The organism is Xinfangfangia pollutisoli, assembly GCF_020179405.1.
In the GTDB taxonomy this organism is placed as follows: domain Bacteria; phylum Pseudomonadota; class Alphaproteobacteria; order Rhodobacterales; family Rhodobacteraceae; genus Pseudogemmobacter; species Pseudogemmobacter pollutisoli.
In genome coordinates this window covers 1-56577 of record NZ_JAICBZ010000009.1, presented here as the reverse complement: position 1 = coordinate 56577, position 56577 = coordinate 1, and the positions used below count along the sequence as shown (strand labels likewise).

The 56577-nt window shown below is 65.7% G+C and carries 50 protein-coding genes and 1 tRNA gene (1 of these 51 only partly in view); 28 read left to right on the top strand and 23 right to left on the bottom strand.

Annotation, left to right across the window (positions count from 1 at the left end; all coding sequences use genetic code 11):
* The 4 genes from K1Y73_RS05475 to thrS form a co-directional block, all read right to left on the bottom strand.
* On the bottom strand, nucleotides 1–551 hold the 5' portion of the coding sequence (locus K1Y73_RS05475) for an HvfC/BufC N-terminal domain-containing protein (RefSeq protein WP_225027045.1). It extends 178 nt beyond the left edge of the window; the window shows 551 of its 729 coding nt (coding positions 1–551); its start codon is at nucleotides 549–551; its stop codon lies off the left edge, out of view.
* Nucleotides 548–1396 (bottom strand): MNIO family bufferin maturase, encoded by an 849-nt coding sequence (bufB, locus tag K1Y73_RS05470; RefSeq protein ID WP_225027043.1) that lies wholly within the window; start codon nucleotides 1394–1396, stop codon nucleotides 548–550. The genes K1Y73_RS05475 and bufB overlap by 4 nt, the downstream gene beginning before the upstream one ends.
* 119 nt (nucleotides 1397–1515) lie before the next feature.
* Complete coding sequence (locus K1Y73_RS05465) at nucleotides 1516–1821, bottom strand: BufA1 family periplasmic bufferin-type metallophore (protein WP_225027041.1); 306 nt, start codon at nucleotides 1819–1821, stop codon at nucleotides 1516–1518.
* A 206-nt stretch (nucleotides 1822–2027) separates the two neighbouring features.
* Nucleotides 2028–3974 carry a threonine--tRNA ligase gene (gene thrS / locus K1Y73_RS05460; protein WP_225027040.1) on the bottom strand — a complete coding sequence of 649 codons (1947 nt, stop codon included), beginning with the start codon at nucleotides 3972–3974 and terminating at the stop codon, nucleotides 2028–2030.
* Between the two features lie 153 nt (nucleotides 3975–4127).
* On the opposite strand from thrS, the gene K1Y73_RS05455 reads away from it, so the two are divergent.
* From K1Y73_RS05455 to K1Y73_RS05445, 3 genes are read left to right on the top strand one after another with little or no spacing between them, the layout of a single operon-like run.
* On the top strand, nucleotides 4128–4790 hold the full coding sequence (locus tag K1Y73_RS05455; protein WP_225027039.1) for a DNA-3-methyladenine glycosylase I: 663 nt from the start codon (nucleotides 4128–4130) through the stop codon (nucleotides 4788–4790).
* A 24-nt stretch (nucleotides 4791–4814) separates the two neighbouring features.
* The gene (locus tag K1Y73_RS05450; protein ID WP_225027037.1) at nucleotides 4815–5558 is read left to right on the top strand and encodes an alpha/beta fold hydrolase; all 744 of its coding nucleotides are present in this window, start codon (nucleotides 4815–4817) and stop codon (nucleotides 5556–5558) included.
* A gap of 1 nt (nucleotide 5559) precedes the next feature.
* On the top strand, nucleotides 5560–6549 hold the full coding sequence (locus K1Y73_RS05445; RefSeq protein ID WP_225027036.1) for an alpha/beta hydrolase: 990 nt from the start codon (nucleotides 5560–5562) through the stop codon (nucleotides 6547–6549).
* A 34-nt stretch (nucleotides 6550–6583) separates the two neighbouring features.
* Here the strand turns inward: K1Y73_RS05445 and phaZ are convergent, their stop codons facing one another.
* The gene (phaZ, locus tag K1Y73_RS05440) at nucleotides 6584–7864 is read right to left on the bottom strand and encodes a polyhydroxyalkanoate depolymerase (RefSeq protein ID WP_225027035.1); all 1281 of its coding nucleotides are present in this window, start codon (nucleotides 7862–7864) and stop codon (nucleotides 6584–6586) included.
* Between the two features lie 105 nt (nucleotides 7865–7969).
* Here phaZ and K1Y73_RS05435 point away from each other — a divergent pair, with 105 nt between their 5' ends.
* The 4 genes from K1Y73_RS05435 (at nucleotide 7970) to K1Y73_RS05420 (ending at nucleotide 12236) form a co-directional block, all read left to right on the top strand.
* Nucleotides 7970–9775, top strand: coding sequence for a PHA/PHB synthase family protein (locus K1Y73_RS05435; RefSeq protein WP_225027034.1), 1806 nt, complete (start codon nucleotides 7970–7972; stop codon nucleotides 9773–9775).
* 352 nt (nucleotides 9776–10127) lie between these two features.
* Entirely contained in the window at nucleotides 10128–10577 is a 450-nt protein-coding gene (locus K1Y73_RS05430) for a Phasin (protein ID WP_225027033.1), read from the top strand.
* Nucleotides 10578–10709: 132 nt separating this feature from the next.
* Nucleotides 10710–11264 (top strand): polyhydroxyalkanoate synthesis repressor PhaR, encoded by a 555-nt coding sequence (phaR, locus tag K1Y73_RS05425; protein WP_225027032.1) that lies wholly within the window; start codon nucleotides 10710–10712, stop codon nucleotides 11262–11264.
* A gap of 21 nt (nucleotides 11265–11285) precedes the next feature.
* On the top strand, nucleotides 11286–12236 hold the full coding sequence (locus K1Y73_RS05420; RefSeq protein WP_225027030.1) for a LysR family transcriptional regulator: 951 nt from the start codon (nucleotides 11286–11288) through the stop codon (nucleotides 12234–12236).
* 39 nt (nucleotides 12237–12275) lie between these two features.
* Here the strand turns inward: K1Y73_RS05420 and K1Y73_RS05415 are convergent, their stop codons facing one another.
* From K1Y73_RS05415 to K1Y73_RS05390, 6 genes are all read right to left on the bottom strand, one after another.
* Nucleotides 12276–13463, bottom strand: coding sequence for a DegT/DnrJ/EryC1/StrS family aminotransferase (locus tag K1Y73_RS05415; RefSeq protein ID WP_225027028.1), 1188 nt, complete (start codon nucleotides 13461–13463; stop codon nucleotides 12276–12278).
* Between the two features lie 141 nt (nucleotides 13464–13604).
* Nucleotides 13605–14159 carry a sarcosine oxidase subunit gamma gene (locus K1Y73_RS05410; RefSeq protein ID WP_225027027.1) on the bottom strand — a complete coding sequence of 185 codons (555 nt, stop codon included), beginning with the start codon at nucleotides 14157–14159 and terminating at the stop codon, nucleotides 13605–13607.
* Nucleotides 14152–17070, bottom strand: coding sequence for a sarcosine oxidase subunit alpha family protein (locus tag K1Y73_RS05405; protein ID WP_225027026.1), 2919 nt, complete (start codon nucleotides 17068–17070; stop codon nucleotides 14152–14154). Before K1Y73_RS05405 ends, K1Y73_RS05410 begins: the two co-directional genes overlap by 8 nt.
* A complete protein-coding gene (locus tag K1Y73_RS05400) occupies nucleotides 17067–17330 on the bottom strand; it encodes a sarcosine oxidase subunit delta (RefSeq protein ID WP_225027024.1) in 264 nt (87 codons plus the stop codon). The genes K1Y73_RS05405 and K1Y73_RS05400 overlap by 4 nt, the downstream gene beginning before the upstream one ends.
* A gap of 58 nt (nucleotides 17331–17388) precedes the next feature.
* Nucleotides 17389–18639 (bottom strand): sarcosine oxidase subunit beta family protein, encoded by a 1251-nt coding sequence (locus tag K1Y73_RS05395; protein WP_225027022.1) that lies wholly within the window; start codon nucleotides 18637–18639, stop codon nucleotides 17389–17391.
* A gap of 177 nt (nucleotides 18640–18816) precedes the next feature.
* Nucleotides 18817–20250, bottom strand: coding sequence for a Glu/Leu/Phe/Val family dehydrogenase (locus K1Y73_RS05390; protein WP_404819062.1), 1434 nt, complete (start codon nucleotides 20248–20250; stop codon nucleotides 18817–18819).
* Nucleotides 20251–20633: 383 nt separating this feature from the next.
* Between K1Y73_RS05390 and K1Y73_RS05385 the strand changes: the two genes are divergently transcribed.
* The 8 genes from K1Y73_RS05385 to K1Y73_RS05350 all read left to right on the top strand — a co-directional run bounded on the left by K1Y73_RS05385 (nucleotide 20634) and on the right by K1Y73_RS05350 (nucleotide 28318).
* Complete coding sequence (locus K1Y73_RS05385) at nucleotides 20634–22355, top strand: Tad domain-containing protein (protein ID WP_225027020.1); 1722 nt, start codon at nucleotides 20634–20636, stop codon at nucleotides 22353–22355.
* Nucleotides 22352–22900 carry a TadE/TadG family type IV pilus assembly protein gene (locus K1Y73_RS05380; RefSeq protein WP_225027019.1) on the top strand — a complete coding sequence of 183 codons (549 nt, stop codon included), beginning with the start codon at nucleotides 22352–22354 and terminating at the stop codon, nucleotides 22898–22900. The genes K1Y73_RS05385 and K1Y73_RS05380 overlap by 4 nt, the downstream gene beginning before the upstream one ends.
* Nucleotides 22901–22925: 25 nt before the next feature.
* Nucleotides 22926–23492: a TadE/TadG family type IV pilus assembly protein gene (locus K1Y73_RS05375; RefSeq protein ID WP_225027018.1), complete on the top strand. Its 567-nt coding sequence runs from the start codon at nucleotides 22926–22928 to the stop codon at nucleotides 23490–23492.
* Nucleotides 23493–23561: 69 nt separating this feature from the next.
* Nucleotides 23562–23834, top strand: a complete 273-nt coding sequence (locus K1Y73_RS05370; RefSeq protein WP_225027017.1) for a hypothetical protein — start codon at nucleotides 23562–23564, stop codon at nucleotides 23832–23834.
* 72 nt (nucleotides 23835–23906) lie between these two features.
* Nucleotides 23907–25205 carry a homoserine dehydrogenase gene (locus K1Y73_RS05365; RefSeq protein ID WP_225027016.1) on the top strand — a complete coding sequence of 433 codons (1299 nt, stop codon included), beginning with the start codon at nucleotides 23907–23909 and terminating at the stop codon, nucleotides 25203–25205.
* A gap of 186 nt (nucleotides 25206–25391) precedes the next feature.
* The gene (gene glpX / locus K1Y73_RS05360; protein WP_225027015.1) at nucleotides 25392–26369 is read left to right on the top strand and encodes a class II fructose-bisphosphatase; all 978 of its coding nucleotides are present in this window, start codon (nucleotides 25392–25394) and stop codon (nucleotides 26367–26369) included.
* 67 nt (nucleotides 26370–26436) lie between these two features.
* Entirely contained in the window at nucleotides 26437–28182 is a 1746-nt protein-coding gene (gene recJ, locus K1Y73_RS05355) for a single-stranded-DNA-specific exonuclease RecJ (protein WP_225027014.1), read from the top strand.
* Between the two features lie 61 nt (nucleotides 28183–28243).
* Nucleotides 28244–28318: transfer RNA gene (locus tag K1Y73_RS05350), tRNA-Glu, on the top strand.
* 89 nt (nucleotides 28319–28407) lie between these two features.
* Here K1Y73_RS05350 and K1Y73_RS05345 read toward each other — a convergent pair.
* The 10 genes from K1Y73_RS05345 to K1Y73_RS05300 all read right to left on the bottom strand — a co-directional run bounded on the left by K1Y73_RS05345 (nucleotide 28408) and on the right by K1Y73_RS05300 (nucleotide 40057).
* Nucleotides 28408–29478 (bottom strand): site-specific integrase, encoded by a 1071-nt coding sequence (locus K1Y73_RS05345; protein ID WP_225027013.1) that lies wholly within the window; start codon nucleotides 29476–29478, stop codon nucleotides 28408–28410.
* Between the two features lie 266 nt (nucleotides 29479–29744).
* Nucleotides 29745–30086 carry a DUF2190 family protein gene (locus K1Y73_RS05340; protein ID WP_225027011.1) on the bottom strand — a complete coding sequence of 114 codons (342 nt, stop codon included), beginning with the start codon at nucleotides 30084–30086 and terminating at the stop codon, nucleotides 29745–29747.
* Nucleotides 30083–30304: a phage head-tail joining protein gene (locus K1Y73_RS05335; RefSeq protein ID WP_225027009.1), complete on the bottom strand. Its 222-nt coding sequence runs from the start codon at nucleotides 30302–30304 to the stop codon at nucleotides 30083–30085. Before K1Y73_RS05335 ends, K1Y73_RS05340 begins: the two co-directional genes overlap by 4 nt.
* 2 nt (nucleotides 30305–30306) lie before the next feature.
* The gene (locus K1Y73_RS05330; RefSeq protein ID WP_225027007.1) at nucleotides 30307–32067 is read right to left on the bottom strand and encodes a prohead protease/major capsid protein fusion protein; all 1761 of its coding nucleotides are present in this window, start codon (nucleotides 32065–32067) and stop codon (nucleotides 30307–30309) included.
* The gene (locus K1Y73_RS05325) at nucleotides 32064–33398 is read right to left on the bottom strand and encodes a phage portal protein (RefSeq protein WP_225027006.1); all 1335 of its coding nucleotides are present in this window, start codon (nucleotides 33396–33398) and stop codon (nucleotides 32064–32066) included. Before K1Y73_RS05325 ends, K1Y73_RS05330 begins: the two co-directional genes overlap by 4 nt.
* A 2-nt stretch (nucleotides 33399–33400) precedes the next feature.
* Nucleotides 33401–33949 carry a hypothetical protein gene (locus K1Y73_RS05320; RefSeq protein ID WP_225027004.1) on the bottom strand — a complete coding sequence of 183 codons (549 nt, stop codon included), beginning with the start codon at nucleotides 33947–33949 and terminating at the stop codon, nucleotides 33401–33403.
* 406 nt (nucleotides 33950–34355) lie between these two features.
* Nucleotides 34356–35411 carry a hypothetical protein gene (locus K1Y73_RS05315; RefSeq protein WP_225027002.1) on the bottom strand — a complete coding sequence of 352 codons (1056 nt, stop codon included), beginning with the start codon at nucleotides 35409–35411 and terminating at the stop codon, nucleotides 34356–34358.
* Nucleotide 35412: 1 nt separating this feature from the next.
* A complete protein-coding gene (locus tag K1Y73_RS05310) occupies nucleotides 35413–37185 on the bottom strand; it encodes a phage terminase large subunit family protein (protein WP_225027000.1) in 1773 nt (590 codons plus the stop codon).
* Nucleotides 37172–37648 (bottom strand): DNA packaging protein, encoded by a 477-nt coding sequence (locus K1Y73_RS05305; RefSeq protein WP_225026999.1) that lies wholly within the window; start codon nucleotides 37646–37648, stop codon nucleotides 37172–37174. Before K1Y73_RS05305 ends, K1Y73_RS05310 begins: the two co-directional genes overlap by 14 nt.
* A 345-nt stretch (nucleotides 37649–37993) precedes the next feature.
* Complete coding sequence (locus tag K1Y73_RS05300) at nucleotides 37994–40057, bottom strand: bifunctional DNA primase/polymerase (protein WP_225026998.1); 2064 nt, start codon at nucleotides 40055–40057, stop codon at nucleotides 37994–37996.
* An 841-nt stretch (nucleotides 40058–40898) separates the two neighbouring features.
* On the opposite strand from K1Y73_RS05300, the gene K1Y73_RS05295 reads away from it, so the two are divergent.
* The 8 genes from K1Y73_RS05295 (at nucleotide 40899) to K1Y73_RS05260 (ending at nucleotide 50281) form a co-directional block, all read left to right on the top strand.
* On the top strand, nucleotides 40899–41789 hold the full coding sequence (locus K1Y73_RS05295) for an alpha/beta fold hydrolase (RefSeq protein WP_225026997.1): 891 nt from the start codon (nucleotides 40899–40901) through the stop codon (nucleotides 41787–41789).
* On the top strand, nucleotides 41779–42720 hold the full coding sequence (locus tag K1Y73_RS05290; RefSeq protein ID WP_225026996.1) for an alpha/beta fold hydrolase: 942 nt from the start codon (nucleotides 41779–41781) through the stop codon (nucleotides 42718–42720). Before K1Y73_RS05295 ends, K1Y73_RS05290 begins: the two co-directional genes overlap by 11 nt.
* Before the next feature lie 2 nt (nucleotides 42721–42722).
* On the top strand, nucleotides 42723–43667 hold the full coding sequence (locus tag K1Y73_RS05285; protein ID WP_225026995.1) for an ABC transporter permease: 945 nt from the start codon (nucleotides 42723–42725) through the stop codon (nucleotides 43665–43667).
* Nucleotides 43664–44482, top strand: coding sequence for an ABC transporter permease (locus K1Y73_RS05280; RefSeq protein ID WP_225026994.1), 819 nt, complete (start codon nucleotides 43664–43666; stop codon nucleotides 44480–44482). The genes K1Y73_RS05285 and K1Y73_RS05280 overlap by 4 nt, the downstream gene beginning before the upstream one ends.
* Entirely contained in the window at nucleotides 44482–46116 is a 1635-nt protein-coding gene (locus K1Y73_RS05275; RefSeq protein ID WP_225026993.1) for a dipeptide ABC transporter ATP-binding protein, read from the top strand. The genes K1Y73_RS05280 and K1Y73_RS05275 overlap by 1 nt, the downstream gene beginning before the upstream one ends.
* Nucleotides 46117–46195: 79 nt before the next feature.
* Nucleotides 46196–47740 carry an ABC transporter substrate-binding protein gene (locus tag K1Y73_RS05270; RefSeq protein ID WP_225026991.1) on the top strand — a complete coding sequence of 515 codons (1545 nt, stop codon included), beginning with the start codon at nucleotides 46196–46198 and terminating at the stop codon, nucleotides 47738–47740.
* 77 nt (nucleotides 47741–47817) lie between these two features.
* Nucleotides 47818–49272 carry an amidohydrolase gene (locus tag K1Y73_RS05265; RefSeq protein ID WP_225026989.1) on the top strand — a complete coding sequence of 485 codons (1455 nt, stop codon included), beginning with the start codon at nucleotides 47818–47820 and terminating at the stop codon, nucleotides 49270–49272.
* A gap of 67 nt (nucleotides 49273–49339) precedes the next feature.
* Nucleotides 49340–50281 carry a LysR family transcriptional regulator gene (locus K1Y73_RS05260; RefSeq protein WP_225026988.1) on the top strand — a complete coding sequence of 314 codons (942 nt, stop codon included), beginning with the start codon at nucleotides 49340–49342 and terminating at the stop codon, nucleotides 50279–50281.
* A gap of 302 nt (nucleotides 50282–50583) precedes the next feature.
* Here K1Y73_RS05260 and K1Y73_RS05255 read toward each other — a convergent pair whose 3' ends face one another.
* Entirely contained in the window at nucleotides 50584–50808 is a 225-nt protein-coding gene (locus K1Y73_RS05255) for a hypothetical protein (RefSeq protein ID WP_225026987.1), read from the bottom strand.
* On the opposite strand from K1Y73_RS05255, the gene K1Y73_RS05250 reads away from it, so the two are divergent.
* The gene (locus K1Y73_RS05250; protein WP_225026986.1) at nucleotides 50807–51493 is read left to right on the top strand and encodes a hypothetical protein; all 687 of its coding nucleotides are present in this window, start codon (nucleotides 50807–50809) and stop codon (nucleotides 51491–51493) included. The genes K1Y73_RS05255 and K1Y73_RS05250 overlap by 2 nt on opposite strands.
* Before the next feature lie 294 nt (nucleotides 51494–51787).
* On the opposite strand, the gene K1Y73_RS05245 is transcribed toward K1Y73_RS05250, so the two are convergent.
* Nucleotides 51788–52126 (bottom strand): hypothetical protein, encoded by a 339-nt coding sequence (locus K1Y73_RS05245; RefSeq protein ID WP_225026984.1) that lies wholly within the window; start codon nucleotides 52124–52126, stop codon nucleotides 51788–51790.
* A 224-nt stretch (nucleotides 52127–52350) separates the two neighbouring features.
* On the opposite strand from K1Y73_RS05245, the gene K1Y73_RS05240 reads away from it, so the two are divergent.
* The 4 genes from K1Y73_RS05240 (at nucleotide 52351) to K1Y73_RS05225 (ending at nucleotide 56505) form a co-directional block, all read left to right on the top strand.
* Entirely contained in the window at nucleotides 52351–53121 is a 771-nt protein-coding gene (locus K1Y73_RS05240; protein ID WP_225026983.1) for a helix-turn-helix domain-containing protein, read from the top strand.
* Between the two features lie 133 nt (nucleotides 53122–53254).
* Complete coding sequence (locus K1Y73_RS05235) at nucleotides 53255–53572, top strand: plasmid mobilization protein (protein WP_225026982.1); 318 nt, start codon at nucleotides 53255–53257, stop codon at nucleotides 53570–53572.
* Nucleotides 53566–55116 (top strand): relaxase family protein, encoded by a 1551-nt coding sequence (locus K1Y73_RS05230; RefSeq protein WP_225026981.1) that lies wholly within the window; start codon nucleotides 53566–53568, stop codon nucleotides 55114–55116. The genes K1Y73_RS05235 and K1Y73_RS05230 overlap by 7 nt, the downstream gene beginning before the upstream one ends.
* 180 nt (nucleotides 55117–55296) lie before the next feature.
* Nucleotides 55297–56505 carry a Fic family protein gene (locus K1Y73_RS05225; RefSeq protein WP_225026980.1) on the top strand — a complete coding sequence of 403 codons (1209 nt, stop codon included), beginning with the start codon at nucleotides 55297–55299 and terminating at the stop codon, nucleotides 56503–56505.
* Nucleotides 56506–56577: the final 72 nt, after the last annotated feature.

The following is a 56577-nucleotide window of genomic DNA, read 5'->3' as shown; positions in this document are numbered from 1 at the left end:
CCCGCCCGCAGCACCAGCACATCCTCGGCCCGCCATGCCGGAGACGGCCCGCCCTGCAGCGCCGCCGCCCGGATCGACCGAACCGGCCAGGCCGACCGCAGCAGCCGCGCCGAGGGCGCCAGACGCAAGCGACAGCCCAGCAAGGCCTCGGGCGGGATCGCGCCCAGATCGGCAGGGCGGTGATCGGCGGCGTGATAGCTGTCGCGCAGCGCCTGCTCCAGCCGCGCCACATCGGGCAGATAGGGCAGATGCGCTACCGGCGGAAAGTGCTGCAGAAAGCCAGGGAAATCGGCGCCGTACAGCATCAGGATCCGGCTGCGCGGCGGATGCGCGCGCAGGAAGACGCCGGCCATGGCGGCAAAGAAGTCGGCCCCCACCAGCCTGCGCAGGGCCGGAAAGCCGGCTTCCAGCACCCGGGTCAGCCCGCCCGCCACGGTGTTGCGATAGACATCAAAGCGCCGCCCGGCGGGGGCGCCATCGGGCGCGACCAGCCCCGCGGGCACCGGCAGATCGGGATCCAGCAGCGCCGCGACAAACCCCGCCTGCATCATGCCGCCCCCGCCAGCACCCGCGCCGCCCGCGCGGCCTCGGCCTCCAGCACCGGCCAGTCGGGCAGGTCGTCATCCCATTCGATCAGCGTGGGCTTGGGCCCGCCGCGGGCAATCACCCGGCGGTACAGGGCCCAGACCCGATCCTCGACCGGCGCCGCATGGCTGTCGATCAGCAGCACCGCGCCCTGGTCATCGCGATCGGCATGATGCCCGCCCAGATGGATCTCGCCCACCAGATCCAGCGGGAAAGCATCCAGATAGGCCTCGGCCGAGCGCCCCTGGTTCACGGCCGAGACTTGCACATTGTTGACATCCAGAAGCAGGAAACACCCGGTCCTCCGGGCGATTTCTTGCAGAAATTCAACTTCCGCCATCTCGCTTTCGGCAAAGGCCAGATAGGTCGAGGGGTTTTCCAGCAGCATCCGCCGCCCCAGCGCCTCTTGCACCTGGTCGATGTGATCCGCCACCCGCGCCAGCGTCGCCGCCGTATAGGGCAAGGGCAGAAGATCGTTCAGGAAGGCGCCCTCATGCGTCGACCAGGCCAGATGTTCGGAAAAGGACGCCGGCTGCAGCCAGTCACACAGCGCCTTCAGCCGCGCCAGATGATCCGCGTCCAAAGGCGCCTCGCCGCCGATCGACAGGCCGACACCATGGACCGAGATCGGAAACCGTCCGGCCAGATGCCGCAATTGCGCCAAGGGCCGCCCGCCGTCGCCCAGGTAATTCTCGGCATGGATCTCCAGCCAATCCACCGCGCCCGGATTTTCGAGCAGCGCGGAAAAATGCTGCGGCTTGTAGCCCACGCCCGCCCGCGCGGGCAAATCCCTGTCCACCCGATCAAACATCCCCTGTCCTTTCATCTGTTCAGAAATATCCCCAGGGGGCGACCCCCGGTTTCGCCACCGGCTCGAGAAACCGGTGGCGAGGGGGGGCGCGAAGCCCCCCGGACGCCTGCCAAAAGCGCCTACATCGCCATGTCGCGGTCCAGCGGTTCCATGCTGCCCATCCGCGCCATGCCATCCATGCCCGCGGGCAGTTCCATCGTGGTGCAGGTGCCGGCCGGAACCAGCTTCCAGGCATTGCCCTGGTAATCGACCTTCGAGGTCCCGGCGCAGGTCGTGCCCTCGCCCGCCTTGCAGTCATTCTGCCCGGCCAGCGCCACGCCGTAGCATTTCTCCATCTCGTCGGCCTTGGCCGCGCCCGAAAGCTGCACGGTCATCGCACAGGCCAGGGCCGAGGCCACGGCCAGGGTCTTCGCTTGCATCGTCATGTCGGATCTCCCCGTTCAAAGGTTCACGCACCGCTTGCCTGCGATACGCCTGTCCTTACGGGGCCGCGGCCGGGCGCATTACGCGGCCGGGCGCAGGAAAATTTCTTCGTGATCGCGTAACGCGCAATTCCCTTGCGACGAAGCAAAAGGGCCGCCGCGATCCTCTCGCGACGGCCCCCAATGCTTTCAACGGCTTGGGCTTCGGCTCAGACCAGATCGGGCGGCAGCGCGGCCTTGGCGAATTCGGCCACCGCGGCCTCGATCGTCATGGTCTCGGTCCGGGTCTCGCCCAGGCGGCGCACCGACACGGTGCGCTCTTCCACTTCCTTCATCCCCACGGCCAGGATCACCGGCACCTTGGCGACGGAATGTTCGCGCACTTTGTAGTTGATCTTCTCGTTGCGGATATCGGCCTCGGCCCGGACGCCCACCTTCTTCAGCGCCGCGACCACTTCGGCCACGAAAGGATCGGCATCCGAGACGATGCTGGCCACCACAACCTGCCGCGGCGCCAGCCAGAACGGCAGTTTGCCGGCATGGTTCTCGATCATCATGCCGATGAAACGCTCGAACGACCCCAGCACGGCGCGGTGCAGCATGAAGGGCCGGTGCTTGGCGCCATCCTCGCCGATATAGGCCGCATCCAGCCGCTCGGGCAGGTTCGGGTCCAGCTGCAAGGTGCCGCACTGCCAGTCGCGGCCGATCGCGTCGGTCAGCACGAATTCCAGCTTCGGCGCATAGAAGGCGCCCTCGCCCGGGAAGATCGTATAGCTGTAGCCGGCCGCGGTCACCGCATTGGCCAAAGCGGTTTCCATCTTGTCCCAGATCTCATCCGAGCCCACGCGCTTTTCCGGCCGGGTCGACAGCTTGATCCGCCATTTGTCGAAGCCCAGTTCGGCATAGATCCGCGACAGGAATTCGATGAACTTCTTCGATTCCGCCTCGACCTGCTCCAGCGTGCAGAAGATATGCGCGTCGTCCTGGGTAAAGCCGCGCACCCGCATGATGCCATGCAAGGCGCCACTGGGTTCATAGCGCGCGCAGCTGCCGAATTCGGCGATGCGCAAGGGCAGGTCGCGATAGCTTTTGATGCCCTGGTTGAAGATCTGCACATGGCAGGGGCAGTTCATCGGCTTCAGCGCGTTGATGACCTTTTCCCGCGCGCCTTCCTCGTCCACTTCGACGATGAACATGTTCTCGCGGTAGTTTTCCCAATGGCCCGAGGCTTCCCAGAGCTTGCGGTTCACGACCTGCGGCGTGTTGACCTCGACATAGCCGTCCTCGCGCTGGCGGCGGCGCATATAGTCTTGCAGCGTGGTGTAGATCGTCCAGCCATTCGGATGCCAGAACACCTGGCCCGGCGCTTCCTCCTGCATATGGAACAGGTCCATCTCGCGGCCTAGCTTGCGGTGGTCGCGCTTGGCGGCTTCCTCAAGCATGTGAAGATGCGCCTTCAGGTCGTCGCGGTTCTTGAAGGCCAGGCCGTAGATGCGCTGCAGCATCGGGCGCGAGGCATCGCCCAGCCAATAGGCGCCCGCGACATGGGTCAGCTTGAACCCGTCGGCCGGCACCTGGCCCGTATGCTGGAAATGCGGCCCCCGGCACAGATCCTGCCAGTCGCCATGCCAGTACATGCGAATGTCTTCGCCTTCGGGGATCCGGTCCAGCAGTTCCAGCTTGAAGGGTTCGCCCTTGCCGCGGTAATATTCCACCGCGGCGTCGCGCGACCAGACCTCGGTCCGCACCGGCTCGCGCGCGTTGATGATCTTCTTCATCTGCGCTTCGATGGCGCCCAGATCTTCCGGCGTGAAGGGCTCGGCCCGGTCGAAATCGTAGAACCAGCCGTAGTCGCGCACCGGGCCGATCGTCACCTTGGTGTCGGGCCACAGCTCTTGTACGGCGCGGGCCATGATATGGGCGCAGTCATGGCGGATCAGCTCAAGCGCCGGGCCGTCATCCTTCAGCGTGTTCAGGCTGATATTGGCGTCTGCGGTGATCGGCCATTGCAGATCCCAATGCTTGCCGTTCAGCTGGGCCGAGATCGCGGCCTTGGCCAGCGAGGGCGCGATGCTCTGCGCCACTTCGGCGGCGGTCACCCCGGCCGGGTAATCGCGCTTGTTGCCATCGGGGAAGGTGAGGGAGATTTGGGCCATGGCCTGATCCTCGTCGTTCTGGCGCCTACGAAACGCCCGGTTGCGGGTTATATGGGGCGCCTGATTGCCCCCGGGCCCGGGCGTCGTCAAGCCCCCGCCTTGCCGTGATCGGGCGGAACTGGCAGTTTCGCCGCAGCAGGACAGGAGGCCCCCATGCGTGCATTCGCCGAGATCCTCGCCATCGCCGCCGCCCGCAAGGGCAGCGCCGAGGCTGTTCTGGCCGGCGCCGCGCCGGTCAAATCGGCGGCCGAACTGGCCGCCATCCCCGACGACCGCTGGCTGGCGCAGATGGCCAAGGGCATTTTCCAGGCCGGCATCAGTTGGTCGGTGGTCGAGGCGAAATGGCCCGGCATCGAAGCGGCCTTCCACGGCTTCGCGCCCGGCCGCGTCGCCCTGATCGAGGGGGACGAGTTGGACGCGCTGCTGTCGGACCCGCGCGTGATCCGCTCGGGCGCGAAGATCGTGGCGATCCGCGACAATGGCGTCGAACTGGCCGCCAACCCCGGCCTTGGCCGCCGCGTGGCCGATTGGCCCGCCAGCGATTTCGCGGGCCTTCTGGCCGATCTGAATGCGCGCTTCAGCCGGTTGGGTGGCAATACCGGCGCCTATATGCTGCGGTTCATGGGCAAGGAGGGGTTCTTGCTGTCGCGCGACGTGGTGGCGCGGCTGCAAGAGGAAGGGGTGATCGCGGGCCCCGCCACCTCGGCCAAGGCGCTGAAGGCGGTGCAGGCGGCCTTCAACGCCTGGCAGGCGGAATCGGGCCTGACGCTGACCCAGATCAGCCGGGTTCTGGCGCAGTCGATCGACGCGGGCTAGGCTTGCCCCCGACAGGAGACCGCAATGCCCGACCATCTGACCACGCCCACCGGCCGCCGCCTGGCCTATGAACAGACCACCGGCAAAGGCCCCGGCATCGTGTTTCTGGGCGGGTTCAATTCCGACATGCAGGGCTCGAAGGCCAGCTACCTGCACGATTGGGCCCGCGCCCAGGGCCGCGCCTTCCTGCGCTTCGACTATTCCGGCCATGGCCAATCCTCGGGCGCCTTTGAAGACGGCTGCATCGGCGACTGGGCCGAAGATGCCCGCGCCGCGATTGAAACGCTGACGACGGGGCCGCAGGTGCTGGTCGGCTCGTCCATGGGCGGCTGGATCTCGCTGCTGATGACGCGCCAGATCCCCGACCGCATCGCCGGTCTGGTCACGATCGCCGCGGCGCCGGATTTCACCCTGCGGACCTGGCGCGACGAATTGACCGAGGCGCAGCGGCACGAGGTGGAAGCCACCGGCCGCACGCATCTGCCTTCAGACTATGGCGCGCCCTATCTGTTCACCAGGCGCCTGTTCGAGGATGGCGCCCGGCAGCAGGTGCTGACCGCGCCGCTGCCCCTGCCCTTCCCGGTGCGGCTGCTGCAGGGCACGGCCGATCGCGACGTGCTGCCCGAGGTGGCGCTGACGCTTCTCGACCATGCGACCGGCCCCGATCTTCGGCTGACCCTGGTCAAGGGCGCCGATCACCGCTTCTCGACCCCCGACTGTCTGGCGCTGATCGCCGCGGCGGTGGACGACGTGCTGGGGCGGGTCTGAGATGCGGCGGATCGGGGCGCGGATCGCGGCGGCGCTGCTGGCGCTGGCCGCGGTGCTGGCGCTGATCTGGGCGCTGGCGCCGCAAGACCGGGTGGATCGCGAGATCAGCTTCGACCCGGCGCGGCTGGGCGCGGATCTGGACCAGTATCTGGCACGCGAAGAAGCGCGCTTTCCCGACATCACCCCCGGCACGCAGAAGCGCATCCTCTGGGCCGGCGCGCCGGGTGTGCAGACGCCGCTGGCAGTGGTCTATCTGCATGGCTTCTCGGCCACCGGCCAGGAAATCCGCCCCGTCCCCGACGAGGTGGCAAAGGCGCTGGGGGCCAATCTGTTCTTCACCCGGCTGGCCGGCCATGGCCGCGGGCCGGATGCGATGGCCGAACCCGAGGCCGGCGACTGGATCGAGGACACGGCCGAGGCGCTGGCGATCGGGCGGCGGCTGGGGCAGCGGGTGCTGGTGATTTCCACCTCGACCGGAGGCACGCTGGCGGCAATCGCCGCGACCGACCCGCTTCTGAACCCGGATCTGGCCGGAATCGTCATGGTCTCGCCGAATTTCGGCCTGCGGCTGAGGGGCGCCTTCCTTCTGGACCTGCCCTTCGCGCGGGTCTGGGCGCCCTGGATCGCCGGCGACACGCTGGGCGTCGACACGGGCAATGCCGAGCGCGCGCGCTATTGGACGACGCGCTACCCTTCGGTCGCGGCCTTCCCGATGGCGGCGCTGCTGCGCGAGGCGCGGGGGCTGGATTACACCCGGGCGAAAATGCCGCTTCTGGTGATCTATGCGCCCGAGGATCAGGTGATCGACCCGGCGGCGATCTGGCCCGTCACCCAGGCCTGGGGCGGCAAGGTGCGGATCGAGCCCCGCCAGATGCAGGCCGGCGACGATCCGATGCGCCATGTGATCGCCGGCGACATCCTGTCGCCCGGCCAGACCGAAGCGGTGGTGGATCTGATCCTGGACTGGGCCAAGGGCTGGGCTCAGGACTGAAAAAGGGGCGCCGTGGCGCCCCTGCCCTTACGCCCTAGTTCGAGGCCGCCAGCTTGATCGGCGCTTTCTTCTGCGGACGCGGCGCGCCGGCATTGGCGTCGATGAAGCTTAGCACCAGCGGGCGGATGTTCAGCCGCCAGCTCTTGCCGGCGAAGATGCCGTAATGGCCCGCGCCCGGCTCCAGATGGTTGGCCTTCATCGAATCCGGCAGCCCGGTCAGCAGGCGCAGCGCCGCGACGCATTGGCCGGGGGCCGAGATATCGTCATTCGCCCCTTCCACCGTCTTGACCGCGACCTGGGTGATCTTGCCGATATCCACCCGCTTGCCCGCGACGGTGAAGATGTTCTTCGCGATCTCGCCATTCTTGAACAACCGCTCGACGGTCGACAGGTAGAATTCCGCCGTCATGTCCATGACCGCCAGATATTCGTCATAGAAGCGGTTATGCGCGTCGTGATCGCCCGCCTCGCCGCGCGCGACCCGCAGGATCTGCTCGCCAAAGGCCTGGGAATGCCGTTCGGCATTCATCGACATGAAGCCCGCCAGCTGCAGCAAGCCCGGATAGACCAGCCGCCCCGCGCCCTTGTATTTGAAGCCGACACGCTGGATCGCCAGATGTTCCAGCTGCCCCATCGTCACCCGGCGGCCGAAATCGGTGACTTCGGTCGCGGCGGCGTCCGGGTCGATCGGGCCGCCGATCAGCGTCATGGTGCGCGGCTGGGCGGCGGGGTCTTCCTCGGCCAGATAGGCCACGGCGGCCAGCGCCAAAGGCGCGGGCTGACAGACGGCGATCAGATTGGTGTCCGGCCCCATATGGCGCAGGAATTCAACCAGATAGAGCGTGTAATCCTCGACGCAGAACTTGCCCTCGCTGACGGGAATGTCGCGGGCATTGTGCCAGTCGGTCACATAGACCTCGGCATCGGGCAGAAGCGAGGCGACGGTTGACCGCATCAGCGTGGCGTAATGGCCCGACATCGGCGCGACCAGCAGGATCTTGCGCGCCATCGGCGCCCGGCGGCGGACCGAGAAATGGATCAGATTGCCGAAGGGCTTTGCCACCACGGTCTTCACATCGACCAGATGGTCCTGGCCCTCGGGGCCGACGATCGAGCGGATGCCCCAGTCGGGTTTCGTGACCATCCGTGCGAAGCTGCGCTCGGTCACTTCGCCCCAGGCGGCAAGAAGCGGAAGCATCGGATTGGGCGACAGGGCGAAAAGCGGGTACGAGGCCAGCGCGCGGGCCGAGGCGCCCAACCACTCATTGGTGTTGCGGACGCTTTCCATCAGATCGTAGGTCGCCATATACTTCATCGCGTCTCCTTGCCCGGGAGAGGGGCCCCGGCTGTTCCGCCGCATGTCCCCCCGAGGCCGGCGACGCTATGCTGCGTGGCAGCAAGATAGGGGGGAATGAGGATCATGACAACGGGCTCTGATGACGCGGTCCTGCGTCAGGATCGACTGAACACCAATCTGCAGAAGATGGACGACCTGTCCAAGCGCCTGGCCGCCGCCCTGGCCCAGCGCCGCCTGCACGACCCGGCGCTGGATGCCCCCTCGTCCGAGCTGTATATGAAGGCCGCCACCGCCTATCTTGCGGAAATGATGCAGAATCCCGCCCGGGTTCTGGAACATCAGATCGCCTATTGGGGCAAGACGCTGAAGCATTATGTCGAGGCGCAGCAGCTTTTGGCCAAGGGCGAATTGAAGGCGCCCGAGGATCCGAATCCGAAGGATCGGCGCTTTCAGAATCCGCTTTGGGAAACACACCCTTTCTTCAATTTCCTCAAACAACAGTATCAGATGAACTCCGAGGCGATCATGACCGCCGTCGGGGACATGGAACAGCTGCCCCCGGAAGACCGGCGCCGAGTCGAATATTTCACCCGCCAGATCGTCGACATGTTCAGCCCGACGAATTTCCTGGGCACCAATCCCGAAGCGCTGGAAAAGGCGGTCGAAACCGACGGCGCCAGTCTGGTGCAGGGGCTGGAGAATCTGGTCCGCGACATCGAGACCAACAAGGGCGAGCTGATCGTCACCCTGGCCGATACCGAAGCCTTCAAGGTGGGCAGCAACCTGGCCACCACCCCCGGCTCGGTCGTCTACCGCAATCACCTGTTCGAACTGATCCAATACGCGCCCACGACCGAGACGGTGCATCAGACGCCGCTGCTGATCTTCCCGCCCTGGATCAACAAATTCTACATCATGGATCTGAAGCCGCAGAATTCGCTGATCAAGTGGATCGTCGATCAGGGCTTCACGCTGTTCGTGGTGTCCTGGGTCAACCCCGACGCCTCTTATGCCGAGGTGGGCCTGGATGACTATATCCGCGACGGCTATCTGCGCGCCATGGCCGAGACGCGGCGCATCACCGGCGAGAAGCAGATCAACGCCGTGGGCTATTGCATCGCCGGCACCACCCTGTCGCTGACGCTGGCGCATCTGCAGAAGGCGGGCGACCAGACGGTGAAGACCGCTACCTTCTTCACCACCATGACCGATTTCTCGGATGCGGGCGAATTCGGCGCCTTCCTGACCGATGATTTCATCGACGGGCTGGACCGGCAGACCGCGGCGGACGGGATTCTGGACAAGCTGTACATGCAGCGCACCTTCTCGTTCCTGCGATCGAATGACCTGATCTATGGGCCGGCGATCAAAAGCTACATGCTGGGCGAAACGCCGCCGGCTTTCGATCTGCTGTTCTGGAATGGCGACTCGACCAATCTTCCCGCCAAGATGGCCATGCAATACCTGCGCGGCCTGTGTCAGCAGGACAAGCTGGCGCGCGGCGAATTCAAGGTCTTTGACCGGCCGGTCTCGCTGGCGGATGTGAAGGTGCCGCTGTGCGCCATTGCCTGCGAAACCGATCATATCGCCCCCTGGAAGGCCAGTTTCTCGGGGATCCGGCAGATGGGATCGGAAGACAAGACCTTCATCCTGTCGGAATCGGGCCATATCGCCGGAATCATCAACCCGCCCTCCAAGGGCAAATACGGCCATTACACCAATCCCGGCCCGGTGGCCGGCACGCCCGAGGCCTGGCTTGCGGCTGCGTCGAAGACCCCGGGCAGCTGGTGGCCGCGCTGGCGCGACTGGCTGGCGCAGTCTTCGGGGCCGATGGTGCCCGCGCGCGTGCCCGGCAGCACGGGCGCGCCGATCCTGGCCGCCGCGCCCGGCACCTATGTCCTGGGCGCCCCCGCCACGCCCCAGACCTGATTCGCCTTTCCGGCGTTGCGGCGACGGGCCGGCCCCCTGGGGTCGGCCCTTTCGCTGACGGATGGGGGCCTGCCGCCGCCCGACCGGCGCCCCGGGGCCTGTCCGGCAGGCCCGCGGCAAAGGTGCGCCAGCGCGGCGGCGCCCCGGGTCTGGCTGCGGGAAATCAGCCGCCGTCAAGCACTTGGCCGACAGCATTCATTGACGCAGCGTCATTCCACTTCCGGCTGAATGTCATAGCGCTGCAATCGACTCCTGCTAATGCTGCATTGCAGAAATATACTTGAAATGCTGCACTGCAGCATGTATATAGTGCTTAGGAAACAGGCAGACCCTTTCCTCAGGAGAAACCGAAATGACCAAGACCCCCGACTTCACCAAAGTGATGCAAGAGATGATGGCAGCTTTCCCGGTCGACACCGCTGCGTTCCAGAACGCGTTCAAGAACCAGGCCGCTTTCGGCGAGAAATTCGCCAAGGTCGCGCTGGAAGCTGCCGAAAAGTCGACCGAGATCTCGGCCAAATGGGCCAAGGACGCGATCGCCAAGATCGGCGACGTCGCCAAGGCCAAGGCTGACCCGGCCGATTACACCAAGTCGGTGACCGATTTCGCTTCGGCCGCTGCTGAAATGGCCGCCGAAAACATGGCCGCTTTCGCCGAAGTGGCGAAGAAGGTGCAAATGGAAACCGTCGAGCTGATGCTGGCCGCCGGCAAGGACATGTCGGCCGAAGCTTCCGCCGCGGTGCAGAAGGCGACCGCCGAAGTGACGACCGCCGCCAAGAAGGTTGCCTCGGCCGCCAAGTAAGGCGCCCAAGGTCGGCCCCAGGCCGGTAACAAGTAAGATCGCAGGGCGGGCTCATCGAGCCCGCCCTTGCTTTTTGTTCCGCCCAGCCCTTAAGCTTCTCTGCACACGCAAAAGCCGGGGAGGTGCCGCAGCATGGCCGATACGGATAAACCGCTGCTGATCAAGCGCTACGCCAGCCGCCGCCTCTACAACACCGAGACGTCGGATTATGTGACGCTGGAAGACATTGCCGGCTTCATCCGCAAGGGCCGCGAGGTGCAGATCGTCGATCTGAAGACCGGCGACGACCTGACGCGGCAATATCTGCTGCAGATCGTGGCCGAGCATGAATCGAAGGGCGAAAACGTTCTGCCCGTCGATGTGCTGACCGATCTGGTGCGCAGCTATGCCACCGGCATGCAGTCGGTGATGCCGCAGTTCCTGGCCTCAAGCTTCGAGATGCTCAGGAACAGCCAGACCAAGATGATGGAAAACCTGACCACCTTCCCGCTTCCCATGGCCTCGCTGCCGGGGTTCGAGGCGCTGCGCAAGCAGCAGGAGGCTTTCCTGAAATCCATGATGGGCGGTGTGCCGGGCTGGGCCGGGTCGGGCCCGGGGCGCGAGGATGACACGGGCGAAAAGCCCGATGACATCGCCGAGATCAAGCGCCAGCTTGCGGAACTGCAGGCGAAACTGTCGAAGCTCTGACCGCGCGCAGGGGGCGCCGCCATGGCCGAGGCCGAGGGCCGCGTCACGCTTTGGGGGATCGAGATCTTCCTCGCCGCCGCCGAAGAGGGCGCGATCTCTGCTGCGGCGCGGCGGCTGGGGGTCAGCCCCTCGGCCGTCAGTCAGCAATTGTCGGGGCTTGAGACGGCGCTGGGGGCGCCGCTTCTTGACCGCTCGTCGAGGCCGATGCGGATGACGCCCGCGGGCGCCATGTTCCGCCGCCATGCCCAGGTGATGCTGAACGCCGCGCAGGAAGCCCGGGCCGAACTTGCGCGGGCCGATCTGGCGGGGCTGACGACGCTGCGGCTGGGCATGATCGAGGATTTCGAGGCCGATGTGACCCCGCATCTTCTGTCGGATCTGGCGGCCGATCTGAAGGGCTGCCGGTTCCTGCTGGAGACGGGCCCCTCGCACCGGCTGATCGACCAGCTGGAAACCCGGGCGCTGGACGTGGTGGTGACCGCCGACATTCCCGACGACCCTTCGGCCGAGGCCAGCTGGCGCGAAGTGCATCCGATCCTGCGCGAACCCTTTGTCGCGGTGACGCCGCGCGGACGCGCGCCCGAGGATCTGCCGCTGATCCATTACACCGCGCGGCACATGATGGGCCGGCAGATCGGCGCGCATCTGGCCAAGATCGGCCTGCGCCCGGCGGCGCGGTTCGAGCTGGACAGTTACCATGCCATTCTGGCGCTGGTGGCGGCGGGCGGCGGCTGGGCGATCCTGACGCCCCTGGCGCTGCACAAGGCACGGCGCTTCCGCGAGGCGGTCGATGTCCGCCCCCTGCCCTTCGAGCCCTTCGAGCGCAGCCTGTCGCTGTCGGCGCGCGCGGGCGTGCTGCAAGAGATTCCGGGCCAGATCGCCACGCGTCTGCGCCGGCGCATCACCACCGAAGTGGTCACGCCGCTGCGCACCGCCTGGCCCTGGCTGGGCGAGGCGCTGACGGTGTTGTAGCGCGCCCGATTTTTCGACGAAAAATCGGCGCCGCGCCGGTCAGCCCTTCACTTCGACCGCCGCGCCCACCAGGGCCTCGGCGATGAAATCCAGCTCGACCCGCGTCAGCCGCGTCGGCAGCCGCACGTCGCAGGCCCGCATCAGCATCGCCCGCGTCGCCGGCAGCTCGGGCAGATCGCCCAGGAACTGCCAGTTCCAATAGGCCCGCGCATTGCCCTCGCTCAGCCCGAAGACCTGCACCGACACGCCGCGCGCCTTGGTCGCGCGCTGGAAGGCCCGCGCCTCGTCATCCGACCAGTCGCCCGCCAGGTTGAACTGGATCGAGTCGGGCGCGCGCTGTTCCGGGCCCAGGGGCGCCGGCACCTCAAGCCAGGGGCTGGCGTTCAGCCGGTCGGCCACATGGTCATGGTTCGCCCGGCCCTTTTCCACCCGTTCGGCCACCAAGGGCAGCTGCGGGCGGATCACCGCGGCCGACAGGTTCTGCAGGCGCAGATTGTACAGCGGCAGCTTGTTCTGCCAATGCGCGCAGCTGTTGGCCAGACCCGGATGCTTCTTCCAGTTTTCCTCATAGGCGCCCGACATGATGATCGCCCGCGCCGCGACTTCCGGGTCGTCGGTGATCAGGATCCCGCCCTCGCCCGCATTGACCATCTTGTAGCTTTGGAAGCTGAAACAGCCGATCTTGCCGATCGTGCCGATCTTGCGCCCATGCCATTCCGTGCCCAGCGAATGCGCCGCATCCTCGATCACCGGAATGCCGGCCGCATCGGCCAGCGCCATGATCGCATCCATGTCGCTGGTATGGCCGCGCATATGGCTGATCATCACCGCATCCGCGCCCGGCAGCTTGGCGGCGAAATCCGCCATGTCGACGCGGTAATTCGCCCCCACCTCGACCAGAACCGGCACGCAATCGGCATGCACGATCGACGAGGGCACGGCGGCGAAGGTGAAGGCCGGGATCAGCACTTTCGCGCCGCGCGGCAGATCCAGCGCCTTCAGCGACAGGAACAGCGCGGCCGAGCAGGACGACACCGCCAGCGCATAGCGCGCGCCCATCAGCGCCGCGAATTCCGCTTCCAGCAGCGCGACCGGCGCATCCTGCGGCGCGGTGTAGCGAAACAGGTCGCCCGACAGCAGCAGCCGGTCGATCTCGGCGCGCGCGGCGTCGGGGATCGCTTCGGCATCATAGACATTGGGGGCGAGGGTCTGTCCGTCGGGGGCCATGTTTTCAGCTTTCCTGAAACTCCGCTTCAGGTTCTGTGTAAACACGATGGCCGTAACGCGCCAGTGACAAATGTAACAGGCGGCCGGATTCCGCTGTTCCCGGCCGGCTTTGCCACCAGATCTTGGGGGGCCGCGCCCGCGCTATACCGTCAGCGCCGCGCGGGCGGCCAGATGGGCCTGCACCTCGGCCAGTTCGTGCCAGGCGGTGCGCGCCATCGAGCGGAAGGTCAGGATCTCGAATCCGCTCTCGACCCGCAGGATCACCGCCGGCATGTGGTTCAGCCCGGCGCGGATCGCCCGGCCCGGCGGGAAGGCCTGCGCGCGCAGGTCGACCGGCACCAGCCGCGCCAGCACCGCCTCGGCCGCGCTGCACTTCAGCGCCAGCGCCGCCCAGCCATCCGACTGGTCGGTGATCGCCGCCAGCCCGGCCAGGGCCTCGAGCGGCTCGGCCCCGATCAGGAAGGCCTGGTCGCGCCCGGTCCAGACCAGCCGCGCCCCGGCCTTGCCCTGCAGCCACTGCCCCGGCGCCGGAAAGCCCAGATCCAGCGGCTTCAGCGCCTGTTCGGCAGCCTTCGCCTGGCCCGGGAACAGCGCCAGCGACCAGATCGGCCCCAGCGCCAAGGGCGCCAGCACCGCCCCACCGGCCGAGACCGGCTCTTGCCCGTCGAACGGGCCCTTCGCGATCAGCTCAGCCACGCATCCGCCCTCCATCCGGGTCAAGGAAGACCGGGTCCTCGACCGTACACAGCGTGTCGATCCCGCGCAGGTGATCGACCAGCCGGACATGCTGGCCATGGCGCGCGCGGCCATCCTTCAGGAAGGCCAGGCCCAGCCAGGCGCCCAGCGTGGGCGACCAGCAGACCGAGGTGACATAGCCCTCGTCATTCTCGCGCTCGGCCGCGAAGCCGGGCTTGAAAAGATGCGCGCCCGCGGCGATCGGCTGGTCGGATTTCAGCCCGACCAGCTGCTCGCGCTCGGGGCCCAGAAGCCCGGGCCGCTGCGCCGCCGCCTTGCCGATGCAATCCTTCTTCGCGCTGACCATCTTCGCCATGCCGATGTCAAAGGCGGTCACGCGGCCGTGGATCTCGGCATGGGTGATGAAACCCTTCTCGATCCGCAGCACATTCAGCGCCTCCATCCCGTAGGGACCGCCGCCCATGGTTTCGGCCCGGGCCAGCAGGTCGCGGAACAGCGCCTCGCCATAGCGGGCGGGCACCGCGATCTCATAGCCTTCCTCGCCCGAGAACGAGATGCGGAACAGCCGCGCCGCCACGCCCCCGACGGTGGCGGGCGCCACCGACATGAAGGGGAAATCGCCCAGGGGCGCATCCAGGATCGAATCCAGCAGCGCCCGCGCCTTCGGCCCGGCCACGGCGAATTGCGCCCAGGATTCGGTGACCGAGATGAAGCGCAGGTCCCAGCCGGCACAGAAGGCCTGATGGATGAAATCCAGATGCCGCATCACCGGGCCGGCGGCGGCGGTGGTGGTGGTCATCACATAATGGGTCTCGCCCAGCCGCGCCGTGGTGCCATCGTCGAAGACATGGCCGTCTTCGCGCAGCATCAGCCCATAGCGCACCCGCCCCACCGGCAGGGTCGAGAAGGTGTTGGTATAGACCAGGTCCAGGAAGCGCGCGGCATCGCGGCCCTGGATGTCGATCTTGCCCAGGGTCGAGACATCGGCCACGCCCACCGCATTGCGCACCATCGTCACTTCGCGGTCGCAGGCCTCCTTCCAGGTCGTTTCGCCCGGTTTGGGGAAGTAGCTGGGCCGATACCACAGCCCCGCCTCGATCATCGGCGCGTGGCGGTCGCGGCTGGCCTGATCGCTGGTCAGGAAGCGTTGCGGCGCAAAGCCCGCCCCGCGCCCGCCGGCGCCCATCGCGGCGATGGACACTGGCACATAGGGCGGCCGGAAGGTGGTGGTGCCGGTTTCCGGGATGCCGCGGCCCGTCGCATCGGCCAGAACCGCCAGCGCCGAGACATTGGACGTCTTGCCCTGATCCGGGGCCATGCCCTGCGTCGTGTAGCGCTTCATATGCTCGACGCTGGAATAGTTCTCTTGCGCGGCCAGCCGCACATCCTTGGTGGTCACGTCATTGCCGAAGTCCAGCCAGGCGCGGCCCTTGCCGTCAACGGCCCACAGCGCGCGGACCGCATAGGGCGCGTCCTCGGCTTCCGGCAGCGGGGCTGCATCGGCCCTGCGGCCCAAGGCCTGCAGCACCGCTTCGGCCGCAGTCCGGCCGGAAGACAGCGCGCCATGCGTCGACATCGTGCCATTGGCCGCCCCCACGGCGACCAGGCCCGGCACCGCGCCCTCAGACGGCACGAAGGCCGCCAGATCTTCCGACCAGCGCGGCCGGCCGCCCATATGGCAGGTCAGATGCACCGCCGGATTCCAGCCGCCCGACATGGCCAGGCAATCGGTTTCCACCTTGATCTCGGCCCCATCGGCCTGGCGCACGGTGATCTCGTGCAGCCCGTGCCGGCCGCGCGTGCCGCTGACCACGGCGCCGCGATGGACGGGGCAGTCTTCCAGCGCCGAGGCCTCGGGCCGCGGGTCGATGATCGCGGCGACGGTGACGCCGGCGGCGGTCAGGTCGCGGACCAGACCGCGGGCGCTGTCGGTATTGGCGAAGATCGTCACCCGCTTGCCGGGGCTGACGCCGTAGCGGTTCAGATAGGTGCGGACGGCGCCGGCCATCATGATCCCGGGCCGGTCGTTCATCGGGAAGGCGATCGGGCGCTCCAGCGCTCCGGCGGCCAGGATGGCGCGACCGGCGACGATCCGCCAGAAACATTCGCGCGGCAGGTTCGGCCGGCCCTTGCGATGCAGCCCCACCCGTTCCAGCGCGCCATAAGTGCCGCCATCATAGGCGCCGGTCACGGTGGTGCGGGTCATCACCCGGACATTGGGCAGCGCCGCCAGTTCGGCCTGAACCGCTGCCAGCCAATCCGCCGCGGGTTGGCCGCCAATCGTGCCACCATCGGCCAGAAGCCTGCCGCCCAGTGCCGGCGTTTCCTCGGCCAGGATCACATCCGCCCCGGCCCGCGCCGCCGTCAGCGCCGCCATCAGCCCGGCGGGCCCGCCGCCGATCACCAGAAGGTCGCAGAAGGCATAGGCCTTTTCATAGGCCCCTTCGTCATGCTTGCCCGACAACCGCCCCAAGCCCGCCGCCCGGCGGATCATCGGCTCGTACAGCCTTTCCCAGAAGGCGCGCGGCCACATGAAGGTCTTGTAATAGAAGCCGGCCGAGAAAAACGGCGCCAGCAGGTCATTCACCGCCAGAAGATCATACCGCAGGCTGCCCAGCCGGTTCTGGCTGCGCGCCTCCAGCCCGTCGAAGACTTCCTGCACCGTCGCGCGCACATTGGGGGTCTGGTTGGTCGGACCGTGGATTTCCACCAGCGCGTTGGGCTCTTCCGAGCCGGCGGTCAGAATGCCGCGCGGGCGGTGATATTTGAACGACCGCCCGACCAGCCGCACGTCATTGGCCAGAAGCGCCGAGGCCAGCGTGTCGCCCTTGAAGCCCGCATATTCGCGCCCGTCGAAGCGGAAGCGCAAAGGCTTGCTGCGGTCGATCAGCCCCTTGCCATCAATCCTCATGCCTTGCGCTCCGCCACCAGTTCGACCTTGGAAATCGCATGCGTCACCGTGTTGCGGCTGACCAGCAGCCACTGCGCGCAGCCGGCCTCGTGATACCACAGGTCCCTGGTCTCGCCCGCCGGGTTGTCGCGCAGATGCAGATAGCCATCCCAATCGGCCAGAGGCGCCTCGGCCGCGGGGCGGTGCAGGTAATCCTCGGCGCCGTAATAGGTGAATTCGCGCCGGTCACGGTCGCCGCAAAGCGGGCAGGTCAGGCGCATGATGCGGTCTCCATCTGGGCAGGCGTCGCAAGTAAGGGGCGCGGGATCCGGGCCATGATCAATGCAGGTTATGCTGGCTGCCGGTGCCTTCTTCGTCCAGAAGATGGCCGGTCAGGAACCGGTTCAGGGTGAAGCGGCGGGCGACGGCATGGCTTTCGCCGGTGGCCATCAGATGCGCCATGCACCAGCCCGACGCCGGCACCGCCTTGAACCCGCCGTAGTTCCAGCCGCAATCGACGAACAGGCCTTCCACCGGGGTCTTGTCGATGATGGGCGAGCCGTCGGGCGTCATGTCCATGATCCCGCCCCAGCTGCGCAACACGCGCGCCCGGCCGATCATCGGCATCAGCGTCATGCCGGCCTCCATCACATGTTCCACCATCGGCAGATTGCCGCGTTGGGCGTAGCTTGTGTAGAAATCCAGGTCGCCGCCGAAGACGAGCCCGCCCTTGTCGGATTGCGAAATGTAGAAATGCCCCATCCCGAACGAGATGACATGGTCGATGACGGGCTTCAGCCCCTCGGTCACGAAGGCCTGCAGGATGTGGCTTTCGACCGGCAGGCGCATGCCGGCCATGGCCGCGACCTGGCCCGAGCGGCCGGCCACGACCATGCCCACCTTCCCCGCCCGGATCGCGCCGCGCGTGGTTTGCACGCCGGTCACGCGGCCATTCTGAATGTCGATCCCGGTGACTTCGCAATTCTGGATCAGGTCGACCCCGCGCCGGTCGGCGCCGCGGGCATAGCCCCAGGCCACCGCATCATGCCGCGCCGTGCCGCCGCGCGGATGCAACAGGCCGCCATAGATCGGGAAGCGGGTCTGGTCGAAATCCAGATAGGGCAGCATCTCGCGCACGCCGTCGCGATCCAGCAGCACCGCATCGTCGCCCTGGTTGATCATCGCATTGCCGCGGCGCGCGAAAGCATCGCGCTGGCCGTCGGAATGGAACAGGTTGATCAGCCCGCGCTGCGAATGCATCACGTTGTAGTTGAGATCGGCCTCAAGCCCTTCCCACAGTTTCAGGCTGTGGCTGTAGAATTCGGAATTGCCGGGCAGGAAGTAATTCGCGCGCACGATCGTGGTGTTGCGCCCGACATTGCCGCCACCCAGATAGCCCTTCTCCAGCACGGCGATATTGGTCAGCCCGTGGTTCTTGGCCAGGTAATAGGCGGTCGACAGCCCATGCCCGCCGCCGCCGATGATCACCGCATCATATTCGGCCTTGGGGGCAGGGTCGCGCCAGGCGGGCCGCCAACCCTTGTTGCCGAACAGCCCTTCGGTGAAGACCTTCAGGCCCGAATAGCGCATGACCGCCCCCGTCTTTCCGGCCGCGTTTCCGGCACGTCCTTCCGGCCCGAGTGAACCGGCTTTGACCGAGGTTTACAAGCGCAGGGGACAGCCGACCAGCATCTCAGCGACGAAATCCTGTCGCTTCCTGACAATGTGACCGGCTGCCCCCGCCCCGCCGCGCCGGGACCGGCGCCGCTACAGCCCCTTCGAGCGATAGGATTTCGCCACCCGGTCGATTGCCACGATATAGGCGGCGGTGCGCAGATCCTCGACATCGTCGCGGCTGCGCCAGACCTCGCGCATCGACTGATAGGCGGTGCGCATCGTGTCATCCAGGCCCGAGCGCACCAGTTCCAGCTCGTCCGAGCCCTGCAGGAAGCGATCCTTGAAATCCTCGGCCAGCGTCCAGCCCAGCCCCTTGTCCGAGGACAGCCGCTCCAGTTCCTCGACCAGCAGCCGCGAGCGCGCCTCTTCGGCGCGGCGCTGCATCCGGCCAAAGCGGATATGCGACAGGTTCTTGACCCATTCGAAATACGAAACCGTCACGCCGCCCGCATTGGCATACATGTCGGGAATGATCACCGTGCCGCGCTGGCGCAGGATTTCATCGGCACCGAAGGTGATCGGGCCATTGGCCGCCTCGACGATCAGGGGCGCCTTGATCCGTGCGGCATTGCCCTGATGGATCACCCCCTCCATCGCCGCCGGGATCAGGATGTCGCAATCCAGTTCCAGCGCCGCTGCCCCGTCGGGCGTCAGGCCGGTGCCGGGATAGCCCGCCAGCGATCCCTCATGCTGGCTCATCCAGTCGCGCACCGCCTGCACGTCCAGGCCGTTTTCGTCGACCAGCGCCCCGTCGCGTTCGATAATGGCAATGATCCGGCAGTCGTCTTCCTCGGAAAGCAGCTTGGCTGCATGATATCCCACATTGCCCAGGCCCTGCACCACGACCCGCTTTCCGGCCAGACCGGGGGTCAGATGCGCGGCCGCGACATCTTCGGGATGACGGAAGAATTCGCGCAGCGCATATTGCACGCCCCGGCCCGTCGCCTCGACCCGGCCCTTCATCCCGCCCATATGGGTGGGCTTGCCGGTGACGCAGGCCCAGGCGTTGATATCGGTCGTATGCATCCGCGCATATTGGTCGGCGATCCAGGCCATTTCGCGCTCGCCCGTGCCCATGTCGGGCGCCGGCACGTTCTGCGCCGGATGGATCAGGTCGCGCTTGATCAGCTCATAGGCGAAGCGGCGGGTGATCTGTTCCAATTCGTGCGTGTCCCAGGCGCGCGGGTCGATGCACAGCCCGCCCTTCGAGCCGCCGAACGGCGCCTCGACCAGCGCGCATTTGTAGGTCATCAGCGCCGCCAGCGCCTCGACCTCGTCCTGGTTGACCGACATCGCATAGCGGATGCCGCCCTTGACCGGCTCCATATGTTCGGAATGGACCGAGCGGTATCCGGTGAAGGTCTCGATCTTGCCGCGCAGACGCACGCCGAAGCGCACCGTATAGGTCGAATTGCAGACCCGGATCTTCTGTTCCAGCCCGGGGCTGAGATCCATCAGCCGCACCGCGCGATTGAACATCAGATCGACCGATTCCCGGAAACTGGGCTCGTTTGTCGCCAGCATATGCCTTCCTCCCTGCCGAGACGCCCCGGCGCGCGGGCCCGCGTGCCGGTTGCCGAAAGCCAGCCTAGACCGCAGGGCGCCGCGCTGCACGGGAAGTTTGTTCACGACAGGCAGGTAAGCGCCGCACATCTTAACCGAAAATCCGGCAATCTGAGTCCTTGGCGGGGCGCGGCCCGTCCGGGCGCGGTGATTCGCGGCAGGGCGTGCCGGCGGCGTTCCGCGCAGGCGAACAATCCGCACTGCGGCAGAACACCGTTTCCAGGCCATCGAAATGTACCCGGCCCGTCCGCGCCGCGCCACAATTCCGCCTGATCGCGGGGGCTTCCTGCCAGCGGTTCCGGTTGCCCGGTCAAGGGCGGCCCTGGGTACAGGATGGACTAGCCATGGTGACGGATCATTTCGGGCCCCTGCTGCGCGACGCCGCTTGCCGCTTGCGCCGCTTTGCCCGCTCGGAAGCCGGGGTCATGGCGCCGATGGTCCTGATCTTCTTCTTCCTGATGCTGCTTGTGGGCGGGGTCGCGGTCGATGTGATGCGCTTCGAAACCCGCCGCGTCGCGGTGCAGAACACCATGGACCGCGCCACGCTGGCCGCGGCCAGCCTGCGCCAGGAACTGGATCCCGAGGACGTGGTGCATGACTATTTCGCCAAGGCCGGCCTTGGCCAGGAACTGGACTCGGTCCGCGTGACCGAGGGGATGAATTACCGGATCGTGAAGGCCGATGCGACGGTGATCTCGGACAATTACTTCATGTCGATGATGGAAGTGCCCACGCTGCAGGGCGCCAATGTCAGCGAAGCCGAACAGCGCATCACCAATATCGAGATCGCGCTGGTGCTGGACGTGTCGGGTTCGATGTACAATTCCTATTCGCGGATCACCAACCTGAAATCCGCCGCGAAGAACTTCGTCGACAAGGTGCTGACGGGCGATGACGAGAACAAGATCTCGATCGCGATCGTGCCCTATAACGGCCAGGTGAATATCGGCCCCGATCTGTATGCGAAATTCACCAAATCCGGCGCGCACAGCTACCCCAACAGCTATTGCCTGGATCTGCCGACCTCGACCTATTCCTCGACCACCCTGTCACGCATAACCGCCTATCCGCAGACGCCCTTCGGCGACAGCTGGTCGGGCACGACGCAGCAGACCAGCTATCTGGCGATCCAGGCGCCCAGCTTTGACTCGTCGCGCGGGCTTTACGGCAATGTCTGGTGCCAGCCGGTCGCGGCGAATTATGTGCGCCCCTTCGGCAACAACCGCACGACGCTGAAAAGCCAGATCGACGGGTTGGTGGCGATCGGCGCCACCTCGATCGACCTGGGGATGAAATGGGGCACCTTCCTGCTGGACCCCTCGTCGCGCTCGATCAATGCCGAACTGGCGGATGCGGGCAAGGTGGCCAGCTATTTCCGCACCCGCCCCGCGCCCTATGACGATACCGAGACGCTGAAAGTCGTGGTGCTGATGACCGACGGCGAGAATTTCACCCAGGAACGTTTCGGCGACACCTTTCGCGGTGACCCCTCGCCAATCTGGAAAAGCACCAAGGACGGCTATCTGTCGATCTATCATGACAGCAAGGTCGACTATTCCTCTTCGACCACGATTGCAGCAAGCAAGCCCTTCTGGGTGCCGCATCGTGGCACCTGGCAGACCCAGCCCTGGAATGGCACCGCGCCCGGCACGACGGTGAAATATGTCCCGACCGCCAGCTATACCGGCGTCAACCGCCTGACCTGGAATGGCGTCTGGCAGATCGCGCGCACCGATTGGGTGGCCTGGCAGATGTATGCCCGCGCGCTGTGCACCACCTCGTCCTGCCGGAGCTCGACCTATAACAGCTGGGAAACCGCTTTCGCCGATTACACCGATACCGGCACGATGGACACGCGGCTGAACACGGTCTGCAGCACGGCCAAGGCGCAGGGCGTATTGGTCTATGGCATCGCTTTCGAGGCCACGAGCGCGGGGGCCACGGCGATCAAGAACTGCGCTTCGAAACCCTCGTCGAATTTCTTCTTCGACGTGATCGGGGCCGAGCTGGACATTGCCTTCACCCAGATCGCCTCGAACCTGTCGCAGCTGAGGTTGACGCAATGATCGGCGCCCGTCTTCGCCGCTTCGGCCGCCGCCTGGCCCGGGGCTTCCGGCGCGAGGACGGCACGGCGACGATCGAATTCGTCTTTGTCGTGCCGATCGTGCTGACGATCTTCATGGCCTCGATGGAATCGGGCCTGTACATGATCCGCCATGTGATGATGGAACGCGCGCTGGATCTGGTGATGCGCGAATTCCGTCTGGGCCGGCTGGGCACGGTCACGCATGACCAGCTGCGCAACCTGATCTGCGATGCCTCGCCCTATCTTTCCGATTGCCGCTCGGTGCTGAAAGTCTCGCTCGAACCGATCGACACCACGACCTGGAAGATGCCCGCAACGCCGCCCACCTGCGTGGATCGCGGCGGCACGATCGAGAACGAGCCGACCTTCAAAAGCGGCGATGAAAACGAGATCATGGTGGTGCGGATCTGCGCGATCCAGGATCCGATCTTCCCGACCACCGGGCTTGGGCTGGAACTGAAATCCGACAGCCAAGGCGGCTACCAGATGATCGCCGCCACCATCTTTGTGAACGAGCCCAGCTAAGCGCATGAGGGCGAGGAGCCTCCGCATGACCCGTCTGACACAGCGCCTGCGCGACTTCCGGAACCGGGAAGACGGTCTGATTCTGACCGAATTCCTGATCCTGCTGCCGCTGCTGATTTGGACCTTCCTGGCGATGTTCGTCTATTGGGATGCCTTCCGCACCATCAATCAGGCGCAGAAGGCATCTTATGCGATCTCGGACCTGATCTCGCGCCAGAAAGAGGTGGATACGAAGCTGGTCGACGGCATGAGCAATGTCATGCAGTACCTGACCAGCGAATCCGATGTGCAGGTCCGCGTCACCTCGGTGCAGTGGATGCAGGCCGAGAACAAGTATTACGTGCTGTTCTCGCGCTCGCCCGGGGGCAAGATGCCGGCGCTGACCGCGGCCAATGTCTATGCGCTGCGCAAAAGCATTCCCGCCATGTCCGACCGCGACAGCGTGGTCATCGTCGAGACGCTGACCGCCTATCGCCCGGCCTTCGACATCGGCATTCCGGCCAGCACTTTCGACAATTTCGTCGTCACCCGGCCGCGCTATTACCGGCGGATCTGCCTGGTCGGCGGCGGCAGCTGCCCCAGCAATCTGTGACCCGGCGCCGCCGGGGCCCGGGGCGAAGGCTTGCCCTTCCCCGGCCCCGCCCCTAGGGTTGCGGCCGATGTGATCCAGCCCCGTGCGCCCGTGCCCAAACCCCTGCCCCGTCGCCTGTCCCTGTTTGCCGTCGCGGCCTGCGCCGCGCTGACGGGCTGCGACAGCTTTCCCGAAGTTGACCGCGTCGCACCGCCTTTGGCGCCCGCCCCGCCGCCGGCTTTGCTGCCGCTGGATGCGCTGCTGGCGCAGGCTCAGGTGGCCCCGCGCGCCACCGAGGAAACCGCCGAAGCGCTGACCGCCCGCGCCGCCCGGCTGCGCGCCGAGACCGCGGCGCAGCGCTAAGCGCCACCCAAGTTGCAAGGCCCGCGCCGAACGGCTAACAGGCGGGACACATCTCTGCCGAAAGGTTCTTCCATGTCTGCCGCGCCGCTTCGTCTTGGTCTTGCCGGTCTTGGCACTGTGGGCATCGGCGTGGTGAAGATCCTGGACCGCGAAGCCGCGCTGATCGCCGCCCGCGCCGGCCGGCCCGTGACCATCACCGCCGTCTCGGCCCGCGACCGCAGCCGCAACCGCGATGCCGATCTGTCGGGCTTCGCCTGGGAAACCGATCCGGTGGCGCTGGCGCTGCGCGAGGATGTCGATGTCTTCGTCGAGGTGATGGGCGGGTCCGAAGGCGCGGCCAAGGCCGCGACCGAGGCCGCGCTGGCGGCCGGCAAGCCCGTGGTCACCGCGAACAAGGCACTGCTTGCGCATCACGGTCAGGCACTGGCCGAACTGGCCGAGGCCAAGGGCACGACGATCCGCTTCGAAGCCGCCGTCGCGGGCGGCATCCCGGTGATCAAGGCCCTGACCGAAGGTCTGGCCGGCAACCGCATCAAGCGCGTCATGGGCGTGATGAACGGCACCTGCAACTATATCCTGACCCGGATGCAGGCCGCCGGTCTGCCCTATGAGACGGTGTTCGAGGAAGCCCGCCAGCTGGGCTATCTGGAAGCCGACCCCAATCTTGACGTTGGGGGGATCGACGCCGGGCACAAGCTGTCGCTGCTGGCAGCCATCGCCTTCGGCACACGCGTCGCCTTCGATGCGGTCGAGCTGGAAGGGATCGGCAATGTCTCGATCGACGATATCCGGCTCGCCGACGAGATGGGCTACCGGATCAAGCTTCTGGGCGTGGCACAGATGACCGGGCGCGGGCTGGAACAGCGGATGACGCCCTGCCTGGTGCCGACCGACAGCCCCTTCGGCCCCTTGATGGGCGGGACGAACATGGTGGTGCTGGAAGGCGACAGCGTCGGCCAGATCGTGCTGCGCGGCCCCGGCGCAGGCCAGGGCCCGACCGCCAGCGCGGTCATGGGCGATGTGATCGACCTGGCGCGCGGCTTCCATGTGCCGACCTTCGGCCTGCCCGCGGCGCAACTGGCCCAGGCCGTCCCCGCCCTGGCCGCCACGCCCGCGCCCTATTACCTGCGCATGACGCTTCTGGACAAACCCGGCGCCCTGGCCAAGATCGCCACCTGCCTGGGTGAGGCTGGCGTCTCGATCGACCAGATGCGCCAGATCAACCAGAAGGGCGATCAGGATGACGATGCGATCGTGCTGATCGTCACCCACAAGGCCGCGCCCTCGGACATTGCCGATGCGCTGTCGCGCTTTGCCGCCACGGGCGTTCTGGTGGGCGCCCCGGTCGCGATCCGCATCGAAGAGGTCTGAGCCCGCCACCCGGCGCGCAGGCCCGCCCGCCGCCCCCGTCCGGCACAAAGCCGCGGCCCGCCGCCCGATTTCCAGCATCTGCCCGCCGCCGCCCGCGCGGCGCGGCTGCCGTTAGCGTCACCATCCTTGCCGCCCGGCCCCGGCGCCGCTAAGGCTTTGCCGGAACGCCTCTTCAGGGAAAATCAAATGTCCGACCCCGTCGAATTTCACGACCGTCTGTTGTCGCTTGGCCTTGCGCGCGTCTCGGAAGCCGCCGCCCTGGCCTCGGGCTGGCTTGTTGGCCGTGGCGACGAAAAGGCCGCCGATCAGGCCGCCGTCAACGCGATGCGCGACCAGTTGAACCAGCTGGATATTTCCGGCGTCGTGGTGATCGGCGAGGGCGAGCGCGACGAGGCGCCGATGCTGTATATCGGCGAGGAAGTCGGCACCGGCAAAGGCCCGGCGGTGGACATTGCGCTCGATCCGCTGGAAGGCACCACGCTGACCGCCAAGGACATGCCCAATGCCCTGACCGTGATCGCCATGGCGCCGCGCGGCTCGCTTCTGCATGCGCCCGACGTCTATATGGAAAAGCTGGCGATCGGCCCGGGCTACCGCCCCGGCACCGTCACCATGACCATGACCCCGTCCGAGCGCGTCTCGGCCCTGGCCGCGGCCAAGGGGGTTTCGACCGAGGACATCACCGTCTGCGTGCTGGAACGCCCCCGCCACGAGGCGCTGATCGCCGAGATCCGCTCGACCGGCGCCGCGATCCGGCTGATCACCGATGGCGACGTGGCGGGCGTGATGCATTGCGCCGAGCCGGAAGTGACCGGCATCGACATGTACATGGGCTCGGGCGGCGCCCCCGAGGGCGTTCTGGCCGCGGCGGCGATGAAATGCATGGGCGGGCAGTTCTTCGGCAAGCTTCTGTTCCGCAACGATGACGAACGCGCCCGTGCCAGCAAGGCCGGCATCGTCAATTTCGACCGCGTCTATACCCGCGACGATCTGGTGCGCTCGGACGTGATCTTCGCCGCGACCGGGGTCACCAATGGCTCGCTGGTCCATGGGATCAAGCGCGAGCCGGGCTGGGTCACCACCGAGACGCTGCTGATGCGCTCGAAGACCGGCTCGGTGCGGCGGATGATCTACCGCAGCCCCGCCGCGCAATCGCGGACCTAAGCCGGGAAGGCCCGCGACAGGCGGCATTCCCCTTGCGCGCGGCCCCGCTTTGCGGCAGGGCTGCGCCATGGTCGATGAGGCATTTCTCAAGGTCGAGCAATCGCTGACCGGGCGGCGCTGGCGCGGACCCGAGCCGGCGGCGGAACGTCTGGCCGAAGCGATGGTGCAGGCGACCCGCCTGCCCCTGCCGCTGGCCCGGGTGCTGGTGGCGCGCGGCGTGCAGCCCGCCGAGGCCGAGGCCTTCCTGGCGCCCACGCTGAAAGACCTGCTGCCCGATCCGCGGTCGCTGCGCGACATGGAAAAGGCGGCGGCGCGGGTGATCGCGGCGCTGCAGTCGGGCGAAAAGATCGCGATCTTCGCCGATTATGACGTGGATGGCGGCTCGTCCGCCGCCCTGCTGCTGGCCTGGCTGCGCAGCCTGGGCCGCGAGGCGACGCTGTATATCCCCGACCGCATCGACGAGGGCTATGGCCCGAACGTCCCCGCCATGCAGGCGCTGGGGCGCGCGCATGGGCTGATCGTCTGCGTCGATTGCGGAACCCTGTCGCATGAGCCGGTGGCGGCCGCGGCGCCGGCCGAGGTGGTGATCCTTGACCATCACCTCGCCCTGCCCGAGTTGCCCGCCGCCCATGCGGTGGTGAACCCCAACCGCCAGGACGAAGACGGCAGCCTGTCGCATCTCTGCGCGGCCTCGGTCGTGTTCCTGATGCTGGTCGAGGCCAATCGCCAGCTGCGTGCCGCCGGCCAGGCCGGGCCCGATCTGATGGCGCTGTTGGATCTGGTGGCGCTGGCCACCGTGGCCGATGTGGCGCCGCTGCTGGGCGTCAACCGCGCCTTCGTGCGCCAGGGGCTGAAGGTCATGGCGCGGCGCGACCGGCCGGGCCTGCGGGCCCTGTCCGACATCGCCCGGATGGACACCGCCCCCACCGCCTATTCGCTGGGCTTCCTCTTGGGCCCGCGCATCAATGCCGGCGGGCGGATCGGCCAGTCGGATCTGGGCGCGCGGCTTCTGGCCACCGCGGATGAGCGCGAGGCCCAGGCCCTGGCCGAAAGGCTGGACCAGCTGAACACCGAACGCCGCGAGATCACCGAACGCGTCCGCGAAGCCGCCATGGCCCAGGCCGAGGCGCGGGGGCTGGACGGCCCGCTGGTCTGGGCCGCCGATGAGGGCTGGCATCCGGGCGTCGTGGGCATTGTCGCGGCGCGGCTGAAAGAGGCGACGGGGCGGCCTGCCGTGGTCATCGGCATGGATGGGGCGGTCGGCAAGGGCTCGGGCCGCTCGGTCGCGGGGGTGGATCTGGGTGCTGCGGTGCAGCGCGTCGCGGCCGAGGGGCTTTTGCTGAAAGGCGGCGGCCATCCGATGGCGGCGGGGCTGACCGTCGCGCGCGACGGGCTGGAGGCCGCGATGGCCCGGCTGGCCGAGTTGCTGGCCCGCCAGGGCGCCGGCACCGCGCCGCCGCGCGATCTGCGCATCGACAGCCTGTTGATGCCCGAGGCGGCGACCCTGGCCCTGGCCGAGCAGATCGCCTCGGCCGGCCCGTTCGGCGCCGCCGCCCCTGCCCCGCGATTCGCGATTCCCGCCGCGGTCTTCACCGCGCGGCGAATCGGCGAGATGCATCTGCGCCTGACCCTGGCCGGCCCCCGCGGCGGGCTGACCGAAGCCGTGGCCTTCGGCGCCTTCGAAACCGCGCTGGGTCCGGCGCTGGAGAACCCCGGCCACCGGGCGTTTCACCTGGCCGGCAAGGTCGAGGTGAACACCTGGGGCGGCCGGTCGCGGGTGCAATTGCGCCTTGATGACGCCGCTTTGGCCTGACTGTCATTTTTCCTCTTGCGCTCCCCCGACGCCCCGATTATTCACCGCCCACCGACAGCGTGGCCCGTTCGTCTATCGGTTAGGACACCAGGTTTTCAACCTGGGAAGAGGGGTTCGACTCCCCTACGGGCTGCCACTTTTATTTTTTCCCCAACAAAATCAGCAACCTAGCGTTCGGTTTTGTCCCACCGTGTCACACGGGGGTCAAAAGTGGGACACTTTTGTTCAGCTTCTGGTCCCGGTCAGCTTTGCCAGCGCGGACTCCGCGCGTAGCCTTTGCGATGCGGCCTTGGTGTAGCGTGTGACCTCCTTGCTGGTCTGGTGGCCGGTGATAGCCATGATCTCAAATTCGGTGCAGCCAAGTTCCGCCAGACGCGCGGCGGCGGCCTTCCGAAGACCATGGGTCGAGCAATCCGACAGTTTGGCCTTGTCGCACCATTCGCGCATCCGGTTGCCGAATCCTGCCGCTGTGAAGGGCTTGCCGTAGGCCGTCGCAAGGAAGGCCAGATCGCCCGTCGGGGATGCGTCAATGATGCGTTGCAGTTCCGGGATGATCGGAAGTTCAAGCCGGACAGGCTTGTTCTCGCGCCCCTTGAATTGCGTGAAGACCAGCCACCCGTCCCGGACGTGTTGCTTTCCGAACTTCACCAGATCGGAACGCCGCTGGCCGGTATAGAGCGCCAGAGCCAAGGCCAGCCGCGCGGTGGTGCCGACGGGATGGACCGACTCGAACTTCTCTATCTCTTCCAGCGTCCAGCTATGATAGCCGTCGCCCTTGGACTTCAGCGGCTCCACATCGGCGGCAGGGTTGCGGTCCAGATGCTCATACTGGACGGCGAACTTGAACACCTGCTTGATGGCCTTAAGCATGGTGTTCGCGGCCTCGGGTGTTGCCACCAGCGCGTCACGCCGCAACCGGATATGCTTGGCCTGAAGCTGGTCGAACGGCTTTTCGCCGTCCGGCGCGGTGCTGCCCTTGGGGACGTTGTTACAGAAGCGTTCCAGCGTTGCCCGCCGGTCCTTCTGGGTCTTGGCCCCTAGTTGCTTGAACATGCCCGATGCGGTGTATTGGGCCACCAGCCAACGCATGGTGCCCTTCTGGATCGTGCCGGGAATGGTCTTCTTTTCGCCCCTGACCTTGGGCGGCGGTTTCAGCGCGGCGTGATACTCGCGCCAGAACTCGGGCGAGCCCAAAGGCCCGCGCAGGCGGACTTTCCGGCCGTCTTTGCGCAGGTAAACGCGGACGTTTCCATGCCGGTCGGTATCCTCCACCACATACTTGATTCTCACTTTCATGTTGCACTCCATGGGATCAGTCCCATGGGTTCCCAGCTTGCGGGGAATCATCACCACCGGGCAAGGCATCAATTGCGGCGTCCAGCGCCCGAACGTCCCACAAGACGCGGCCATAGACCCGCTTGGGGCCGGGCATCATGCCGTCGGCCACCATGCGGTCAAAGGTGGAAGGCGACACGCCAGCATAGGCCGCCCCCTCAACCCGCGACAGGAGTCGCGCGGTCGGGGGCGGCAAGACCCTATGCTGGCGGGTCGCGGTCTGCATGTCAGCCGATCTTCACATGGACGCTTGCAACGCCCGATCCGGCGGCCGTGACGGCAAGGCCCAGCAGCGTGAAGGCAACCGGCGTCGGGGTGCCCCCGTCGTCTTCCTCCACCGTCACCAGCCCGTCGCCGTCGGCAAAGACCAGATCGCCCACGGCGATAACGTCGGTGCCGACCTTGGGCAGATCGAACACGCCCACCGTCACCACGTCCAGCGGTTCGCCCGTGGCCGCGTCACCGGCCGCGATGCCGACCAGTTCGCCAATGGTGACGACAGTGCCGCCCGTGGTGGTTGCCGGGGCCGCAACCGTGATCGTGTCGCCCCGCTGCACATAGTTCTTCATCGGTCGAGTCCTCTCGATGTTCTGGGAAGGATGCGGCTGGCGGGCTTGGCCGCCATGGCCGCGATTTCGGATTCCAGCGCCGCCATGGCCGCCGCCAGTTCGCGGTCGGATCGGTATTCGATCCGTTCCCCGTTCTGGTCCTGAAAGACCCGCGCCCCGGAATAGCGGGCGGCGCGCAAGTCATCGCGGAAGCGGATCAGGTCGGCCAGCGTTGCCACGATCAGGCCCCCGGATTGCGATACGCGCCGCGCCAGTCGGTGGCCCCGCAACCGAAGTCGAGAACGACTCGGAACTCGCGGCCCAGCACGTCCCAGCCGTCGCGGCTGGACAGTTGCGGCCCCGGCGCGCTGGACAGATAGGCGTATTCCAGCACCGGGGCCGTCGCCGGGTCTGCGAAGACATACCAGCCGTTGCCGGTCAGGCGCGGTTCCACCAGCAGAGTGAGCCGGATCGGCTGCACATCGTCGGTGGTGGCCGCATAGATGCTGGCCAGCAGCTTTTCGGCTTCCGTTTCCAGCGCCGGGCCGACCAGCAGGAAGCGGGGAACCACGTTGATCGGGGTCTTGCCGTCCAGCCCTTTCATCGTGCGCAGCGCCTGCCGGGCAACGGAAAGCGTGTCCACGTCCGGCGCGGCGGCAAGGCTGGACAGGTTTCCATGGTCGGCATGGAACAGGCGCTTGCCGTCTTCGCCCATCATCGGCCCGGCCCCGCTGGATTGGGTCAGCAGCGCCAGCAGTTGCGCGGCTTCCGTCTCGGCGGCGGCCCGGCCCATCATCTCGCCCCAGCGGCCGAAGGCCCCAAGGTCATCATTGACCAGCGCCTTGCGCGACAGGGCGAAGGTGCCAGCGAAGGTTTCCAGCGCATAGCCTTCCTTGGCCTCGCCCGTGGTCATGGCCTTGACCTCGCCGTGTTCGCTGACCTTCTGAAGCCCGCTGAAGGTGCCCAGCTTCAGGACGGAAAGCGCCCGGAAGTCGTTCGCCGTCCGCTGGCGCGCGATGGCCTTCAGGGGGCTTTGGGCGGCCTGATAGGCGCTTGCCAGCGTCCGGTTGCCGGACTCGGTCAGCAGGGCCGGAAAGTCGCTGGTGCCGTGCATGGCGCGCGTCAGCAGGTCTTCGGCACCAAGGCCCCGCGTGGCGATGCCAGCAGCGGCCAGCGCCTCGCGGGCGTGATCGGCAAGGCCGTAGCCCATGAACGGCCGGGCGGCTTCCGACGGGGCCGTGCCCATCATGCGGCAGGCCAGCGCCTCGGCTTGCCGGGTGCGGATCACGGCCGGGTCATCGGCCGCCGGGGCGGCGGTGCGGATGACTGGCGCGGTGCGGGTCTGGCGGGCCGCCTGCGCGGTTTCGCGGGCATCCGCGATCACTTCCGCGTCGGTCAGCACGTCGCCCGCCTCTTCCATGCGGGTCGCCCATTCGTCGCCAAGGGCGGGATGCGCGGCCCGGCAACGCGCGATCAGCGCGGCGCGGTCTTCGGTTTCGGGAGTCGTTGTATCCTTCGGCATGGTCGTTTCCTCTTGCCTGATGATTGCCTGCGGGTCGGCCGGGATCGCCACGATTGACACTTCCCGGATCACCGGGCGGCCGGTCCTGACCCGCTGGCCGCCTTCGGTCGTCTCGCGCCACTGCTGAACGCCATAGCCAATGCTCACGCCCTTCAGCGTCCCGTCGGCCACCCGTGCCCAGATCGGTTCGGCGTCGGGCGCGCTGGTTCGGCGGATGGTGACGACAAGGCGGCCGTCTTCCATCCGGGCAGCGGCGATGCTGCCCACCACGTCACGCGCCCCGCCTTGGCGGTGCCCGTCCAGCACCGGCAGGCCGATCAGGGCCGACGTGTCCAGCCCGGCCGGGTCCAGCCGTTCCAGATAGGGGCCGCGCGTATCGCGGCGCTTGACCGGGGCGAAGGTGGAAGCGACGGCTTCCACCGTGCCCGCGTCGGGGTCATAGGTGCCGGGTCGGAACTCGGCTGCGCGAATGTGGATCATGTCGGAGTCCCTTCAGGCTTGGTGCGCGGCCGGAACGAGTCCAGGGCGATTTCCGAGTCCAGATCGGCCAGCGCCCAGCCGCGTTCGGCCACGGCCTTTTTCCGGCTGGTAAGGCCCGCGTTGATCTCGGCAACCGTGGCCTCCACGTCCTTCAGCGGATCGACTTGCATCGGGCGCGGCGGAAGCCATTCCACCGACAGGAAGCGGCGCGGGTCGGACTCGAACTCGGGCAGTTCGCCAGCGGCGGCGGCCCAGCGGATGACCTCGCGCCAGATCGGCCCCAGCAGTTGCGGGACAAGGACGTGATACTGGATTTGCTCCACGCGCTGGCGGAACGGCAGCAGCCCCGCGCGCAGGCTGGAATAATTCGCGTTTGTCAGATCGCCCGATAGCAGATGCTCGGGAAGCCCCAGCCCGGCGGCCAGCATCTGAAGATTCAAGCGGATGAATGGCGCGACCTGTTGCGCCTGCGCCGGGGTGGCGAATTTAACGTCCCACCCACCCGCAAGACGCTGAAGAGTCCCCGGTTCAAGGCTGGGCTGCGTCTCGCCGTCAAAGGGATCGTCGCCCCCGACAGCGTTCTGATTGACCACGAATCCGGCGAACATTGCGCTGACCTTGGTGCCGACCAGCAGCGCGTCAATCAGTTGATCGAACTCGCCCGCCGGAAGGATGACCGGGGCCAGCCACGACACGCCCCGGACCTGACCCGGCCCCAGCGGCTTGAAAATGTGCAGGATTTCAGCGGCGGGGATGCGAACGGGCGTGCCAGTGGTGGCGAAAACGTCGGTCGGCCGGGCGGGCAGAACGTGGTAGTGGGAACGGGTGCCATCGGCGTTGAACTCCACGCCCGACACGATGAATCGGCCGCCGGGCAGTTCGCGGGTCATCGACTCGTCCACCAGTTCGGACGGGATCAGGCGCAGGCGGGGGCCGTCTGACGTGTCGATAATCTGAACGAATGATTCCCCGTCCACGACCAGCGCCCGCGCCACGTCGGCCTGAAGGCCACGCGCATCTGTCCGCCCGTCAGCGTCGGCCACGTCCGCCCATGCGTTGTATGCGGCCACGGCCGCCGGGTCCGCCGTCGGCTCAATTCCGGGGCCGATCAAAGCGCCGGTCCAGTTGGCAACCGCTTGGGAAATCCACGGGTTATTGTTGGCAAGGTATCGGGCGCGGGCGCGCAAGGTCGGCCCGGCCGCCATGGTTTCCGCGCCCGTCCGGCCGAAACCGCCAAGGCCGAAACCGCGACGGCCACCCGCAGCACCGTCGAATCGGCGGACGTGGGCGGGGCGGTCGATGCGGCGAAAGAGGCGGTCCAGCAGGCCCATGGTCAAGCCCCGGACTTGGCAATCAGATGGTCGAGGATCGGCCGCACCAGAGCGGTGAACGGAATGAACCGTATCTCTTCAATCACGCGCCCCGGAATGAACACGTCGGGGTCCATGGGGTCAGGCTCTCCGAAGCGGACGCCGTTAGGCAGCCAGAGGATGGTAGCGGCCTGCGTCCCTTTCTCGTCCCGCGACTGGACAATTTCGAGGGTCCACCGCTTTTTGCGGATCGTCTGCACGGCCTCGTCCAAAGATAAGATGACGTGCTTCCCGTCGGGAAGGGCACGCCGCACCTCTACGCGAAGCGCGTCTGCGAAGACTTTCATGTCTTCGCCGGACATGCCGCTGTCGAGCGCGCGCATCAGGACACGCGCAAGCGCGACCTCAACAAGCGGGAAGCGCATCGCCCCCTTCGGCCCGTGAGTGTCCTTGTGCTTCAGAAGGCCGCGCTGCGCTGCCCCCTTCAGTTGCATGAACACCCGTTCAGTGTCCGGCCGCTGTTCAACGGTCGTGATTGCGTCGGTCATCTCGCGCAGGGTGGCAAGGGTCATGGCGGCCTCCTTCATCTGGGCCGACCCTACATGATTCGTAATTGACGATGCAACTAGAATCTGTAATTACTGATTCCGCTGCCGGTTGGTTGATCCCGGCGGTTCTTCGCCGGGGCGAGTGGTGTCCCCCGGCCTCCTTGTGCGGCCGCCGGGGGCGGGACTCATCTCCCCCGCCCCCGGCAACTTTACCCAAAGGTGACGCAATGACTCTTCCCTACGCCCGGCATCTCGCTGGGGGCGGCGGACCCGGCCGCGATAACCGATCCCCGAACGCCTTCGCGCGGTCAGATCGTCAGCGCCGCCGTGCCTTTCGGGCCGCCGCCGCCAAGCTGCCCCGCGACCTCGCGCCAGAGGCGCGGGAAACGGCGCTGGCGAAGTTGCGGGCTCGATTTGGACTTTGACCCGTCTACGAAATATTCAGGTCGATACGAGAAAGAAGCCAGCCGACGGGAAAGTGGTGTGATGTGCCACAAGCCTTGCAATCCGCAATCTCGCAAATAAGGAATTTGGCAAGGTCTGCCTTCCTAATCGAAATATCATCGCCGCAAGCCGGACAATTCAGGAATTGCTTGAACTCCTTGTTTATCATCGCTGCCGTATTGGAGCGACCAGCGGCAAACAATGACTCGTACGAGCCGATAGCGGTAAAAAGAAGCCAATCAAGATAGCCCTTCTTCTTCAACCCCGTCCGCCCAACCAACTCTACCTGCATCACATGGCAGAATAGAAGCAGAACCGACAGCTTCCGGTAAATTGACGAGTAAATATCATTGTCTTCGGGGTTCTTGAAGATGAAATTTAGGTTGTAGTCCTCGGTGGCAATCTGCTGGTTCTCAGTTACCAAATGAGTCGCCTTGTCGAACAGCGGAGCAAGGCCATCAATATTTTTTCGATCAAAAGCGATAGAATAGATTTGATCGGAATTTGCGAACGCAGAACCCCTACACCTTTGTTTCGCAGACTCGATAACTTGAATGATTCTTGCCGGATCAAGTTCTTTTTTATTAAGCAAGTTCTTAGCGTCACTCTTCAGCTTCTCGAAGAATTTTTCTTCATCCGCACAGGCAAGAGCGGCAATTAACATATTCTCCTTGAATGGCTTACGAAGTAGATTTAGGCTAACCGAGAATTTTCGTTTTTCGAGCGCCAGCAACCCCTCATAAACGAAATGAAGCATGTCGGAAAACAAAGCTGCGGTCACGTGATTGACCACAGCCCGCCTCTCTAGATTCCCTCGGCCCGTCCTACTCAGAAAATCAAGTATATGTGCCCCCGACTGAAGGGCGCTCAGGTCTTCTTCGGTTTCGATCTTGAAGGAGACCATGCCGCTTCTTTTGGCCTCCATCTCCACAAGAAGGCCAACCATCAGATCATGTATATGGAAGCAAAATTCGTGATCGGCCCTATATTGGAGAGGGATATTTCGCAGCCGCTTTTCTTCGATCCGCCCCAGAGTCGGCATTCTATCCCCCCTGCAACCACTTGGACCGGATCACGGTAGCCGCTTTCGCTGGGGCTGTCACTTGGGCGACTTCCGTTTCGCGGCGGTCCAGATCAGCCCCGATCAGCCCACGGGCGGCCAGCGCATAGACCACGGCGTCAAGCGCCTCTGCCCGCTTGCCGGGGATGCGCTCGAACCGGCGGACGGGCTGGCCCTTGTAGTATTTCACCACGCGCCGTTCTGAAGTCAGTTGCTCGAAGAACACGGGCTCTAGATCGGCGCTGAAGCGGAAGCCGGACCCGCGCGCCAGCCGCTGGAACAGTTGGGCCTTGATCGCATCCACCCCGATCAGGAACAGCGGTGCGCCCTTTGCCCCTGACCTCTGGATGAACGGCCGCGCGAAACCCGGCACGCCCTTGCCCGACACGATGCGCCGCCCAAAGCGCGGCCGGGTGAAGGCGTGGACAAGATCAGCGTGGCCGCCGTCGCCCGAGTCGATCACGGCCGCGTCCACGCGCAGCGCGCCGCCTGCCGGGTGTTTCCAGACGCTGCGCAGGGCGTCGTCAAGTTCCAGCCATGTCGTTTCCGCGTCCACCGCGCCCCAGATGACGCTATGCGCAAGAATGAAGGTGGCATCGCCCTTCCCATGGCCGGTGAAGACCAGTTCCAGCCGGTCGTCTTGGCAATCGACTCCGGCGGTCACGATCAGCACTTCAGGCGGCAGACGATCCGGCAGGCCGAAAGGCTCGCGCTTCGCGGCCAGTTCGTGTTCGTCCAAGTCGTCCTGCGTCTCGCGCCATGGTTCGCCAAGGGTCAGGTTGATGAAGGTCTGAAGCGTGGCCGGGTTGTCCTTGGCCCGAATGAACTCGGCCGCCAGCTTGCCCCACGCGGCGTTCGCGTGGGGGCTCACAAGCGCGTTGATCCGAAAGCCCGCATGACCCGTCACATGGGGCGCTGTGGCCCGCCAGCGGCCCCGGCTGACCATGGCGGCCTTGTGCCGCTCGGGGATGATGCAGCCGCAGCCGGGACAGGCCCATGCGGCTTCCTCGGGTCGGCCGTCGGGCCACTGGATTTCGGACCAGCGGATTTCGTGGAAGTCGCCACACTCGGGACAAGGAACCTCGAACACCCGCTGGTCAGATTCCGCATAGAGGCGCGACACGGGGCCATGGTCAAAGATCGGGGTGGACCCGGCGATGATCTTCCGATCACGAAAGGCCAAGGTGCGCATTTCCGCCAGCTTGATCGGGTCGCCTTCCTGCCCGATCTCGAATCCGTCTATTTCGTCCAGCAGCAACACGCGGGCATTGTGTCGGCGCAAGTTGCGGGGGCTCTTGGCGGCCACAAATTTCAGGCTGCCACCGGGGAAGCGGCGGGCCAGCAGGGTTGACCGGCCGGACTCGTCGGCTTCCGCGTCCAGCAGGCCGCGCAACGCCGGGCTGGCGTCAAAGGTGCCTTCCACGTCCCCCACCGAATAGTCGCGGCAGTCGTCTTGCGTCGGCAGAACGGCCAAGATCGGGCTGGGCTGGTTGGCGACATAGGACGCGATGACTCCGGTCAACAGGCTGGTGTAGCCGATCCGGGCCGACTTGATCACAGTGACCCGCTCAATTTCCGGATCGTCAATGGCCTCGCAGATGCCCCGCTGATATGCCCAGAGGCGGACCCGACCCGGCAGGGCGGAAACCGTCGCCGGGAAATGGATCGTGGACTCGATCCAGTCGGCCAGCGGCAGGACGGGCGGGGGCATCAGCGCGCGCAGGGCATCGCGGCGGACTCGGTCAATCGCGGTCATCGGCTTTCCCTTCGGCAAGGTCGGACAGGGCAGCGGCCAGTTCGCGGGCGATCTCGCCCACGTCATGGGCCGACAGATGCGGCAGGCGCGACCCGATCCGGGACGGGGCGGCCAGCACGGCGGCGCGAACGTCGCGCAGGACAGATGCCCACTCGCGCGCCACGTCGGCCGCGTCCAGCAGATCGCCCCGCGCCTTGGCGTTCGCCAGCGCCAGTTTGTCGGCCTGTTCCCGCGCCAGCCGCAGCTTTTCCGCGTCCAGTTCCGGGGTCGCGCTGCGCTTGGCTTCCATGCCCATGTCGGCCACATGCGCCGCGATGCTGGCGCGGGCGTCGTATCGGTCGCGGCCGACCTTCACCCAGACGCGGGCGGCCAGATCACGGGACCGGGTTTCCGAGACTCCCAGCAGCGCGCGCAGTTCCCCACGGGTGACGATTGCGGGAATCCCGGCGTCGGGGGATTTCACCACGGGGGAGTCCCCAAGGGGGGAAAAGCCCAGCAGATCGAGAACGTCGGGGGGAATGTCACCAGCGGCCATATCAGTTTTCCGATTCAAAATTTTCTGTGGGGGATGAAGTGTCGGGGCTCCGCGCCCCCCGCAACCGGCCCCCATGGGGAAGGACCCGTCGCAACCGATGGTAGGTTGTCCCAAGAACACCCCGAAACCCCATCAAACTGGTGCATCGGGGACGCGACACGCGACACCCCTATAGGGGGGTGTCGTGTCGTGTCGCGCCCAACCGCCGCTTTGCCGGACACGACAAGACGCGATTGTCGCGCGACTGTCGCGCCTTGTCGCGTTGCCCGGTGACTACAGTTTGCCATCGGTTGTTTCCCCCTCTGCATCGTCAAACCTGTCCGCAATCCGCCCGTGGGGATTCACCCGGCGGATTTCGCCCCCGGATTCGATCAGTCGATTTGATCGGGCCAGCATCTCGAACGCCCGCCGGAAGGCAGCCCGCCGGGAGTCGGGTTTGTCGGAAGCGTTCACCCGTGGGGATTCGATGCAGGCTTGTCGCCATGCCTCCACAGAGACAGCCCCGCTTTCCCCGGCCAGTTCATGGAAGATGTCCAGCGCCGCCTTGGCCGATGGTGATAGGCGCGCGGGCTTGGCGTCCACGTCGCCCGGTTCCAGATCGCGGGCGAAGGCGGCGCGGATTTCGTCCCCGTCTTCATCCTCCCCCAAGACTCGGGTGGCGATGGTGAAGGCCAGATCAACGTCGGCCGAACCGTTCCTGTTCTTGGTCGGGCGGCCCCGCACCACGTTGCCGTCGCGGGTCAGATGCAGGCTCATGTCCAGCGCGCCGTTCAGGATGGAATGGCCACGCGGCAGGCCCTGCGCCCCGTCCTTTGTATCGTGATGCACCAGCACCACGGCCGCGCCCCATTTGGTCAGGGCACGGGCGGCGGCCACGACAAGGCCCATGGATTCGGCCTCATTCTCGCGCAGGCCGGGGAAGGCCATGGCCAGCGTGTCAATGACGATCAGCACCGGGCGGCGGGCCTTCACGGCCGCACGCAATACCTTGTGGTCGCCGTCCGGGAACAGGCTTGTGACGCCACCGACCAGAGCGAAGTCGGGCGCATCGCCGTATTCCTCGCGCAGTGCCGCGACACGGGCGCGCATCCCGGACTCGTCTTCGGCCGCGACATACATCACGCCCCCTTGCCGGACCTTCAGCCCGAACGCGGGGCTGCCTTGTGCCACGGCATAGCCAAGCCGGGGGGCGATCAGCGACTTGCCCACGCCCGGCGCACCGACGATTGCGGCCACGTCGCCAGCGGCCACCAGCCCCTTGACGACATAGCGCCGGGCCGTGGCCGTGGTGCAGTCGGCCGGGGAAAGGAAGGTCAGGCCACCGGCCGCCGGTTCGGCGGGCTTGTCGTCAAAGCCCAGCAGCGCGGCCGTCATGGCGTCCAGATCGTCGTCGGGATCGTCATAGAGCGACAGGATTCGCCCCGTATCGGTCCAGCCGTGTTTCGCGGCTTCGGCAAGGATCGTCGCCCCGGTGCGCAGCGCGCCGTCCCGGCGGCGGAAGGACTGCCACACGGCTTCGGCGGCTTCCGGGTCATGGCCGGGCCAGCGGGCCGACCAGTCCAGCCAGAGGTCCAGCCCTTCGGCCGATCCGCCCGTTTCATAGTGCAGGCCCGCGCCGATGGTCAGCCACCAGTCGCGCGAGTCGGAGTCAGGGTTCGATCCGTCATTTGGAACGGCCAGCAGCGCGGCGCGCAGCGTCTCTAGGGCGATCTGGCCGGGCTCGGCTGGCGGCGCATCATCGGCCGATCTGGCGCGCGGGCGCAGGGCCTCGGGCCACTCGGGCAGCATTTCCGGCCCGACCAGCAGCAGGTCCACCAGATCGTCGCCCTTGGCCCTATAACGGCCCATGGGGCCTCTGGCCCCCGGCGCGATGACGTAACCGCCAGCGGCCCGCACGTCCACGCCAGCGGGCATCCCGGCCGGGCTGTTGCCCATGCCCTCTGGCCAGCGAAAATAGGCGTGCAGGCCGCCCGATGGCGTGGCGATGGTCACGGGGGACAGGGCGGCCGGATCGTGCCCCAGCTTGCGCAGGGCGGCCATGCCGTCCTTGCCGTTCTTCCGGTCCACGTCCAGCACGGCCAGCCCGGATCGGCGGCCCATGGGCAGCGCGGGCATGGCATCGGGCCAGCGCCGCCACCAGCGCCGGATTGCCCCCGGATCGGCCGTCGCGCGGGCCTGCCAGTCCTTCACCAGCGGCCGCTTGTCCGGCCCGGCCGGGAAGACCGGAAGGCCCCGCTTGGCAAGACCCAAGGCGCAGGAAAGATTGGGGTTTCCATCACCGACCAGCGCCGCAACAGCTTGTTCGGGGGTCGGGATTCCTGTATGATTGTGGTGCATTTTCGCTCCCTTCAAGCGTATGCAGATTCAGGCCGCCGCCCCGATGGCACTCGGGGCGGCGGTTTGCGTTCAACCTGTCTGCTAGGCCGCTGAAATGGTGGGACAAAAATCCTAGAAAACCTTGGAAACCTACAGGAAAGCGCCAATGTCCCACCGGCCTTAACCTGTTGATTTTTCAGACTTTCCGCAGCCCCCTACGGGCTGCCACTTTCCCCGCCAAGATACTGGAATGCATGAGGTTTTTCCTCGTGCCCGCGCAGGCTGCAGCGGCGGGTCGCCGTTTTCGGAATGTTGGCGGTACCGCGCAGCTTCTGCCGCGACTGGGGACCGAGACGTCCGTGGTTGGCTTTGCCCGTGGCGCGGCGCGCCTCTGCATCGGGCCTTCGGAACGCGCGGCGCTTCCCTGCGTGATGGCTGCGTCCCGCCACGGCCAGATGCCCTGCGCAGCCCCTGCGATGAGCCGTTGAACCGCCCCGCCTCGGCCCCCTGATCCCGTCTTTCGTATCCGGGCTTCACCGCCGAATCGGGGGGGCAATTCTCCGTCATCCGGAGGGTGGGGGCGCCCGTTCAAACAACCGCCTGCGCCGCCTGCCGTAGGGTCGCCAAAGGCGTAACCCGTTGCGCAGATCGTGCCGCGCCGCCTTCCCGCCCCGGTTTCTCGCCCGGATCAGGAACCGGACGGCGCTGGAAATGCCCGGTCGAACACCGCCAATCCCCACGAATCCCCCATCAACATCATGTTATCGCCTGCAAATTCCAAACAGGAATGAATTAATCGAATCAATTCCTTTGACTACCGATCCTACGTCACAGAACGTGCACAAACCATTCAGGAGCCCCCATGCAGACCCACTTCGTCGACGTCGATGGCATCCGCACCCGCTATATCGAAGCCGGTCACGGAAGCCTGCCAGTTGTCTTTGTCCATGGCGGCACCATCGGCGATGCAAGCTCTGCCTCAAGCGCCGACGACTTCCTGCCGCTGGTCGAAGCCTGCGCGCCGACGCGCCGGGCGATTTCCGTCGACCGGCTCGGGCATGGCTACACCGACAACCCGCCCCTTGACGATATCGAGGGCTGGACGATGGACGGCTCGGTCAAGCATTTCATCCGCTTCCTGGAAGTGATGAATGCCGGCCCCTACCACCTGGTCGGACAGTCGCGGGGCGGCTATGTCGTCACCCGCACCACGCTGGAGCGCCCCGACCTTGTCGCCTCGCTGACGATCGGCGACAGCAACACGGTGGCGCCGGGCGGCGCGCGCAACGAAGGCATCCACCTGCGCAATCCCCATCCGCCCGGCAGCATCGAGGCGATGGAATTCACCACCAATCTTTACTACTTCTCGCCCGAAACCCTGTCGCGCGAGCTGGCGCAGAAGAAGCTGGATATCCTTGCCACGCCGAAAATCCGCGCCGCCATCCAGCGCATGGGGCCTGGCGGCTATCGGGTGAAGCACTATCTTCCCGGCCTGCTGAAGGCGCGCGAAGAGCTGTTCATGCGTCTGAAGCATGAACCGCTGAAGCGGCGCGTGCAGATCATCTGGGCCTTCAACGACCCCACGGCACCCATCCAGATGGGCTATGACCTGTTCGCGCTGATCGCCCGGCATCAGCCCCGCGTCTCGATGCATGTGGTGAACCAATCCGGCCATTCGGCCTATCGCGAGCGCTTCGAACCCTTCATGCGCGTACTTGGAAATCATCTTGAGGCGGCCGACGATGGGATTTGAAGCAATGCAATCCTTTGCCCGGACAACGGTTCTGGACGAGATCGAAACCCGCTTCTACAGCGCGGGCTCTGGCGAGACGGTCGTGCTGCTGCACAACGGACATGCGGGTGCGCCGACCGAGGTGGCGTCCTCGCTGATGTGGGGCAGCGTCTTCGGCGCCTTTGCGGCAAAGTTCCATACCGTGGCGCTGGACCGGCTTGGGCAGGGGCACACCGCCAATCCCGCCACGTCCGCGGGCTATGGCCATGCGGCCAGCGTCGCCCATACCCTGGCCTTCCTGCAATCGCTTGGCAGCGGCCCCTATCACCTGGTCGGCCATGACGAGGGTGCCTTTGTCGCGGCCCAGTTGGCCTGCGCGCATCCCGATCTTGTGGCCAGCGTCACCCTGGTCTCGGCCAATTCGCTGACCCCGGGCTCCGACCGGCGCGGCATCGTGCTGTCGGATCCCTTGCTGCCGCTTCTGTCCTCGGCCAGCCTGCGCTGGCATTACGAACGCGCCTGCCAGTCGCATCTGGCCGTCACCGACGCCTGGATGGATGAGGCAACCGCTGTCGCCGGTCTGGACAAGACGCGCGCCGCGATCGCGGTCATGGCCGATGAAGAACTGTATCTGCGCCAGCAGGTCGGCCAGTGGAACGCGCAGCGCGCGGCGCTGCACCGGATCATCCATGCCGAGGGGCTGCCCTGCCCCACGCTTATCGTCTGGGGCTTCAACGATCCCATCGCGCCCTTCGAGAATGCGCGCTACCTGATGGAATTGCTGGCGGTGCGCCAGCGCGACACCGAATTGCGCGTGCTCAACGCGGCCGGGCATTTCCCGCATTGGGAACAACCGGCGGCCTTTGCCCGCGCGGTGACCTCGTTCGTGGCACAGGCCAAGGCTCTGGCCGCCGCCACGCGCGCCCGTCCGCCTGCCAAGCGGGTGGGCTAAGGATGCTGCGCTTCGTTCTTGGCCGCATCCTGTCGGCGATCCCCACGCTGCTGATCGTCAGCGTGACCGTGTTCTTCCTGATCCGGCTGGTGCCGGGCGATCCGGCGGCGCTGCTGCTGGGCGACCATGGCGACGCGGCGGCGCTGGCCGAGTTGCGCGCGCAGCTGGGCCTTGACCAATCGGTCCTGACCCAGTTCCGCATCTGGTTCTTCAAGGTCCTGTCGGGGGATTTCGGCACCTCGATCTGGGTCGGCGAGCCGGTGCTGCCGCTGATCATCCAGAAATTCCTGGTCAGCGTGCAGGTCGTCATTCCGGCGGTGATCCTGGCGACCCTGATCGCGGTGCCGGCCGGCATCCTGGCGGCGGCGCGGCAGAACAGCGTCGTGGACGTGGGGCTGATCTCGGTCGCGACCCTGCTTCTGTCCATCCCGACCTTCTGGCTTGGCCTGCTGTTCCTTCTGGTCTTCGGCCTGCATCTGGGCTGGTTGCCGGTCGTGGGCTATGTCTCGGTCCGCACCGATTTCGTGGGCGGGCTGCTGTATCTGATCCTGCCCATCCTGACGCTTCTGCTGCACGAGATCGGCACGATCATCCGCATGTCGCGGGCCTCGACCCTTGAAGTGCTTCGGCTGGACTACATCACCCATGCACGCGCCAAGGGCCTGTCGGAAGGCGCGATCCTGTGGCGCCACACGTTCAAGAATGCCTTCGGCCCGACGCTGACCCTGCTGGGGCTGATCCTGGGCAATCTCCTGAGCGGCATTGCGGTGATCGAGACGGTGTTCACCATACCCGGGCTGGGCCGTCTGATGGTCGATGCGATCTATGCCCGCGACTACCCCGTCATCCAGGGCTGCATGCTGTTCATCGCCTTCATCTACATCCTGGTGAACCTGTTCATCGACCTTCTCTATTCCTTCTTTGATCCCAAGGTGATGACTCAATGAGGCGCTTTGCCCCCAATGCGCTGATCGGCGGGGTGCTGATTGGTCTGCTGTTCGGCGTCGCCGCGCTCCAGACATTCTGGATGCCGCATGATCCGCTGAAACTTAACTTCGCGGCCCGCCTGCAGGCGCCTTCCGCCGAATTCCTGCTGGGCACCGACGAATTCGGCCGCGACATTGTCAGCCGGCTGATGATGGGCGCCTCGACCAGCGTGTCGATCGCGCTGATGACGGTGGGCCTTGCCGTCCTGCTGGGCACCACGATCGGCCTTGTCAGCGGCTACAACCGCGGCCTCGTCGACCGCATCATCATGACCTTCAACGATGCGCTTCTGGCCTTTCCAGGCATGCTGCTGGCGCTTGGCCTGCTTAGCGTGTTCGGCGCCAATCAATACGGCATCATCGTCGCCCTTGGCCTGGCCTATACACCGTCGGTGGCGCGCGTGATCCGCGGTGCGGTGATGTCGCTGCGCGAGCGCGAATTCATCCGTGCCTCGCGCACCATGAGCAACAGCGAGATCTACACCATGATGCGCCATGTGCTGCCCAATTGCCTGGCGCCGCTGATCGTGCTTGCCACTTCGATGTTCGGCTGGACGCTGTTGTCGGAAAGCGCGCTGTCCTTCCTGGGCCTGGGCGTGCCCCCGCCGGCCCCGACCTGGGGCAACATGCTGGCGGCCGGCCGGCCCTTCATCGAGCAGGCCTCGTGGCTTGCGATCTTCCCGGGTCTTTGCATCTCGTTGACGCTGCTGGGAATCAACCTGCTGGGCGATGCGCTTCGCGACCGGCTTGATCCTCAGATGCGGGGAGCCGTCTGATGTCGCTCCTTGAAATCCGCAATCTGACGCTGGAAGTCGCCCGCACCCATTCGGTCATCGTCAACGACGTGTCGTTGCGCGTCGAACCCGGAGAGATCGTGGCCATTGTCGGCGAATCCGGCTCTGGCAAGACCCAGGTGGCCCGCGCGGTCATGGACCTGACCCACAAGGCCATCCGCCGCCGCGCCGGTGAAAGCCTGTTCAAGGGCCGGGACATCTTCGCCCTGCCCGACCGCGAGAAGCGCAAGATCCGCGGCAGCGAGATCGGCATGGTGTTCCAGGAACCCATGACCAGCCTCAACCCGTCGCTGACCATCGGCCGGCAATTGCTGGAAGGGCTGGAGCTGCATCGCAAGATGTCGCAGGAAGAGCGGCTTGCGAAGGTCGCCACCATGCTGCGCCGCGTCGGCATCCAGGATGTCGCGCATGCGATGCGCGCCTATCCGCATGAATTCTCGGGCGGCATGCGCCAGCGGATCATGCTGGCCTCGGTCATGCTGCTGGAGCCCGCGCTTCTGATCGCCGACGAGCCGACGACGGCGCTTGACGCGGTGGTCCAGCGCGACGTGATGGAGCTGATGGTCGAACTGACCCGCAGCGCCAATACCGCGGTGCTGCTGATCAGCCACGACCTGCCCATGGTCGCCCATTACGCCGACCGCATTCTGGTGATGCGCTCTGGCGAACTGGTCGAGCAAGGCCCCGCCCGCGACATCCTGGCCCGGCCGCAGCACGACTATACGCGCAAGCTGCTTGCCGCGATCCCCTGGCGCGGCCCGGCCCGTGCGGTGGACCGGACCACGACGCCGGTCATCGCCGTGGAAGGCCTGGTCGTCGACTATGGCGGACAGCAAAGGCTGTTCCGCCGCAGCCAGCCCAAGCGCGCGCTGAAGGGCGTCGATATCGCGGTGCAACCCAACGAGGTTGTGGCGGTGGTCGGCGGATCGGGCTCGGGCAAGACGACGCTTGGCAATGTGATTGCGGGGCTGGTCCCGGCCACATCCGGCCGCCTTCTCTATGACGGCAAGCCGGTGATCCGCGGCGCGCCGGGCTATGCCGAATGGCGGACCAACAGCCAGATGGTGTTTCAGGACCCCTATTCCTCGCTGGATCCGCGCATGAAGATCGCCGCGCTGGTGGCCGAGCCCCTGCGCCACGAGCCGGGTCTTTCCCGCCCGCAGAAGCGCGATCGTGTGGCGGCGATCCTGGACGAGGTGGGCCTGGGGACGGCCTTCCTGGACCGTTTCCCGCATGAATTGTCGGGCGGGCAGCGTCAGCGCGTCGCGATTGCCCGTGCCCTGATCCGCAATCCCCGCTTCCTGATCGCCGATGAACCCGTCTCGGCGCTGGATGTGACGGTGCGCGCCCAGGTGCTGGATCTTTTCGCCCAGCTTCAGAAGCGGCACGGCTTTTCCTGCCTGTTCATCAGCCACGACCTTGGCGTGGTGGAACAGGTGGCGGACCGGGTCATCGTCATGCAGCACGGCGAAATCGTCGAGCAGGGCAGCCGCGACGAGGTCTTCGACCGGCCCCAGCACGCCTACACCCGCAAATTGCTGTCGGCGATCCCGGCCCTGGTGCTGGCCTCTGGCGGGGGGATCGAGATGCGCACGCGCGATGTCGGCGGTCACTAGCCGACCCAAGAAATCCGCCGGGGCCCGCCCCGGCAGACCGCGAAACCAGAACAAAGGGCCGCAGGCCAAGGAGGTTTGAATGAAACATCTGCTGATGGCCGGGGTGGCCAGTCTGGCGCTGATCGGCGCCGCAGAGGCACAGACGACGCTGAACGTGTCGCTGAATGCCGATCTGCGCACCAATGATCCGGGCGTGAACCGCGACGGCAATTCCGATGGCGTGCTGATGCACATCCTGGAAGGCCTGGTCGGGGCCCGCAATGACATGTCGATTGCGCCGATGCTGGCCGAACGTGTCGAGGTTTCCGACGACTTCACCCGGTTCACCTTCACCCTGCGGGACGGCCTGAAATTCCACAATGGCGCGCCGGTCACCTCGGCCGAATTCCTGTGGAGCTGGAAGCGCTATATGGACCCGGCCACGCAATGGTCCTGCCGGACCGATTTCGACGGATCGCGCGTCGTCAATGTGACCTCGGTCGAAACGCCCGATCCCAAGACCGTGGTGATGACGATCGACGCGCCCTCGCCGGTCTTCCTGGCGCTGCTGGCGCGGCCCGAATGTGGCCAGACGGCGATCATGCATCCCGACAGCGTCGGCGCCGATGGCACGTTCCAGTTCCCGATCGGCACGGGTCCGTTCAAATGGCAGGAATGGCGCAAGGGCGAATATTTCCAGCTTGAAGCCTTCACCGACTATGTGTCGCCGCCGAATGACGGCACCTCGGACGGTCTTGTCGGCAACAAGGACCCGAAGGTCGATTTCCTGCGCTACATGGTGGTGCCCGATGGCGCGACGGTGATTGCCGGCATCCGTACCGGGGCGATCCATTTCGGCTCGATCTCGGCCGAACAGATCGACGAATTCCGCGATCACCCGACGCTGCAACTGCTGAGCGTGCCGACGGGCGGGCATAACATCCTGTATTTCCAGACGCGCAACGCGCCCATGGACAATGTCGAAATCCGCCGCGCCATCGCCGAAGCCATCGACCTGGACCAACTGGTCGCCATGGCCTCGAACGGGACCGGCACGCCGAACATGTCGCTGATCCCGGTCGGCTCGTCCTGGTATTCGGACGTGCAGGCGCAGCGCCCGGCCTACAATCCGGAAAGCGCGCGCGCCCGCCTTCAGGCCGCGGGCTACAAGGGCGAGCCCATCACCATCAAGGCCAACCGCCGCAGCAACGTGCCCAGCTATGCCGCCGCCATCGCGGCGCAGGCCATGCTGCAGGCCGTCGGCATCAATGCCCAGATCGAGGTGCTGGACTTCGCCATTCAGACCGACCAGCGCCGCGAAGGCGTGGGCCAGATTTCCTCGGTCTCGGTCACCCCGCGCTTCGATCCGTCCTTCACCTATACGTTCTTCATCGGGGACAAGGACAAGGATCCGAGCAGGATGTGGGAAGACCCGCGCGCCATCGAATTGATGGACCGCTCCTACACCGAGACCGACCCGGCCAAACGGCAGGAGATCTTCGATGAGATGCACAAGCTGATGATGGAAGAGATGCCCTCGGTCTTCATCTACAACATGGTCTACAACTGGCTGGCCCCCAAATCGATGACCGGCATGCCGGTCTGGGAAAGCTATCCGCGGCTGTGGAACGTCTCGCTGGACTAAGACCCGGCCGCTGATCCTGCTCGCGCCGACCGACTGCGGCGGCGCGAGTACCTCTTCAAGATACTCATGGGTTTCCAATGTCTGAGAAGCAAAACGCGACCGCGCTGGTGGCCGCGACGGCCGAACGGCTGCGCGACGATTTCATCCAGGTCAGCGACGAGATCTGGGCGCATGCCGAACTGCGTTTCATCGAACATCGCTCGGCAGCGGCGCAGATTGCGGTGCTCGAGAAACACGGCTTCAAGGTCCGCCGCCATCTTGCAGGCATCGAGACCGCTTTCGTCGCCGAAAAGGGCGAGTCGGGCCCGGTCATCGCCTTTCTGGGCGAATTCGATGCCCTGGCGGCGATGAGCCAGGAAGCGGGCGCGCTTGAACCGAAGCCGCTCAAGGCCGGCGCGACCGGGCATGGCTGCGGCCACAATCTTCTGGGCGCGGGCTCGATGCTGGCCGCGACCACGCTTGCGGATGTCGCCCGCGAAACCAACGTTCCGGTGCGGGTGCGCTACTATGGCTGCCCCGGCGAAGAGGGTGGCTCGGGCAAGGCCTTCATGGTCCGCGAGGGGCTTTTCGACGATGTCGACGTTGCCTTCACCTGGCATCCGGCCCCGATCACCGGGGCGCGTTCGAATGAAAATCTTGCGGTCACCGGGATCTACTACAAATTCCGCGGCCGCTCGGCCCATGCCAGCCACTCGGCCCATCTTGGCCGCAGCGCGGTGGATGCCATGGCGCTTCTGCATGTCGGCACCAACTTCCTGCGCGAACATGTCGGCCCCGATGTGCGCATGCATTATGCCATCACCAATGGCGGCGGCAGCTCGCCCAATGTCGTGCAGGCGGCCGCCGAGACGCTGTATTACGTGCGCGCGCCGGATCTGGCCGAAGCGCTGGAGGTTGCCGAACGGCTGCATGACGTGGCCCGCGGCGCGGCGCTGATGACCGGAACCGAGGTCGAGATCACGGTCGAGCGCGGCTCGTCCAATCTGATCCCCAACCCGGTGATGGAAAGCGTTCTGCACAACAAGCTGATGGAGCTGGGGCCGATCCCGTTCGACGAGGCCGATCAGGCCTATGCCCGGGAATTGCAGAAGACCTTCCCGCCCAATGCCATCGACGCCTGCATCAAGCTGTACCACTTCACCGACGATGCGGTGCACAATCGCGTCGACCGGGACACGCCGCTGCACACGGGCGTGCGCCGGTACGAAGGCGGGCCGCATTTCCGCGCCGGCTCGACGGATGTCGGCGATGTCAGCTGGGTGACTCCCACGGCGCAATGCTGGACCGCGACCTGGGCCCTGGGCACGCCGGGCCATTCCTGGCAGGTCGTCGCCCAAGGCAAAAGCCCGGCGGCCCACAAGGCGATGGTTCATGCCGCCAAGACCATGGCAGCCGGCGCGGCCGAGTTGCTGATGAACCCCGCGCAGATGGAGGCCGCCAAGGCCGAATGGCGGCGCCGGCGCGGCGGCAGGCCCTATATTTCGCCGATCCCCGAGAACGTGACGCCGCAGCCGCCGCACGAAGTTGCCTGATCGGCCGCAGGTAAACTAGAATGGGGCGCCGCACCCCCTGTCGGTGCCCCATCCCCCGGAACCAGCCTTGATCAATCTGAAGGAAAACATCTCGACCCGCGACCTGATGGCCTTCGTGGCCCTGGTGCGGACGGGATCTTTCACCGGGGCCGCGGGGCAGCTGAACATCACCCAATCGGCGGTCAGCAAGCGCATCGCCGAGCTTGAACACAGGCTGGGCGTGCGGCTGCTGGACCGCTCGACCCGCCGGCTGGAACTGACCGCCGAGGGCCGCGCCTTCGCGACCTCTGCCAGCGCCATGTTGCAGCAATTCGAGCAGTCCCTGGGCCAGCTGCGCAACCTTGCCCAGGGAACGCGCGGCGAATTGCGCATCTGTTCGGCCTCGAACATGTCGACGCAGATCGTGGCGCCGGTGGTGGGCGGCTTCATCCAGGCCAATCCCAGCATCCATTTCTCGCTTTACGATTGCCAGACCCGCAAGCAGATGGTCGAGCATATCGCCAATGGAACAAGCGATGTCGGCCTGATCGGCGGATTGCCCGACCAGAACCACGAATTGCCGGCCGAACTGGCCGTGACCGAGATTGCGGTGGTGCGGGAATCGATGATCGTCTGCTTTCCCCATGGCCATCCGCTGGAGCAATATGGCCGCGTCACCTGGGAGCAGATCGCGCAATATCCGCGCATCGGTCTGCGCAGCAAGTTCGGCGTCGGCCACATCACCGGGGTGATCGAGAAGCTCGGCCATCTTGATGACCGCCACGTCCTGAGCGTGACGATGATCAACACGGCGGTGGCGCTGGCCAGCGCCGGTGTCGGCGTTGCGATCTTCCCGGGCTATGTCGTGCGCGGCGGGCGCACGAATGTCGGCTGGCGCGCGATTGACGGCACGGAACACGACTATATCTTCAGCTACATCCATCTGCGCGGCAAAAGCATGAGCGGCGCCGCCCGCGTCTTTGGCGAGCATCTCTGCCGGTTTCTGTCGAAGACCCCGGAAGAGAGCTGAGCGTGACCTGCGGGGCAATGGCCTGCCCCTTTCGGGGAAAGCCTGCGCAAGGCGGCCTTCCCAATCTGGCTAGTCGAGGACAGTGAAACCGCCTTTGCTATGCCACTTTACAAGGTCAGTATCCTTGGGCGGTTTCATGTCATAATATTGGAACTCGGAACCCTTATACCATCTGTATTGCGCCCTCGTGAAACGCAACATGATAAAGTTTTCCTGCATTTGGGTTTGAATTTCTTTGATGTTGCGGTTCGCCGCGAACACCCCGGCGATAAGTTCGGCGATATTATACTTCCCGTACCCAGCTAAGCGGCAATGATATCCGCCAAGGCAAGCGCGGCCTCATAGGACGCGGCCTTGCCGAAGATCGTTATCCCGCTTCTGTCCGGCAAGTCTGACGCCTCGAAGACGAAGTAACCCTCGTACCCCATGTGCGCAGCGCCACAATCTTCAATTGTGTGCTTTGCCAGACTCGCGATATGCAGGTTGCGTCCATTCCCAATTGATTTTGTCGCGAGGAAGTCATCCATGCCTAACCCTCCCAGAATTTCAGCAAATGACCTTGCCCTGTTTATGGTCTCGTCCACCACCGCCCAGTTGGGGATCGTGAAGCGGGCCAAGACCCCGATCATCCCGCCCATCATCCGATACAAGGACGCCAGGCCGGCGATCACGACCTATCTTACCGATCCTGCTAAGAAACTGAATCCCCTCGTTACTGCCGAGCAAATGTTCCAGCAGCGGGTTGCCGATATGTCGGAAAGCACCCTACGCAGAGACGACGCGGCGAAGTCCATCGAGGTGTTGCATGCAATCCAGGGCATGCAGAACCAGCTTTCGACCTACAACTTCGGCCCTGCACCGTCCAAGCAAGGGAAGCTGGTTCTGGCCGGGGTGGAGGTGTCGGTATATGCGGACATGCTGGTATACGCCAAGGACAGTATCGGCGCTGCTCTGCTTCGCATGACGCAGGACGATGCGTCGACCGAAGCGGCAATCGAGAAGCGCAAGCAGATGGGGCTGTACGTCGCGACGATGGTCAGGCTGCACGTCGATCAGAACATTCCTACAGACCTCAAGCCAGCGAACAAGCTCTGCATGTCCATCGACGTGCAGCACGGGGAGGTTTTCATCGCGCCAAACTCCAACACCCGGCGCGTGAACGATCTTACCGCTGCTTGTCAGATGATTGCGGCTCTGTGGCCGGGGGCGTAGCTTCCGGCTTCTTCTTCAGGTCCAGCTTACGCATGATCCGGTCAAGCGCATCGTCGGACTCGTCCGCGCCGACTTCGCGGGCGGCTTCACGGAAACGATCTTGCTGCGATTTGTCAGACATCAGCGAGTTTGAACCCGTGAACGGTGACTTCATTGTCATCGTAAGAATACAGAATCCAAATGTCTCGCAAGCCTATTGCTTCGTCACCTTTCGACACAAGAAGTAGAAACTTCGCTTTTTCAACGGCGCTTGGGTGATCCAGCATTCGTCTTAGAATATGATAGGATTGCGCGCTACGATCGGCGTGACGGGTGCAGCGGCTCGGGGGGCCGAAGGGTCTCTGCCCCGGTCAGCGTCGACCGGAAAGCCGCGCGGGCGGCTCCGGGACGAACCCAGTCTGAAACCTGATCAAGATCAGGTAGATCTAATGCGTCCCGGAGTTTCTCGCCAAAAGCGGCGGTGCTGTTGTCAAGACGCTGCTCGATCTCAACGGAACGACGTTTCAACTGGAACTTCAGCGTCACGCTGTACGCATGCAGCCCGCGCTGTCCGACAGGTACATCTTGGAACTTCTGAGGGGATTTAAGTGGTGCCCAGAGCCGGAATCGAACCAGCGACACGCGGATTTTCAAGCCGTCCACCGGCGCGGGAAATCAACCGGTTGCGCGGCGTTTTCCTGTCAAACCCCCTACGGGAAATCAAGCACTTAAGGGGCGATTGTCAAACCGGTTTTCGGGCGATCCGGGGCAAAGAAAAACCGTCGAGGGGGCGGCCACCCACCTCGACGGCACATTCGAAGTCACAGTCCTGACAGGATACCAAAGCGCGGACTCCGGCGCAATCACCGGGGGCCTGCATGTCTGACATTCTGCCTTTCTGCCAGGTCAAGCTGCAGTACCTTCTCGACCTCGTCCTCGACCAGTCGCTGGACGACAACGCCTTCCGCGTCGCCGCCTATCTGGCGCTGACCCATGCCGACCATGACACCGGCGAATGCCATCCGTCGTTTGAGACGATCGGCACGGCGCTTGGGCGGCACGCGAAATCGGTGAAGCGCGCCCTGAACAAGCCCGAGATGGCGCGTCACCTGACGGTCGTGCGCGGCACCAATCGCGGCAATGCCTCGCGCTATCGCCCCACCGAAGATGCCCTGCGGCGCGCCACGCAGCGGCGGCGGGAGGGGGACAAGATCGTCCCCCTTTCACGGGCGAAAGGGGGACAATCCTGTCCGCCCGAGGGGGCATATCTGTCCGGAAAAGGGGGACAGGAACGCCCCCCGAACAGAGAAAAGGAACTTAAACCAAGAACGGCCGCTGCCGCGCCGGATTTGCCCGGGAAAGGGCAATCCGACACAGCCCCGGCCCAGAACGCCCCGCCATCGGCGCTGGTCTTCGTGCCGCAGGGCATCTGCTTTGCCCGCGACTGGAATGACCGACTGGCGCAGGAGGGGCTGGCCACACTCGATCGAAGTCTGCCCTTGGCTGTGAACGGCCCCCATCGCGGCTTCTGGGTTCCAGCCCGAAGCCCCGCCCCAAGGGGAAGCCCGGAATGGCGGGAGCAGGTGCGACAGCTGCGCTGTCTTGCCGGGAAGGAAGCCGGGCAGATGGAGCAGCGTCATGCGGGATGAGCAGGGAGCAAGGCGACCCGTGTCATACGCTGGCGCTGCTGACACGGGGCCTTGCGAGGGGTGGCAAGCCTCCCCTTCGAACCCCACCGGCGCGGGCGCTGCCCGCGAAAAGCCGGCACTGACGGACACCTTCGTGTTCCGCTGCACGGCGGCCGAGAAGGCCGAGCTTCGGCAAAAGGCCGAAGCAGCGGGCGTCCCGGTGGCGACCCTCCTGCGCGAGGCCCTTGGCCGCACAGATGCCCGCCGCCGCAAGCCCGCCCCGCGTGTCGATCCGGCGCTTGTGCTGGCCGTCGGGCGCATCGGCGGCAACCTCAACCAGATCGCCCGTTGGCTGAACCGCGCCCATGCCGCTGGCCTCGCCCCCACGATCGACGCAGTCGAAGTCGCGCGCCGCCTTCTGTCCGTCGAGCGTCAGCTTGCCCAGCTCCTCGCCCAGGGCCGCGAATGCTGATCAAGTTCTTCCCCAACGGCCAGGGGCGCGGCTCCGACCCCGTCGGCTACCTGATCGCCGATCAGGTGCTGGCCTACGACGCCAACCGCGACCTGATCCGCGATGAGGCTGGCCTGCCAACGCACACGATCCGCGACCCGCGCCCCGAAGTCCTGCGGGGCAGCCCCGACCGGACCGAGGCGCTGATCGATGCCAGCCTCCATGCCTGGACCTACCGCGCCGGCGTCATCAGCTTCGCTTCCGACGACGCCCCGACCGAGGCGCAGCAGGCCGAGGTCATGGACGGCTTCGAAAAGCTCGCCTTCGCGGGCCTCGACCCCGAGCAGTTCGACATCCTCTGGGTCCGCCACAGCCACGAGGGCCGCGTCGAGCTGCACTTCTGCACCCCGCGCCTCGATCTGTCCTCTGGCCGCAGCCTGAACATCGCCCCGCCCGGTTATCAGACCGCCTTCGACTCCTTTCGCGACCTAATGAACCAGGCACACGGCTGGGCGGACCCGATGGACGCCCACCGCGCCCAGGAGGTGCAGCCCACCCTTGAAACCCCACAGCGTGCCAAGACCCGCGAGGAGGTCCAGAGCTGGATCCTCGACGAGATTTCTGTCGGCACCATAACCGACCGCGCCAGCATGGTCGCGCTGATGACCGATGTTGGCTTCACCGTCCCGCGTGCTGGCAAGGAATACGTCACCGTCCAGGACCCCAACACGGGCGAACGCTGGCGACTGAAAGGAGACATCTTCCATGACGACTGGAAAGCCGACCCCGCGGCTCAGCGAGAGGCTGAACGCGGATCTGGAAGCCCTGCGGCACGAGAACGCCGCCTTGATGGCATCCCAGCTGCAGAGCTTCAGGGGCGATTTGACAGCCATTGCGACGCACGCGCGCGATACAATCGAGGCCGATACCCGCATGTTTCTGCACGCGACCTCGGGCACGATGCAGAGCTTTCAGAACCGGATCACGCGCTGGCTGACCTTGGCGCCGGTGATCCTACTGGCGACCGCAACCGCCGCGATCACGGCGCTGCTCGTGCTGAGCTGGTTCTGGAGCGCGATGCTGTCGAAGTCGGAGCTGACGCGCCTTGGCCTGCAGCGGATCGACCAGGGCGGGACGACCTACCTTCTGACCGACCCGGAACGGGCGAGTATTCAGACATGCGCGATCAGCGATCAGGGATCGGTGTTGTGCATTCAGATAAAGGAGAAATGAATGCAGACACCCCTGACAGCGCTGGAGCGCGAATTGCTTGGCTACGTCGAACGGTTGTCGACAGCCTCCGAAACCTCAGCGCAGGCCTTGCGCGCCTTGGAAGCACGCTCGACCAACCGGATGGGGCTGAGGATGGATGGCTTGGCCGACTGCGTCTCGCTGCTCATTCAGTCGCAGATCGAGTCCATGACGGCCTTGCGTGGTTTGCTGAGCGAAGCCGCGAACTTGGGGGCGATCGACAGGCAGCTGAGCGAGAGCTTGAAGCAAGCGAAGGCCGCCGAAGAACGGCTGAGGCGGCGCTGAGAGAACGGGACTGGGGGCATGAGCTGTAGCGGGGGCAGGAAACGGAACTTGAAACGGAACTTCCAGCGGAACAGATCGGGCCATGCCTGCGATCTGGCTGCAGATTTTTTCCCTATTTTATTGACGTTAAGTGCGCTAAGCTCCTCGCCGAGCCTGGAACACGAACCGGAACTCTAACAGGGCCGCCGGGCCTTGCATCTAGGAGCAGCATGTCGACCGATACTGTAGCAGACAAGGGCGAAGCGATCACCATCGTCGAGCCGCTGATCCCCGAGGAAGCGTCAAAGTATAGGCCCCCGCTGAACGATCTCGCCGTCGAACTGGCCAGCCAGTCGTCAGCGCTGCGATCATCCATGCCCGAAGGCATCCGCGCGCCGCTTGCCGACCTCGTCCGGTCGATGAACTGCTACTATTCGAACCTGATCGAGGGTCACAACACCCACCCGATCGACATCGAGCGTGCCCTGAACAAGGATTTCAGCGCCGATGCCGAGAAACGGAACCTGCAGCTTGAGGCCGTCGCTCACATCGAGGTGCAGCGTTGGATCGACAAGGGCGGCCTGACCGACCACCCGCTTGCGCCCGAAAGCCTGCGGGAAATCCACCGTCGTTTCTGCCAGAACCTGCCCCCGAAACTACTCGTCGTGCACAAACCAAACGGCACCGAGATCCCGATTGTCCCCGGCGAATTCCGAACGGACTTTGTCCAGGTCGGCAAGCATGTCGCCCCCAGCCCCGGCGCCGTGCCGCGCCTTCTGGCGCACATGCGCAAGATGTACGGGCTGCAGGGCCGAAGCGGCGCGATCATCGCCACAGCCTGCGCCCACCATCGCCTTGTCTGGGTCCACCCCTTCATCGACCTGAACGGCCGCGTCTCGCGCATGGTCGCCCACGCAATGCTGCGCGACACCGTCGGCTCCGATGGCCTCTGGTCCGCCGCGCGGGGCCTTGCTCGCCGGGACACCGAATACAAGCAACGTCTCATGGCCGCTGACGAACCGCGCCACGGCGGCGCTGACGGCCGAGGCAACCTCTCTGAACAGCGCCTCGCCGAATTCGCGACCTTCTTCCTTGAAGCCTGCATCGATCAGGTCCGCTTTATGGAATCCTTGATGCAACCGCAACGCCTGCGCGAGCGGATCATGACCTGGTGCAAAGGCGAGATGGCCAAGGGGACGCTGACCAAGGGCGCAGATATCGTCATGCGCGAGGCGCTGATGTCTGGCGAGGTCGAACGCGGGGCGCTGCCCAGCCTTCTCGGCGTCAGCGATCGTCAGACGCGAAAGGTCACGGCGGAACTGCTGGCGGCAGGGGCGCTGAAGTCGGACACTCAACGGGCGCCTTTGCGGATGAGCTTTCCGGCTAGGCTGGCGAGCGACTGGATGCCGGGGCTCTTCCCGGAACAGTTGACTTGGTAATCCTCCCCGTTTTAACGGGGTGCAGCAGTAGACTTCAGGCAGCCATCTTCAGTTTCTGGGCGGGTGTGATGC

What these genes read in the sequence shown, in the direction of transcription:
- K1Y73_RS05420 (WP_225027030.1), top strand. Translation starts at nt 11,286, where the DNA reads ATGGCCGAGGCCGAGGGCCGCGTCACGCTTTGGGGGATCGAGATCTTC.
- bufB (WP_225027043.1), bottom strand. Translation starts at nt 1,396, where the DNA reads ATGTTTGATCGGGTGGACAGGGATTTGCCCGCGCGGGCGGGCGTGGGC.
- K1Y73_RS05430 (WP_225027033.1), top strand. Translation starts at nt 10,128, where the DNA reads ATGACCAAGACCCCCGACTTCACCAAAGTGATGCAAGAGATGATGGCA.
- K1Y73_RS05320 (WP_225027004.1), bottom strand. Translation starts at nt 33,949, where the DNA reads ATGACCCTTGCCACCCTGCGCGAGATGACCGACGCAATCACGACCGTT.
- K1Y73_RS05340 (WP_225027011.1), bottom strand. Translation starts at nt 30,086, where the DNA reads ATGAAGAACTATGTGCAGCGGGGCGACACGATCACGGTTGCGGCCCCG.
- K1Y73_RS05385 (WP_225027020.1), top strand. Translation starts at nt 20,634, where the DNA reads ATGGTGACGGATCATTTCGGGCCCCTGCTGCGCGACGCCGCTTGCCGC.
- K1Y73_RS05395 (WP_225027022.1), bottom strand. Translation starts at nt 18,639, where the DNA reads ATGCGCTATTCGGGCCTGAAGGTCTTCACCGAAGGGCTGTTCGGCAAC.
- K1Y73_RS05250 (WP_225026986.1), top strand. Translation starts at nt 50,807, where the DNA reads ATGCCTAACCCTCCCAGAATTTCAGCAAATGACCTTGCCCTGTTTATG.
- K1Y73_RS05400 (WP_225027024.1), bottom strand. Translation starts at nt 17,330, where the DNA reads ATGCGCCTGACCTGCCCGCTTTGCGGCGACCGTGACCGGCGCGAATTC.
- K1Y73_RS05270 (WP_225026991.1), top strand. Translation starts at nt 46,196, where the DNA reads ATGAAACATCTGCTGATGGCCGGGGTGGCCAGTCTGGCGCTGATCGGC.
- K1Y73_RS05290 (WP_225026996.1), top strand. Translation starts at nt 41,779, where the DNA reads ATGGGATTTGAAGCAATGCAATCCTTTGCCCGGACAACGGTTCTGGAC.
- phaR (WP_225027032.1), top strand. Translation starts at nt 10,710, where the DNA reads ATGGCCGATACGGATAAACCGCTGCTGATCAAGCGCTACGCCAGCCGC.
- K1Y73_RS05325 (WP_225027006.1), bottom strand. Translation starts at nt 33,398, where the DNA reads ATGGGCCTGCTGGACCGCCTCTTTCGCCGCATCGACCGCCCCGCCCAC.
- K1Y73_RS05365 (WP_225027016.1), top strand. Translation starts at nt 23,907, where the DNA reads ATGTCTGCCGCGCCGCTTCGTCTTGGTCTTGCCGGTCTTGGCACTGTG.
- K1Y73_RS05445 (WP_225027036.1), top strand. Translation starts at nt 5,560, where the DNA reads ATGCGGCGGATCGGGGCGCGGATCGCGGCGGCGCTGCTGGCGCTGGCC.
- K1Y73_RS05275 (WP_225026993.1), top strand. Translation starts at nt 44,482, where the DNA reads ATGTCGCTCCTTGAAATCCGCAATCTGACGCTGGAAGTCGCCCGCACC.
- K1Y73_RS05315 (WP_225027002.1), bottom strand. Translation starts at nt 35,411, where the DNA reads ATGCCGACTCTGGGGCGGATCGAAGAAAAGCGGCTGCGAAATATCCCT.
- K1Y73_RS05435 (WP_225027034.1), top strand. Translation starts at nt 7,970, where the DNA reads ATGACAACGGGCTCTGATGACGCGGTCCTGCGTCAGGATCGACTGAAC.
- K1Y73_RS05280 (WP_225026994.1), top strand. Translation starts at nt 43,664, where the DNA reads ATGAGGCGCTTTGCCCCCAATGCGCTGATCGGCGGGGTGCTGATTGGT.
- K1Y73_RS05255 (WP_225026987.1), bottom strand. Translation starts at nt 50,808, where the DNA reads ATGGATGACTTCCTCGCGACAAAATCAATTGGGAATGGACGCAACCTG.
- K1Y73_RS05265 (WP_225026989.1), top strand. Translation starts at nt 47,818, where the DNA reads ATGTCTGAGAAGCAAAACGCGACCGCGCTGGTGGCCGCGACGGCCGAA.
- K1Y73_RS05465 (WP_225027041.1), bottom strand. Translation starts at nt 1,821, where the DNA reads ATGACGATGCAAGCGAAGACCCTGGCCGTGGCCTCGGCCCTGGCCTGT.
- K1Y73_RS05415 (WP_225027028.1), bottom strand. Translation starts at nt 13,463, where the DNA reads ATGGCCCCCGACGGACAGACCCTCGCCCCCAATGTCTATGATGCCGAA.
- K1Y73_RS05310 (WP_225027000.1), bottom strand. Translation starts at nt 37,185, where the DNA reads ATGACCGCGATTGACCGAGTCCGCCGCGATGCCCTGCGCGCGCTGATG.
- K1Y73_RS05225 (WP_225026980.1), top strand. Translation starts at nt 55,297, where the DNA reads ATGTCGACCGATACTGTAGCAGACAAGGGCGAAGCGATCACCATCGTC.
- K1Y73_RS05390 (WP_404819062.1), bottom strand. Translation starts at nt 20,250, where the DNA reads ATGCTGGCGACAAACGAGCCCAGTTTCCGGGAATCGGTCGATCTGATG.
- K1Y73_RS05450 (WP_225027037.1), top strand. Translation starts at nt 4,815, where the DNA reads ATGCCCGACCATCTGACCACGCCCACCGGCCGCCGCCTGGCCTATGAA.
- K1Y73_RS05375 (WP_225027018.1), top strand. Translation starts at nt 22,926, where the DNA reads ATGACCCGTCTGACACAGCGCCTGCGCGACTTCCGGAACCGGGAAGAC.
- recJ (WP_225027014.1), top strand. Translation starts at nt 26,437, where the DNA reads ATGGTCGATGAGGCATTTCTCAAGGTCGAGCAATCGCTGACCGGGCGG.
- phaZ (WP_225027035.1), bottom strand. Translation starts at nt 7,864, where the DNA reads ATGAAGTATATGGCGACCTACGATCTGATGGAAAGCGTCCGCAACACC.
- glpX (WP_225027015.1), top strand. Translation starts at nt 25,392, where the DNA reads ATGTCCGACCCCGTCGAATTTCACGACCGTCTGTTGTCGCTTGGCCTT.
- K1Y73_RS05300 (WP_225026998.1), bottom strand. Translation starts at nt 40,057, where the DNA reads ATGCACCACAATCATACAGGAATCCCGACCCCCGAACAAGCTGTTGCG.
- K1Y73_RS05345 (WP_225027013.1), bottom strand. Translation starts at nt 29,478, where the DNA reads ATGAAAGTGAGAATCAAGTATGTGGTGGAGGATACCGACCGGCATGGA.
- K1Y73_RS05240 (WP_225026983.1), top strand. Translation starts at nt 52,351, where the DNA reads ATGTCTGACATTCTGCCTTTCTGCCAGGTCAAGCTGCAGTACCTTCTC.
- K1Y73_RS05295 (WP_225026997.1), top strand. Translation starts at nt 40,899, where the DNA reads ATGCAGACCCACTTCGTCGACGTCGATGGCATCCGCACCCGCTATATC.
- thrS (WP_225027040.1), bottom strand. Translation starts at nt 3,974, where the DNA reads ATGGCCCAAATCTCCCTCACCTTCCCCGATGGCAACAAGCGCGATTAC.
- K1Y73_RS05230 (WP_225026981.1), top strand. Translation starts at nt 53,566, where the DNA reads ATGCTGATCAAGTTCTTCCCCAACGGCCAGGGGCGCGGCTCCGACCCC.
- K1Y73_RS05380 (WP_225027019.1), top strand. Translation starts at nt 22,352, where the DNA reads ATGATCGGCGCCCGTCTTCGCCGCTTCGGCCGCCGCCTGGCCCGGGGC.
- K1Y73_RS05330 (WP_225027007.1), bottom strand. Translation starts at nt 32,067, where the DNA reads ATGATCCACATTCGCGCAGCCGAGTTCCGACCCGGCACCTATGACCCC.
- K1Y73_RS05405 (WP_225027026.1), bottom strand. Translation starts at nt 17,070, where the DNA reads ATGAGGATTGATGGCAAGGGGCTGATCGACCGCAGCAAGCCTTTGCGC.
- K1Y73_RS05455 (WP_225027039.1), top strand. Translation starts at nt 4,128, where the DNA reads ATGCGTGCATTCGCCGAGATCCTCGCCATCGCCGCCGCCCGCAAGGGC.
- K1Y73_RS05285 (WP_225026995.1), top strand. Translation starts at nt 42,723, where the DNA reads ATGCTGCGCTTCGTTCTTGGCCGCATCCTGTCGGCGATCCCCACGCTG.